The organism is Rhodoligotrophos appendicifer, from assembly GCF_007474605.1.
Taxonomy (GTDB): Bacteria; Pseudomonadota; Alphaproteobacteria; order Rhizobiales; family Im1; genus Rhodoligotrophos; species Rhodoligotrophos appendicifer.
This window is the reverse complement of the sequence record NZ_VHKL01000002.1, coordinates 515,331-572,695: the sequence shown is the minus strand read 5'-3', so window position 1 is coordinate 572,695 and position 57,365 is coordinate 515,331. Positions and strand designations below refer to the sequence as shown.

General features: G+C 55.1%; 57 protein-coding genes and 1 riboswitch (1 of these 58 only partly in view). Of the genes, 29 read left to right on the top strand and 28 right to left on the bottom strand.

Going from position 1 to position 57,365, the window contains the following annotated elements; translation table 11 throughout:
• Positions 1–217 precede the first annotated feature (217 nt).
• From FKM97_RS27160 to FKM97_RS06755, 5 genes are all read left to right on the top strand, one after another.
• Entirely contained in the window at positions 218–1,003 is a 786-nt protein-coding gene (locus tag FKM97_RS27160) for a uracil-DNA glycosylase (protein WP_428977896.1), read from the top strand.
• Positions 1,004–1,534 (top strand): molybdenum cofactor biosynthesis protein B, encoded by a 531-nt coding sequence (moaB, locus tag FKM97_RS06770; protein WP_144291606.1) that lies wholly within the window; start codon positions 1,004–1,006, stop codon positions 1,532–1,534.
• A gap of 95 nt (positions 1,535–1,629) precedes the next feature.
• Entirely contained in the window at positions 1,630–2,691 is a 1,062-nt protein-coding gene (locus FKM97_RS06765; RefSeq protein WP_246104963.1) for a PA0069 family radical SAM protein, read from the top strand.
• Between the two features lie 85 nt (positions 2,692–2,776).
• Positions 2,777–3,385, top strand: coding sequence for a ribonuclease HII (rnhB, locus tag FKM97_RS06760; RefSeq protein WP_144291604.1), 609 nt, complete (start codon positions 2,777–2,779; stop codon positions 3,383–3,385).
• A 133-nt stretch (positions 3,386–3,518) separates the two neighbouring features.
• Entirely contained in the window at positions 3,519–4,622 is a 1,104-nt protein-coding gene (locus FKM97_RS06755) for a site-specific DNA-methyltransferase (protein WP_144291603.1), read from the top strand.
• Between the two features lie 8 nt (positions 4,623–4,630).
• On the opposite strand, the gene mutY is transcribed toward FKM97_RS06755, so the two are convergent.
• A complete protein-coding gene (gene mutY / locus FKM97_RS06750) occupies positions 4,631–5,728 on the bottom strand; it encodes an A/G-specific adenine glycosylase (protein ID WP_246104962.1) in 1,098 nt (365 codons plus the stop codon).
• Between the two features lie 55 nt (positions 5,729–5,783).
• Here mutY and FKM97_RS06745 point away from each other — a divergent pair, with 55 nt between their 5' ends.
• The 8 genes from FKM97_RS06745 to FKM97_RS06710 all read left to right on the top strand — a co-directional run bounded on the left by FKM97_RS06745 (position 5,784) and on the right by FKM97_RS06710 (position 13,195).
• Positions 5,784–6,260: a DciA family protein gene (locus FKM97_RS06745; protein WP_144291602.1), complete on the top strand. Its 477-nt coding sequence runs from the start codon at positions 5,784–5,786 to the stop codon at positions 6,258–6,260.
• A gap of 85 nt (positions 6,261–6,345) precedes the next feature.
• Positions 6,346–6,990, top strand: a complete 645-nt coding sequence (locus tag FKM97_RS06740) for a DsbA family protein (protein ID WP_205014771.1) — start codon at positions 6,346–6,348, stop codon at positions 6,988–6,990.
• Between the two features lie 36 nt (positions 6,991–7,026).
• Positions 7,027–10,482: a chromosome segregation protein SMC gene (gene smc / locus FKM97_RS06735; protein WP_144291601.1), complete on the top strand. Its 3,456-nt coding sequence runs from the start codon at positions 7,027–7,029 to the stop codon at positions 10,480–10,482.
• Positions 10,483–10,711: 229 nt separating this feature from the next.
• Positions 10,712–11,059: an AtpZ/AtpI family protein gene (locus FKM97_RS06730; protein ID WP_144291600.1), complete on the top strand. Its 348-nt coding sequence runs from the start codon at positions 10,712–10,714 to the stop codon at positions 11,057–11,059.
• 123 nt (positions 11,060–11,182) lie between these two features.
• The gene (locus FKM97_RS06725) at positions 11,183–11,902 is read left to right on the top strand and encodes a F0F1 ATP synthase subunit A (protein WP_281290080.1); all 720 of its coding nucleotides are present in this window, start codon (positions 11,183–11,185) and stop codon (positions 11,900–11,902) included.
• Between the two features lie 24 nt (positions 11,903–11,926).
• A complete protein-coding gene (locus FKM97_RS06720; protein WP_144291599.1) occupies positions 11,927–12,154 on the top strand; it encodes a F0F1 ATP synthase subunit C in 228 nt (75 codons plus the stop codon).
• 67 nt (positions 12,155–12,221) lie between these two features.
• Positions 12,222–12,707, top strand: a complete 486-nt coding sequence (locus FKM97_RS06715; RefSeq protein WP_144291598.1) for a F0F1 ATP synthase subunit B family protein — start codon at positions 12,222–12,224, stop codon at positions 12,705–12,707.
• 2 nt (positions 12,708–12,709) lie between these two features.
• The gene (locus FKM97_RS06710; protein ID WP_144291597.1) at positions 12,710–13,195 is read left to right on the top strand and encodes a F0F1 ATP synthase subunit B family protein; all 486 of its coding nucleotides are present in this window, start codon (positions 12,710–12,712) and stop codon (positions 13,193–13,195) included.
• 77 nt (positions 13,196–13,272) lie between these two features.
• On the opposite strand, the gene gcvPB is transcribed toward FKM97_RS06710, so the two are convergent.
• Genes gcvPB through gcvT form a run of 4 tightly spaced genes read right to left on the bottom strand, consistent with a single transcriptional unit; the run spans position 13,273 to position 17,711 of the window.
• On the bottom strand, positions 13,273–14,841 hold the full coding sequence (gcvPB, locus tag FKM97_RS06705; RefSeq protein WP_144291596.1) for an aminomethyl-transferring glycine dehydrogenase subunit GcvPB: 1,569 nt from the start codon (positions 14,839–14,841) through the stop codon (positions 13,273–13,275).
• Positions 14,838–16,184 (bottom strand): aminomethyl-transferring glycine dehydrogenase subunit GcvPA, encoded by a 1,347-nt coding sequence (gene gcvPA, locus FKM97_RS06700; RefSeq protein ID WP_144291595.1) that lies wholly within the window; start codon positions 16,182–16,184, stop codon positions 14,838–14,840. The genes gcvPB and gcvPA overlap by 4 nt, the downstream gene beginning before the upstream one ends.
• Positions 16,184–16,561 (bottom strand): glycine cleavage system protein GcvH, encoded by a 378-nt coding sequence (gene gcvH, locus FKM97_RS06695; RefSeq protein ID WP_144291594.1) that lies wholly within the window; start codon positions 16,559–16,561, stop codon positions 16,184–16,186. The genes gcvPA and gcvH overlap by 1 nt, the downstream gene beginning before the upstream one ends.
• 22 nt (positions 16,562–16,583) lie before the next feature.
• A complete protein-coding gene (gene gcvT, locus FKM97_RS06690) occupies positions 16,584–17,711 on the bottom strand; it encodes a glycine cleavage system aminomethyltransferase GcvT (RefSeq protein ID WP_144291593.1) in 1,128 nt (375 codons plus the stop codon).
• Between the two features lie 165 nt (positions 17,712–17,876).
• Positions 17,877–17,962, bottom strand: a riboswitch (glycine riboswitch).
• Between the two features lie 219 nt (positions 17,963–18,181).
• On the opposite strand from gcvT, the gene ispH reads away from it, so the two are divergent.
• Positions 18,182–19,150 carry a 4-hydroxy-3-methylbut-2-enyl diphosphate reductase gene (ispH, locus tag FKM97_RS06685; protein WP_144291592.1) on the top strand — a complete coding sequence of 323 codons (969 nt, stop codon included), beginning with the start codon at positions 18,182–18,184 and terminating at the stop codon, positions 19,148–19,150.
• 15 nt (positions 19,151–19,165) lie between these two features.
• Positions 19,166–19,618, top strand: a complete 453-nt coding sequence (rnhA, locus tag FKM97_RS06680) for a ribonuclease HI (protein ID WP_144291591.1) — start codon at positions 19,166–19,168, stop codon at positions 19,616–19,618.
• 49 nt (positions 19,619–19,667) lie between these two features.
• Here the strand turns inward: rnhA and FKM97_RS06675 are convergent, their stop codons facing one another.
• A complete protein-coding gene (locus FKM97_RS06675) occupies positions 19,668–20,156 on the bottom strand; it encodes a peroxiredoxin (protein ID WP_144291590.1) in 489 nt (162 codons plus the stop codon).
• A 36-nt stretch (positions 20,157–20,192) separates the two neighbouring features.
• Positions 20,193–21,026 (bottom strand): protein-disulfide reductase DsbD domain-containing protein, encoded by an 834-nt coding sequence (locus tag FKM97_RS06670; RefSeq protein ID WP_144291589.1) that lies wholly within the window; start codon positions 21,024–21,026, stop codon positions 20,193–20,195.
• A gap of 160 nt (positions 21,027–21,186) precedes the next feature.
• Here FKM97_RS06670 and FKM97_RS06665 point away from each other — a divergent pair, with 160 nt between their 5' ends.
• Positions 21,187–21,774, top strand: a complete 588-nt coding sequence (locus tag FKM97_RS06665; RefSeq protein ID WP_144291588.1) for a YqgE/AlgH family protein — start codon at positions 21,187–21,189, stop codon at positions 21,772–21,774.
• A gap of 24 nt (positions 21,775–21,798) precedes the next feature.
• Here FKM97_RS06665 and FKM97_RS06660 read toward each other — a convergent pair whose 3' ends face one another.
• The 12 genes from FKM97_RS06660 to coxB form a co-directional block, all read right to left on the bottom strand.
• Complete coding sequence (locus FKM97_RS06660) at positions 21,799–26,043, bottom strand: putative bifunctional diguanylate cyclase/phosphodiesterase (protein WP_170240790.1); 4,245 nt, start codon at positions 26,041–26,043, stop codon at positions 21,799–21,801.
• 179 nt (positions 26,044–26,222) lie between these two features.
• On the bottom strand, positions 26,223–26,810 hold the full coding sequence (locus FKM97_RS06655) for a GNAT family N-acetyltransferase (protein WP_144291586.1): 588 nt from the start codon (positions 26,808–26,810) through the stop codon (positions 26,223–26,225).
• Positions 26,811–26,839: 29 nt separating this feature from the next.
• Positions 26,840–28,099 carry a M16 family metallopeptidase gene (locus FKM97_RS06650; protein ID WP_144291585.1) on the bottom strand — a complete coding sequence of 420 codons (1,260 nt, stop codon included), beginning with the start codon at positions 28,097–28,099 and terminating at the stop codon, positions 26,840–26,842.
• A complete protein-coding gene (gene thrC / locus FKM97_RS06645; RefSeq protein ID WP_144291584.1) occupies positions 28,099–29,505 on the bottom strand; it encodes a threonine synthase in 1,407 nt (468 codons plus the stop codon). The genes FKM97_RS06650 and thrC overlap by 1 nt, the downstream gene beginning before the upstream one ends.
• 38 nt (positions 29,506–29,543) lie before the next feature.
• Positions 29,544–30,284: an SURF1 family protein gene (locus FKM97_RS06640; protein WP_144291583.1), complete on the bottom strand. Its 741-nt coding sequence runs from the start codon at positions 30,282–30,284 to the stop codon at positions 29,544–29,546.
• Between the two features lie 3 nt (positions 30,285–30,287).
• A complete protein-coding gene (locus tag FKM97_RS06635; protein WP_246104960.1) occupies positions 30,288–30,716 on the bottom strand; it encodes a DUF983 domain-containing protein in 429 nt (142 codons plus the stop codon).
• Positions 30,703–31,542, bottom strand: coding sequence for a cytochrome c oxidase subunit 3 (locus FKM97_RS06630; protein WP_144291582.1), 840 nt, complete (start codon positions 31,540–31,542; stop codon positions 30,703–30,705). Before FKM97_RS06630 ends, FKM97_RS06635 begins: the two co-directional genes overlap by 14 nt.
• A complete protein-coding gene (locus tag FKM97_RS06625) occupies positions 31,535–32,182 on the bottom strand; it encodes a cytochrome c oxidase assembly protein (protein ID WP_144291669.1) in 648 nt (215 codons plus the stop codon). The genes FKM97_RS06630 and FKM97_RS06625 overlap by 8 nt, the downstream gene beginning before the upstream one ends.
• Before the next feature lie 10 nt (positions 32,183–32,192).
• On the bottom strand, positions 32,193–32,375 hold the full coding sequence (locus FKM97_RS06620) for a hypothetical protein (protein ID WP_144291581.1): 183 nt from the start codon (positions 32,373–32,375) through the stop codon (positions 32,193–32,195).
• Positions 32,366–33,307, bottom strand: coding sequence for a heme o synthase (locus FKM97_RS06615; protein ID WP_144291668.1), 942 nt, complete (start codon positions 33,305–33,307; stop codon positions 32,366–32,368). The genes FKM97_RS06620 and FKM97_RS06615 overlap by 10 nt, the downstream gene beginning before the upstream one ends.
• 102 nt (positions 33,308–33,409) lie before the next feature.
• Positions 33,410–35,059, bottom strand: coding sequence for a cytochrome c oxidase subunit I (gene ctaD / locus FKM97_RS06610; RefSeq protein ID WP_144291580.1), 1,650 nt, complete (start codon positions 35,057–35,059; stop codon positions 33,410–33,412).
• 85 nt (positions 35,060–35,144) lie between these two features.
• A complete protein-coding gene (gene coxB / locus FKM97_RS06605; protein ID WP_144291579.1) occupies positions 35,145–36,050 on the bottom strand; it encodes a cytochrome c oxidase subunit II in 906 nt (301 codons plus the stop codon).
• Between the two features lie 527 nt (positions 36,051–36,577).
• Here coxB and FKM97_RS06600 point away from each other — a divergent pair.
• Entirely contained in the window at positions 36,578–37,315 is a 738-nt protein-coding gene (locus FKM97_RS06600; RefSeq protein WP_144291578.1) for an invasion associated locus B family protein, read from the top strand.
• 25 nt (positions 37,316–37,340) lie between these two features.
• Complete coding sequence (gene tldD, locus FKM97_RS06595) at positions 37,341–38,765, top strand: metalloprotease TldD (RefSeq protein ID WP_144291667.1); 1,425 nt, start codon at positions 37,341–37,343, stop codon at positions 38,763–38,765.
• A gap of 19 nt (positions 38,766–38,784) precedes the next feature.
• Here tldD and FKM97_RS27155 read toward each other — a convergent pair whose 3' ends face one another.
• Entirely contained in the window at positions 38,785–39,039 is a 255-nt protein-coding gene (locus FKM97_RS27155) for a YjiS-like domain-containing protein (RefSeq protein WP_144291577.1), read from the bottom strand.
• Positions 39,040–39,189: 150 nt separating this feature from the next.
• Here FKM97_RS27155 and FKM97_RS06585 point away from each other — a divergent pair, with 150 nt between their 5' ends.
• From FKM97_RS06585 to FKM97_RS06550, 8 genes are all read left to right on the top strand, one after another.
• Complete coding sequence (locus tag FKM97_RS06585; protein WP_144291576.1) at positions 39,190–40,077, top strand: LysR substrate-binding domain-containing protein; 888 nt, start codon at positions 39,190–39,192, stop codon at positions 40,075–40,077.
• A gap of 232 nt (positions 40,078–40,309) precedes the next feature.
• Positions 40,310–41,047, top strand: a complete 738-nt coding sequence (locus tag FKM97_RS06580) for a 16S rRNA (uracil(1498)-N(3))-methyltransferase (protein WP_144291575.1) — start codon at positions 40,310–40,312, stop codon at positions 41,045–41,047.
• A 127-nt stretch (positions 41,048–41,174) separates the two neighbouring features.
• Positions 41,175–42,515 carry a glutamate--cysteine ligase gene (locus FKM97_RS06575; RefSeq protein WP_246104958.1) on the top strand — a complete coding sequence of 447 codons (1,341 nt, stop codon included), beginning with the start codon at positions 41,175–41,177 and terminating at the stop codon, positions 42,513–42,515.
• A gap of 27 nt (positions 42,516–42,542) precedes the next feature.
• Positions 42,543–42,962, top strand: a complete 420-nt coding sequence (locus FKM97_RS06570; RefSeq protein WP_144291574.1) for an MAPEG family protein — start codon at positions 42,543–42,545, stop codon at positions 42,960–42,962.
• Positions 42,963–42,998: 36 nt separating this feature from the next.
• Positions 42,999–43,955, top strand: a complete 957-nt coding sequence (ubiA, locus tag FKM97_RS06565; RefSeq protein ID WP_342783542.1) for a 4-hydroxybenzoate octaprenyltransferase — start codon at positions 42,999–43,001, stop codon at positions 43,953–43,955.
• Between the two features lie 45 nt (positions 43,956–44,000).
• Positions 44,001–45,347: a TldD/PmbA family protein gene (locus FKM97_RS06560; RefSeq protein ID WP_144291572.1), complete on the top strand. Its 1,347-nt coding sequence runs from the start codon at positions 44,001–44,003 to the stop codon at positions 45,345–45,347.
• Positions 45,325–46,119 (top strand): inositol monophosphatase family protein, encoded by a 795-nt coding sequence (locus FKM97_RS06555; protein WP_428977895.1) that lies wholly within the window; start codon positions 45,325–45,327, stop codon positions 46,117–46,119. Before FKM97_RS06560 ends, FKM97_RS06555 begins: the two co-directional genes overlap by 23 nt.
• A gap of 14 nt (positions 46,120–46,133) precedes the next feature.
• Positions 46,134–46,379 (top strand): DUF4170 domain-containing protein, encoded by a 246-nt coding sequence (locus tag FKM97_RS06550; protein ID WP_144291570.1) that lies wholly within the window; start codon positions 46,134–46,136, stop codon positions 46,377–46,379.
• Here FKM97_RS06550 and FKM97_RS06545 read toward each other — a convergent pair.
• The 4 genes from FKM97_RS06545 to aptA form a co-directional block, all read right to left on the bottom strand.
• Positions 46,376–47,368: a bifunctional riboflavin kinase/FAD synthetase gene (locus FKM97_RS06545; RefSeq protein WP_144291569.1), complete on the bottom strand. Its 993-nt coding sequence runs from the start codon at positions 47,366–47,368 to the stop codon at positions 46,376–46,378. The two genes, FKM97_RS06550 and FKM97_RS06545, sit on opposite strands and share 4 nt — an antisense overlap.
• Positions 47,365–47,793 carry a MaoC family dehydratase gene (locus tag FKM97_RS06540; protein ID WP_144291568.1) on the bottom strand — a complete coding sequence of 143 codons (429 nt, stop codon included), beginning with the start codon at positions 47,791–47,793 and terminating at the stop codon, positions 47,365–47,367. The genes FKM97_RS06545 and FKM97_RS06540 overlap by 4 nt, the downstream gene beginning before the upstream one ends.
• Before the next feature lie 66 nt (positions 47,794–47,859).
• Positions 47,860–48,732: a TIGR01459 family HAD-type hydrolase gene (locus FKM97_RS06535; protein WP_144291567.1), complete on the bottom strand. Its 873-nt coding sequence runs from the start codon at positions 48,730–48,732 to the stop codon at positions 47,860–47,862.
• Between the two features lie 193 nt (positions 48,733–48,925).
• Positions 48,926–50,275, bottom strand: a complete 1,350-nt coding sequence (gene aptA / locus FKM97_RS06530; RefSeq protein WP_144291566.1) for an omega-aminotransferase AptA — start codon at positions 50,273–50,275, stop codon at positions 48,926–48,928.
• A gap of 215 nt (positions 50,276–50,490) precedes the next feature.
• Here aptA and FKM97_RS06525 point away from each other — a divergent pair, with 215 nt between their 5' ends.
• From FKM97_RS06525 to groL, 3 genes are all read left to right on the top strand, one after another.
• Positions 50,491–51,297 (top strand): glycoside hydrolase family 19 protein, encoded by an 807-nt coding sequence (locus tag FKM97_RS06525; protein ID WP_170240787.1) that lies wholly within the window; start codon positions 50,491–50,493, stop codon positions 51,295–51,297.
• A gap of 372 nt (positions 51,298–51,669) precedes the next feature.
• The gene (locus FKM97_RS06520; RefSeq protein WP_144291564.1) at positions 51,670–51,960 is read left to right on the top strand and encodes a co-chaperone GroES; all 291 of its coding nucleotides are present in this window, start codon (positions 51,670–51,672) and stop codon (positions 51,958–51,960) included.
• 81 nt (positions 51,961–52,041) lie between these two features.
• Positions 52,042–53,691, top strand: coding sequence for a chaperonin GroEL (groL, locus tag FKM97_RS06515; protein WP_144291563.1), 1,650 nt, complete (start codon positions 52,042–52,044; stop codon positions 53,689–53,691).
• A 95-nt stretch (positions 53,692–53,786) separates the two neighbouring features.
• Here groL and FKM97_RS06510 read toward each other — a convergent pair whose 3' ends face one another.
• The 4 genes in view from FKM97_RS06510 to FKM97_RS06495 are tightly spaced (at most 28 nt apart) and all read right to left on the bottom strand, a layout consistent with a single transcriptional unit that may run on beyond the window.
• On the bottom strand, positions 53,787–54,638 hold the full coding sequence (locus FKM97_RS06510) for a fumarylacetoacetate hydrolase family protein (protein ID WP_144291562.1): 852 nt from the start codon (positions 54,636–54,638) through the stop codon (positions 53,787–53,789).
• 28 nt (positions 54,639–54,666) lie between these two features.
• Positions 54,667–55,356, bottom strand: a complete 690-nt coding sequence (locus FKM97_RS06505; protein WP_246104956.1) for a LutC/YkgG family protein — start codon at positions 55,354–55,356, stop codon at positions 54,667–54,669.
• On the bottom strand, positions 55,349–56,767 hold the full coding sequence (locus FKM97_RS06500; RefSeq protein ID WP_144291561.1) for a LutB/LldF family L-lactate oxidation iron-sulfur protein: 1,419 nt from the start codon (positions 56,765–56,767) through the stop codon (positions 55,349–55,351). The genes FKM97_RS06505 and FKM97_RS06500 overlap by 8 nt, the downstream gene beginning before the upstream one ends.
• A 6-nt stretch (positions 56,768–56,773) precedes the next feature.
• On the bottom strand, positions 56,774–57,365 hold the 3' portion of the coding sequence (locus FKM97_RS06495) for a (Fe-S)-binding protein (RefSeq protein WP_144291560.1). The gene runs 182 nt beyond the window's last position; the window shows 592 of its 774 coding nt (coding positions 183–774); its start codon lies beyond the right edge, outside the window; it ends in the stop codon at positions 56,774–56,776.

The following is a 57,365-nucleotide window of genomic DNA, read 5'->3' as shown; positions in this document are numbered from 1 at the left end:
CCATCAGGGTCTTATAGTAGTGTCCCGTCCCTTGGAAAGCACTGTTGCAGGCAAAAAGTTGAACAGCACGGATGAGGGCAAAACAGGGTTGAGGCTTCTGAAATGGTACTCAGACATAGGTGTCGATGAACTCATTGGAACCAGCCCCATCGACCGTCTGGAGCTCTTTTCTCCCTCAACGGAGGCTTCCTTCCCTGTCAAAGACTCGTCTCAACAAATGCTGAACGAGACGTCCGACGCTATCCGTGCACAGGCAACGGGCTCTTCGAAAACTCTGAACACGGAAGCATCATTTCGGGATCCGACTTTGAGCGTTGGCGAAAGGAAAAACGTTCGTCCAACAACAATACCCTTATTGGCGACGCCACCGCCTGAAGATGTGGTTCAAGACGCACATAAGATCGCGAGCAGCTGCAACTCGCTGGAGGATGTCAGGGATGCACTTAACGGCTTCCATGGATGTCCGCTAAGACGGACTGCCACAAATCTCGTCTTGTGTGACGGAGATCCTCGGGCAGACCTAATGATAATCGGTGAAGCCCCGGGCCGGGATGAAGACGTTCTGGGGAAGCCCTTTGTCGGGCGCTCAGGTCGCCTGCTTGATCATATGCTTTCGGCTATCGGCCTTTCTCGCGCATCGACCGACAGCAAGTATTCTGTGTTCATATCCAATTGCATTTTTTGGCGACCGCCCGGCAACCGAAAACCAACGGAAGCGGAAACCCTGATGTGCCTACCGTTTCTAGGGCGCATGATAGAAATCATAGATCCAAAATTTTTGCTTTTCGCTGGTTCCACGGCAACGGCTCGGCTTTTGAATACAACGCAGGGAATTATGCGACTCCACGGAAACTGGCAAATTTACACCAGCCCTTGCGGTAAATCATACAGGGCGTTGCCAACACTGCATCCCGCATATTTATTGAGGCAACCTGACCACAAAAGACTGGCGTGGCGTGATCTAATGCAACTTAAAAACACTATCTCCACAGAAAGGTTATAGATGTCCTTAGGTAGAGATTTTCATCCACTTAGGATAGCCGTTCTGACTGTATCCGACAGCCGTTCGATGTTGACGGATAAATCTGGTTCCCTTTTGGTGGAGCGTATCCAGTCTTCGGGCCACATCCTGGCCGATCGAGCATTAGTGCTTGATGAGGTCGAAGATATTCAAAAGCAGGTCAAGAACTGGATTTCAACGTCGGCCCTCGACGTCATCATTACGACTGGCGGGACCGGCTTAACAGGTCGCGATATAACACCAGACGCTTTGAAGCCAATATTCGAAAAAATAATAGAGGGGTTTTCGATAGTTTTTCATATGATTTCCTACAGGAACATTGGCACCTCAACAATACAGTCCCGAGCCATGGCGGGAACCGCAGGAGGTAAGTTAATTTTTTGTCTCCCCGGTTCTCCTGGTGCTTGCAAGGACGCATGGGATGAGATCCTTGCTGCCCAATTGGACTATCGCCATGCACCCTGCAATTTCGCAGAGATTTTGCCTCGCCTCAGCGAGCACAAACGGCAGTAGACATTTTCCACTCACTTTGTTCTTGTTACGTTCTGCTCAATGAGGTACCAAAGCCGTAAGACTGGCTAGGAGCGATCCAAAGGGCGGAGGCTTTTTTGAGGTCAAAATATCGCGGCCGCGGCGTGCACTCCAATACCTCTGGGAGGTTCGAACGCTTATGTACCGCTCCTCTTTCTGACCAACAGGACTTCTTAGAGAACGAGGGTCCACTTCGAACAAAAGTCGTCCTTGAAGCTGCGCGGACTATTATTACCAGAAATAAAAGTCCGGACCTTTCATTTGACAGATCTATAAATCCTTATCAGGGTTGTGAACATGGCTGCTCCTACTGCTACGCAAGGCCCACTCATGCCTATTGGGGACTGTCCCCGGGAGCCGATTTCGAATCCCAGATTTTCGCGAAGACAAATGCGGCTGAGCTGCTGCGGCTGGAGCTGTCGAAACCAAGTTATATTCCAAAGGCGATTGTCCTCGGCGCAAATACCGACCCCTATCAGCCCATAGAAAGGCAATACCGCATCACGCGAGAAATTCTCCGGGTTCTTCTAGAGTTTAATCATCCAATAGGACTCATTACCAAATCGGCCTCTATTTTGCGCGATCTCGACATTTTGAAAGATTTGGCCAGCAGACAACTGGTTAAGGTCGCAGTATCTGTGACCAGTTTGAATTCGGCACTAGCCAGGAGCATGGAACCTAGAGCCTCGACACCGAAGAAGAGGCTCGAGGCTCTCAAAACGTTGAGCAGCGAAGGCATTCCCACAACAGTGATGGTGGCTCCGATTATTCCAGCAATCAATGACAAAGAAATCGAGAACATTTTGGCTGCAGCATCCTTGGCTGGGGTGTCTCAAGCCGGCTACGTGTTGCTGCGGTTGCCAAGAGAGGTGCTCCAGGTTTTTCGAGAGTGGCTCGATCGAGAGATGCCTAATAAAGCACAACATGTCATGTCGCTGATTAGATCGACGAGAGATGGCAAAGATTATGAGGCTGCCTGGGGGAAGCGCATGAAGGGCTCTGGCCCCTACTCTCAGATGATTAAGCAGCTCTTTGAGGCATCCTGCCGCCGCCATGGCCTGAACCGCGGTTCCTTGGAGCTGGAGACCAAATTGTTCTCTCGGCAGGTGATGGAAGGCCAGCAGATGTCACTGATCTAAATCTCGTTTTTTATTTCCTTGTTGAAATCGTTGAAAAGAGCTGTTTAACGCTTCCCCCTACGCTCAACGCTTCAAGGTTAATGGGATGTTGGACTTCCGCTACGAGAGTGAGGCGCACAAAGATGGGGTCCGCCTTATAGCGGGGGTTGACGAAGCTGGTCGCGGTCCCTGGGCAGGTCCTGTGGTAGCCGCAGCTGTGATTCTGGATCAGAGCCGAATTCCAGCGGGGATCAACGATTCAAAAAAATTGAGCTCCGGACAGCGCGAGGCACTTTACGAGAAAATTGTTGCGACCTCGACTTGGTCAGTCGGTGTTGTGGATGTTCATGAGATCGAGCGGATAAACTTACATTTTGCGACACTGTTAGCCATGCAGCAGGCTTGTATGGCCCTGAATGTCCGCCCTGATCTGGTGCTAATAGACGGAAAATTCTGTCCTGATCTCCCCTGTAGAAGCACAGCAATCATCGGCGGTGACGCCATTTCTCCCTCCATTGCCGCAGCGTCCATTATAGCAAAGGTCACACGCGATCGCCTAATGGGGGAAATTGCCCTTGAGTACCCGGACTACGGATTTGAGAAGCATAAGGGGTATGGCACTCCTGATCATCAGAAGGCGTTGATCCGCTTCGGCATCACCCCCCATCATCGCCGGAATTTCGCGCCGGTCCAGCTCGTGCTGACAAAGTTCTAGCTCCACGAAATTTACCAACGATTAATGCTAAACTAACAAGAACAACGCTGTAAATTTCAGGATTAGTATATCTTAACTTTAATTTTACGAGAATAAACAAATCTGCCCTTTGAATGTTATGTGAGGGCAGAGAATGGGTGTCGATCATTTTTCGGGAGTCAAGGATAAATTAAACAATATTTTAATTGGAGATTGCCTTCAAGAATTGACGAAGATCCCGTCGAAGTCTGTCGACGCCGTTTTTGCCGATCCACCCTATAATCTTCAGCTCCGCGGAGAGCTTCTTCGCCCCAATAATTCTAGGGTAGACGGAGTTGAATCCGACTGGGACCACTTTGCCAGCTTTGCTCAGTATGATGACTTCTCCCGCAGATGGCTGCAAGAATGCCGCAGAATAATGCGGGACTCGGCTACTTTATGGGTCATTGGAAGCTACCATAATATCTTTCGCCTAGGCACTGCTCTCCAGGATATGGGTTTTTGGCTCCTGAATGATGTCGTCTGGAGAAAGACCAATCCGATGCCGAACTTTCGTGGAAAGCGTTTTACCAATGCACACGAAACCCTGATTTGGGCGGCTAAGAGTGCCGACCAGAAGCGCTACACATTCAACTATGAGGCTATGAAGGCCTTGAACGATGACATCCAGATGCGATCCGATTGGCTCCTCCCGATCTGTACCGGAGGGGAGCGCTTGAGGAACAAAGATGGGCACAAAGTGCACCCCACTCAAAAGCCCGAATCCTTGCTTCATCGGGTGATTTTGGCCTCGACCCATCCGGGCGACACGATTCTGGATCCATTTTTTGGCACTGGCACAACCGGCGTTGTCGCGAAGAGGCTCGGCAGGAACTTCATAGGCATCGAACGTGATCCTGCGTATGCTAAAGCGGCGTCAGACCGGATCTCGCTGACGACGCCCATGGAGGGTGATGCAATAAAGGTCACAACTGGAAAGCGAGCCGAACCCCGAATTCCCTTTGGTGCAGTTGTGGAGCGCGGCCTCATAGCTCCAGGAACAACGCTTTATGATCCCGCGCGTCGACACGCCGCCAAAGTTAGAGCAGACGGAACGTTGATCTCCAAGGATGCCACCGGATCTATCCACAAGATTGGTGCACATGTTCAGGGAATCGTAGCCTGCAACGGGTGGACTTTCTGGCATATGATCGCAGAGAAAAATCTGGTTCCCATAGACATTATGCGCCAAAAATTGCGGGCTGAATTGGCCGCGTAAGCCGTCCTCTAAGGCCACAATGCCTTGTCTAAGATTTTGCGCATCAAAGTTGGAAGGGCTTCTAGATGGATCTCCGATCGTGAAACCCATCTATAATCATCGCCCGAAATCGGCTCCGTTTCTATAATCGTCAACTGCCAGAGCTGAAGGCGCAAATGAAAGTGGGTAAAAGTATGCTCCACCGATGTGTTTCCAGAAACCCAGGAGCCGGTTAAAGGTGCAAACTTTTTCGGATTGTCCTGCCGAAGGGTTGACCATGGTGTTGAAGGGACCTCCATCATCCCTCCAAGCAAACCCTTCTCGGCTCTGCGCCGCAGTAAGACGTGGCTATCCTCTGTTACAACCAAGAAGGCAACGCCCTCCCTCACGGGCTTGGTCGATTTTGCTCTCTTCAGCGGTAGCGTTGCAGCAATGTTAAGTGCCCGCCCTTTACAGGCGTGTGCCAAAGGACAAATTAAGCAGGTTGGCCTCCGCGGGGAACAAATCGTAGAGCCGAGATCCATCAGCGCCTGAGCGAAATCCCCCGGGCGCTCGCTGGGGACGAGGCGTTCCGTTAACGCTTTCAAATATGACTTTGATTCGGGCAAAGGCACTTGGACGGCGAACAATCGCGAAACGACCCTTTCCACATTTCCATCGACTGCAGCCTCCGGTTGATTGAAGGCGATTGCCGCGATTGCACCGGCCGTGTATTCTCCTATCCCGGGCAAAGACTGAAGTTGCCCCTTTGTTTGTGGGAATACCGCACCAAAGCGGCTGACAACCTCTTGCGCACATTTGTGAAGATTTCTGGCTCGCGCGTAGTAACCAAGGCCCGCCCACTCCCGCAGAACCTCGTCCAACGGCGCAGAGGCGAGACTGGAGACCGTTGGCCAACGATCAATGAAGCGGGAGAAGAAGCCCTTTACAACCGTTACCGTTGTTTGCTGCAACATGACTTCGCTTAGCCACACCGCATAAGGATCGGGCACGCTTCCGGGAGAGTAGCGCCACGGCAAATCACGCTTGTGAAAATCGTACCAGCGCAACAAAACAGAGCTGAGCGGTCCATCGGTAGCCGGTATCGGCTTGTCCGTCTGGACTGCGAGAAGATTGTTTCTGGCCACTTCGCTCTCTGAAACCTATAATGAACGGTGAGTCTTTAGGCCTTGGGTTCACACAATGATTACCCCGCTTGAAAAACATGTGCATGCCCTGACCGAAAGGGTGTTTGGAAGACATCACAACATCTTGGGAACCCTACTGTCACGGTGGCCAGAGGTCGTTGGCGGGGAGTATTCTGCGATCACCCGGCCGTTCAAGATAAGCCTTCTTCACAACAAGGCCAACGGTGAAGAAAAATTAGCCAAGCTCGTTCTTATGGTTAAGCCCGCAAAAATGCTCTTTGTGCAACATGCCTCGTCCGAGATTGTTGAACGGATAAATGTTTTTCATGGCTATTCCATCATAAAAAGCCTCAGGCTCACACCCGACGCATCAAATGAGATTTTAAATGCCAAGAATAAGGCCCCTCTTCGTCCTACCCCAGAGGTAGAGAGATTGGCATTCGAAATCGTGAAGCCGGTTTCTAATCTCCCCCTTCAGGCCGCACTTTTGCGACTTGGAATGAATGTTATCGTGGCGCATCAAGCCAAATGACGACGGCCTTAAGCATGAGTCTCCATAGCTCAGGCTGTGATGGCTTTGTGAAGGAACCACTAATGGAACACAATATAGGTGATTCATGAATTTTACTCGTCGAGCCGCCATGAGAGCGCTGTCCGCTTTTTCTTTCTTCATGGCTTCGGAGTTATTCTTTCCGATTAATCCGTTGAGAGCTGATGTCGAGACCGAAGCTCTATTGGAGCCGGGCGCGCTAGGTGACATTATCATTGGCTCTGATGATGCACCGGTAACGATTGTAGAATATGCGTCGTTGACCTGCCCTCATTGCGCAGATTTTACTGCGACTACATTTCCAGAGCTTAAGACAAAATATATAGATACCGGAAAAGTTCGCTTTATATTTAGAGAGTTTCCCTTTGATGACCTTGCTCTGGCTGCTGCAATGATTTCTCGCTGTATGCCCAGGGATAAATTTTTTCCTATGATCGAGATCCTGTTTGATCAACAGAAAGTCTGGTCCCAGAACAACCCTCGGGAAGAACTCTTCAATATCGCTAAATTATCAGGAATGACGCAAGCCCAGTTTGATGAATGCCTAAAGCGAGAAGATATTGCCAAAGCAATCATTGCTTCTCGCTCCAAGGCAGCGGAACAGTTTGGCGTTGACTCAACTCCGACTTTTTTTATCAACGGCAAGGTTCTTAAGGGGAGCCAGCCTCTGTCTGAGTTTGACAAATTGATCGAAGCGGCCCAATCCGAGTGAGGGGCCGTTACTTTGATCCCGCCCGCAAACGCCGGAATGAAATTCACGCGACTGCGGCTGGCCGGCTTTAAATCCTTCGTAGAGCCTACTGAACTTATTATTGACACCGGCCTTACGGGGATAGTGGGGCCTAACGGCTGTGGAAAATCCAATCTTCTGGAAGCTCTTCGTTGGGTGATGGGAGAGAACTCGCATAAAACAATGCGAGCTTCGGCAATGGATGACGTCATCTTTTCCGGAACTGCTAACAGACCCTCCCGAAACATCGCTGATGTCGCCCTCCACGTCTCCATTCCTCATAACGGGCAGCATTCAGATTTCGCGAGCGACGAATCTATCGAGATCTCTCGCCGGCTTGAGCGCGATGTTGGATCGTTTTACCGAATCAACGGGCGCGACGTTAGAGCGCGCGATATCCATCTCCTCTTTGCGGATGCCTCAACAGGTGCGCGTTCGCCGGCGCTCGTCAGACAAGGACAGATCAGCGAGCTCATCGGAGCAAAACCCGCAGCGCGTCGTAGGATTCTGGAAGAGGCCGCAGGTGTCACGGGCCTGCATGCCCGGCGACATGAGGCGGAGCTTAAACTTGGAGGAGCGGAATCTAACCTGTCTCGCCTTGAAGACATCCTCGCTCAACAGCACACTCAGCTTGCAAGCTTAAAGAAACAAAGTCGTCAAGCACAGAGATACAAAGATCTTTCCGCAGAGATCAGGAAATTGGAAGCAGGACTGCTTTATCGCGCGTGGCTAGAGACCCAAGAATCGGTTCGTCGTGAGGAAACCATTCTTTGCAATATAATGGCCCAACTTTCTGACGCAACTCTGAACAAGTCAACCGCGGAGCTTGCATATGATGAGTCCACCGCGGCGCTTCAAATGTTACGGAGCGGGGTCGCGGCCAAAAAAACGGGTGCCATGCGATTACGGGTGCAGATAGCAGAACTTGCAGGAAAAGAACAGCAACTAAATAATCAAAATCAAGATCTAAATACTCAGATCAGACAGATTTTGCTTGATTTTGAGCGGGAACAACAAATTTTATCTGACGGTCATCAAATTTTAATTCGCCTTAATGGTGACGAGGAGAATTTATCCGATCTTTCCTCATCAGACGAGAAAATGATGGGAGCTGCTACCGCTGCCTTCACGGAAGCCAGCGAACTTCTATCCAAACTTCAGGATGACTCTGATCATTCATATGCAGTTTACACGCGGTGTATCTCCAACAGAAGTGCTGCCGAAAATTCTCTTTTGGAGCTTCAGTCTCGACTAAGCCTACTCGAAAGCGAATACAATGATGCACTGACGAAACTTCAACTTCTTTCTGGTCCGAGCGAGCAAGAGCAACAACTTCAATCTTTGATGAAATCTGCTTCACAGCTAGCAAAAGAAGCCGAATCTCATGAGCGCATTATCGCTGAGATCGAGGAGGAGAGCCTTCTCGCCAACCACGAAGAGGCGGTCGTACGTGACAAGCAGGAGCAGGCACGGCGCCGGGCTGATACGCTGTTGGCTGAGGCACGCACGTTAGGAAAGATTTTGGCGGTCCCGAACAGAGAGCTTTGGCCCCCGATCCTCGACAAACTTGATGTGGACCCCGGATATGAGAGAGCCCTTGCAGCAGCGTTGGGCGATTCACTTGATGCCACGAGTGACGAAGCGGCACCCGTTCATTGGGCCCGACTTCCCCCCTTGGGTGTTATGCCCCCCCTTCCGGCCAATGCGGTGCCAATGGCCGCCCATGTTAGAGCGACGGAGTCTTTGCAAAGAAGTCTGGGAGCCATAGGTATTGTGCAGCCCGGAGACGGACCTGTTTTACAAAGATCTCTTCGTCCTGGTCAGTGTCTGGTATCGCAGAATGGTGATCTTTGGCGCTGGGACGGCTTCACAGTGACGTCTGGAGCAAACTCGGCCGCTGCAATTCGTCTTGCTGAGCGAAATCGACTGAGCGAACTCAATCAGCAAGCCAAGGACGCTGAGCGGGCTGCGATAGAGATGCGTGCCGCGTTCGGAAGAGTGAGAGCTCATTTGGATGAATTGCGCGCTCATGAGCACAATCAACGAGATAAACTGCGTAGCGTCCACGAGAAGCGCGAGTCAATTTGGTCTCAAATCGTTGCACTTGAGCGGAGAGCTGTCGAACGCAGAACTAAGCAGGATGCCCTTGCACAGGCTGTCGCAAGGCTTGATGCTGAGCTATCACATGTGATCTCGTCGGTTAACACCACCTCTCTGCAACTTGAATCGATGGAGCCGCTTGACACTCTCAGGGACGAAGTCTCTCGAACGCGACTGGCACTAACACATCAGCGCGATGTTCATGCAAAGGCGCGCACCTATCTTGAAAGTCTTGAAAACGAAATCCGGTTTCGGCGAGATCGTCTGAATGCAGTTCGGCGCGATCAAATGGAGTGGCATGAGCGTACGCGCAGAGCTGTCAGCCAAATCGAAAACCTCCAAATGCGCTTGGCAAACGCTCGAACCAAGCTTGCCGACTTGGCCACACTGCCCTCCCTCATTGAGACTCAGCGAATCGGGGCAGAGAACGCCCTGATTGATGCTGATAATGAATGTCTGCGAACCGAAAACGAGCTTGCGGAAGTCGAAAGGAGTTTTACTGAAGCCGAACGACAACTCAGGCTTTTTACAGAGGCGTTATCCGGGATCCGCGAGCAACAGGCCCGTCAAACAGAACACTTGTCAGGACTTCACCTAAGGCTGGCGGAGTGCAGGGACCGGATCATGGCTTCTCTAGGGACCGATCCGGCTGGCGCGTTACGGGCAGCGAACATGCCGACTTTGCTTGAGCTCCCAATTCAAAAACTAGCGAAAGACATCGGCAAACTCAAAGATGCCCGGGATCAACTTGGCGCTGTCAACCTGAGGGCGGCTGAGGAGAGTGAACGTGTTGGAGCAGAAATTCAGAGCCTGACGGCAGAACGAGAAGATATTATTGCCGCAATACAGAAACTAAGACTGGCGATTAGCTCACTTAATGCTGAGGCGAGGCAACGCCTTCTGAATTCTTTCTCCGCCGTCAAAACTAATTTCAGCTACCTTTTCCAGCGCTTATTTGAGGGCGGCAATGCCGAGCTAAAGCTCACAGAATCTGAGGATCCGCTTGAAGCGGGGTTGGAAATTGTTGCCCATCCGCCCGGAAAACGACCTCAGCTGCTTTCGCTACTTTCAGGTGGTGAGCAGGCGCTGACTGCAATATCGTTAATCTTCGCGGTGTTCTTGACAAGCCCCACGCCAATTTGTGTTCTCGATGAGGTTGACGCATCCCTGGATGACGCGAACGTTGGCCGTTTTTGCACTTTGCTAGACGTGATGTTGAGCCGCGTAGATACCCGATTCCTGGTCGTCACTCACCACCCCGTCACCATGTCGCGCATGCATCGGCTGTATGGAGTGACCATGATCGAGCGTGGGGTTAGTCAACTTGTGTCGGTGAACCTTGAAACCTCTCCAGCGCTTCGCCAGGCGGGATAAGCTCATTGCGTATGGACCAATTCCACGCTCGAAGGATCCGATACGCGTCCACCACCGGCGGTCGAATGACGCATCTTCTGTCGATCACAGCGAAAATTGAGAACGCCCATAAGTTTCAATGAGTTGCCTTTCCTACCCGTGAGCTTGACAGCTTTTACCCTCATCTCTATCTTGCGCGCGACTTTACGGCGGCTCGGTGGTCGCCTCCATAGTCGCGAGGGCTATTAGTTTGAGCGACAACGGTGGGGCTCAACGATCTGAAAAGACCGACGATTTCAATAGGCGTCTGCTTCGCGCGAAGGCGTCGATTGAGCAAGTCGAACGCAAACGTCCTGCGAAGGGGGCCGCATATAGCTTCGGCATGCGTGTTGCTACCGAGTTGGGCGTTGCAATTTTGGTAGGTTTCGTATTTGGGTGGTTTCTTGACGCTTGGCTGGACACAAGGCCCTGGTTTCTGTTGCTATTTTTACCGTTAGGCGCAGCAGCGGGAATTATGAATGTGTTGCGTGCAGCTCGTGTAGAGGCAACGCGGCAGCAAGCCGATTTGCTTCGCGATAGCGTTGATCTAGAGAAGTAAGGCGACGGCCGGAATTCTTGGCCAGCAGCGAATATGGGGACTGAACCGGTGGCAGTAGAAGACAATGCAACGGCGGGATTGGAGCACGCCGTTACCGATCCGACAGCCTCAGCTGGCCTCCATATCGATCCTATGCACCAGTTCGAGGTTAAGTCGCTGATCGATATTACTATCGGCAGCTTCGACCTGCACTTTACCAATGCAAGTTTATGGATGGTAATTGCCATTGCTGCAGCGAGCCTACTTATGCTTGCACCAGCCGCGCGATTGATTCCAGGTCGTATGCAGTCGATTGCAGAAATTGCTTACGAATTTGTAGCGAATATGATGCGCGACACCATTGGTGAAGGTGGGCGACCATATTTTCCTTTTGTGTTCACTTTGTTTATTTTTATCTTGATCAGCAATATGTTGGGAATGATTCCTTATTCCTTTACAGTGACAAGCCATCTCATTGTAACTTTTGCTCTTGCCCTCATGGTTTTTGTGGCTGCAACTCTGGTTGGATTTGCCAAGCACGGAGTCGGCTATCTCAAAATCTTTGTTCCTTCCGGAGTTCCGACAGTTCTTCTTCCCCTGTTGGTTGTCATCGAGGTGATCTCTTACTTCACTAGACCCATCAGCCTTTCCGTTCGACTTTTTGCCAACATGCTTGCGGGCCACACGATGTTGAAAGTTTTTGGCGCTTTCGTGGTCGGCATGGGTGTATTGGCTGGTTGGGTTCCACTTGTCGTAATGGTAGGCATTACGGGGCTCGAAGTGTTGGTGGCCTTTCTTCAGGCTTACGTCTTCGCGGTTCTTACCTGTATCTACCTGAACGATGCCATAAACATGCATCACTGATTAATATCTTAGGAGTTCTTCGAAATGGACGCGGAAGCAGCAAAGTTTATCGGTGCGGGCCTAGCTTCAATAGCACTCGTAGGGGCTGGCCTTGGGATTGGAATGATCTTTGGAAGCTACTTGCAGGGAGCTCTTCGTAATCCAGCCGCAGCACCTGGTCAATTTGCCAACCTTCTTCTGGGCTTTGCGCTTGCCGAGGCGACAGGATTGTTTGGTCTAGTGGTTGCACTGATCATTTTGTTCGTATTCTGATCAACCGCCCTTGGATGAGGTGCGCCGCGACGAACAGATCCTAAGAGTAATGAGGTGAGGCAGGGCGATGCCGCAGTTTGATTTCAACACGTTTCCACCGCAAATCGCCTGGTTGGTGATCACATTCATAATTCTTTATCTGGTGATGTCGCGGTTTGCGCTTCCCAAGGTTGGAGGTGTCATCGAGCAAAGGACCAGTCGAATAGCCGGAGATCTCGACGAGGCGTCCCGCCTTCAGCAGGAGGCAACACGGTCTGCGGAATTATATGCAACTGCGTTGGCGGAAGCACGCGCTCGAGCCCACATCATTCACGTGGAAATGCGCAGCCAGATCTCGGCTGAGCTCGAAAAGGAGCGGCATGGAGTGGAGGTGGAGCTTGATACAAAACTGGCCTCTGCAGAAGCCAGAATCTCGGCCACGCGGCTGAGCGCATTGTCGGATATCACTGAGATCGCGGCCGACAGTGCACGCGAAATAATCCTCGCGTTAACAGGGGACCAAACCGACCCCCTGCTGCTCCGAGGAACGGTCGAGAATCTCAAGGGGGTATAGACATGTTAAGTACCCCGGAATTCTGGGTTTTAATCTCCTTCATCCTGTTTTTGGCCCTGTTGGGTTATATGGGCGTTCATAACAAGGCTATCGCTGCACTTGATTCCCGCTCCTCGCGGATAAGGCAGGACCTTGCGGAAGCCCAGCGCCTGCGCGAGGAAGCACAGCTTATGCTCGCAAGCGCTCAACAACGCCAGCGCGAAGCTGAGCAGGAGGCTACCGAGATTATAGCCCTTGCCAGAGAGGACGCTCGCGCCCTTGCTGGAGAGACAAGACGAAAGCTTGCTGAGCTCCTCGACAGGCGCAGAAAACTCGCTGATTTGAAGATCCAACAGGCAGAAGAGCAGGCAGTTAAGGATGTACGTGCGGTTGCTGCCGATTTAGCGATCTCCGCGGCGGCCAAAATCATGGCGGAAACCATGCGTGGCCCCAACGGCTCCAAATTGGTTGAAGACAGCATTGCAGCTCTAAACAACAGAATTCAGTAGGTTCTGGTAACCGCCTGAGCGGACAGTCTCCCTCATGAGCTTTCGTAACGCATGAGGGGACGATTACCCCTCATGCTTTACTCAGCAGCGTCAAGATGATCGGCATTGCCCGTCCAGCGCAAAATGGGTTGTCGAGCTGCTCTGGTTTCGTCTAGCCGACCGACTGGTGTAAAACGCGGTGCCCCGATGAATCGTTCGCGATCGCCGGATGTCGCTGCATTGACGAGCTTCCGCATCGTCGCAACGAATTGATCAAGGGCCTCTCGCGATTCTGACTCGGTCGGTTCGATTAACATGGCTCCATGGACCACAAGCGGAAAATAGACGGTCATAGGGTGGAAACCCTCGTCAATCATCGCCTTCGCAAAATCCAATGTGCTCACCCCGGTCCCCTTTAGGAAGGTGTCGTCAAAGAGCACCTCATGCATGGACCTCAATTGGCTAAACGGAAGGCTCATGACATCCTCTAGGCCAGCGCGAACATAATTGGCGTTCAACACTGCATCTCTGGATGCCTGTTGGATACCGTCTGCACCATGACTGAGCATATAGCTGAGAGCACGAACAAACATGCCCATTTGTCCGTGAAAGGCCGTCATTCGTCCGAATGGGCAGGCTTCGACACTTGCTTCGCCTTCATGTTCTACCAGCTGGTATTGGCCGTCGGCATACACAACGTAAGGCAGGGGCGCGAATGGAGTTAAAGCCTCCGACAACACCACCGGTCCTGCACCAGGTCCGCCTCCTCCATGCGGAGTGGAGAAGGTCTTGTGCAAGTTGATGTGCATAGCATCAATACCAAGATCGCCGGGACGGACCAAACCGGCAATTGCATTGAAATTGGCGCCGTCGCAGTAGAAGAACGCACCGGCGTTATGGACCGCGTCCGATATGCCGACGATGTCCCGTTCGAACAGCCCGCAAGTGTTTGGATTTGTCAGCATGATGGCTGCGACATCACTTGATAGTTGGCGTTCAACGTCATCCGGATCGACAGTACCGTCGCTGCGCACGGCTATAGTGCGCGTCGTATAGCCGAGGTAGGCCGCCGTAGCCGGATTGGTGCCGTGCGCAGATTCAGGCACCAAAACAATCTTTCGATCCTCCCCGCGTGCATCTAACGCAGCCCGTATGGCCATCATCCCACACATCTCGCCATGGGCTCCCGCTTTTGGGGACATTGCCACCGTTGGCATTCCGGTGAGCGTCCTGAGCCAATGCGCAAGCACATGAATGACCTCGAGTGCTCCCTGGACAGTACTCAAAGGTTGCAGCGGATGGACATCCCCAAAGCCTGAAAGCCGCGCCAGTTTTTCATTCAGCCTTGGGTTGTGCTTCATGGTGCATGAACCAAGCGGATAGAGGCCGAGATCGATGGCAAAATTCCGCCGCGAGAGCCTAACATAATGGCGCATCGCTTCTGGTTCGGATAACCCCGCAAGCCCCAACGGCCGAGTTCTTTTGAAGCCTCCCAACCGGTCTTCCAGACTCGCAGGAAAATCAATGTCTACCCCGGAAGTGTTCGTACGACCAACTTCAAAGAGTAAGGGTTCATTGATTTCCAGTCCCTCGTTACCAGTAAAACTTTTTGAAGGGTCTTTTTTTAACAATCCAAAAGGAGTTGTTGTGCGTCCGTTACGGTTCATGTCAGTATCTCACTCAGGCGGTCTCGGTAAGTCTCTCGATCGTCGTCACTGTTTACCTCGGTAGCAGCAACGATAATCAAGTTACTGAGGTCAGGATGGTCAGGGAGCAATCTTGATACCGGCACCCCGCCAAGAACACCTTTTGAGGCTAATTTTTCGATTACATCAACACTGGGCTGAGGCGTACGGATTGTGAATTCATTGAAGAAGCGTTCGTTGAGAACTTCAACCCCATCCACCTCGCTGAGAACATCCGCTAATGCACAGGCATTGTGATGGTTAATGGCAGCCAGAGAGGTAAGACCTCGTTCACCCAAGAGTGAAAGGTGAATAGTAAATGCCAAACAACACAGTCCCGAATTCGTGCAAATGTTGCTTGTCGCCTTCTCGCGACGGATATGTTGCTCCCTCGAAGACAGGGTCAACACAAAGCCCCGTCTCCCGTCTGCATCAGCCGTTTGACCACAAATTCGTCCCGGCATTTGCCGGAGGTACTTCTCACGGGTTGCGAAGAGGCCCAAATAGGGGCCACCGAAATTAAGGCCGACACCAAGAGACTGGCCCTCAGCGACGACTATGTCCGCCCCAGAATCGCCCGGCGATTTAATTGCTCCCAGTGAAATAATTTCTGTCACCACTGCGATGAGGAGAGCACCATTTCTGTGGGCAGCTTCAGCAATAGGTCCGAGATCGATAAGCTCACCGAAAACGTTGGGGTTCTGCACCACGATGCACGCTGTGGTCTCATCAATGCGCCCACTGCAAACATCTCCATCATTCGTGCTCGGGGACAAAGTCACACATTCCGAGCCTCCGAACTTGGCCAGATTTTGAACAACTTTACAATAATGGGGATGAAGCCCCCCCGATAATATCGATTTCTTGCGTTTAGTGATACGTTCCGCCATAAGAACGGCTTCGCCACATCCAGTCGACCCGTCATACATAGATGCATTCGCCACATCCATGCCTGTGATTAGCGATACCTGGGTCTGAAACTCGAAGAGATATTGTAACGTCCCCTGTGATATCTCCGGCTGATACGGGGTGTAAGAGGTCAAAAACTCCGAGCGCTGAATAAGATGGTCAACCGTGGCAGGCACGTGATGTTTGTATGCACCCGCTCCCACGAAAAACGGCACATCACTTGCCGGCACATTTTTGGCGGCCATCTTTGACAGAAGACGTTCTACCTCCTGCTCTGTCTTTCGCTTCGGGAGCTCAACTGTCCCAAGCAAACGTGCTTGGGGTGGAACATCGACAAACAGATCATCAATGGAGTTGACGCCGATAGCAGCCAGCATCGCCTTACGGTCTTCGTCAGTGTGAGGAAGATAACGCATCAGTGATCTTCCTTAGTAAATTCCTCATACTCCTGCCTCGTCAAAAGATCGGCGAGCTCTGCCAGGTTTGATACGCTCATTTTAAGAAACCATCCCTCTCCCTCGGGATCACTATTCACCAATGATGGCTCGCCCTCGAGCTTCGCGTTGACTTCAATGACTTCCCCGGACACCGGCGAAAAAATATCGCTGGCAGCCTTGACCGACTCAACAACCGCGACTTCTCCACCTCGTTGGAAGGTCTGTCCCAACGTCGGAAGTTCGACGAAGACCACATCGCCCAATTGTTCCTGAGCGAATTGCGTGATCCCCACAGTTGCCACTTGCCCCTCCAACCGGATCCATTCATGGTCCTTAGTGAATTTCAGTGCATCCATACAAAAAGCCTTCCTTGCATGATCAATCCTTCACATACCGATGACGTATGAACGGCAATTGAACTATCTCCGCCGGAAGGGATCTTTCTCTGACCATGAGATTCACAGTAGATCCCTTTGCCGTGAAGTTCGCATCCACATAACCCAGGGCGATTGGACAGTTGGCTGAGGGCCCGAAGCCTCCTGATGTAACCTTGCCTACGAAATTCCCATCGGCGCTGGTGATCAATTCGCCCCGTCGAGCAGGTGTTCGGCCCTCGAGGCGCAGTCCAACCAGCCGTCTTTTCGGCCCGACTCTTAGCTCTTCGGCAATCCGCCCATACCCAAGAAATCCCCCCTGCTCTCTGCGCCTTCTGCTCACTGACCAAGAAAGCCCAGCCTCTATAGGACTTGTTGTTTCGTCTAGGTCCTGTCCATAGAGGCAAAGTCCGGCCTCCATCCTGAGCGAATCGCGGGCTCCAAGGCCCGCTGGCTTTACAGCAGGGTCGGCGAGAAGAGCTTCAGCAAAAGAGGTGGCGAGGCACGAGGGCAATGAGATCTCAAAGCCGTCCTCACCGGTATACCCTGACCGGCTCACAAACACTTCTTTGTCGCCAAGAACTGCCGTGGCAGATGTCATAAACCGTAGCGTTTCAACGATGGGCAGAACCCTGCGAAGGACATGGAACGCCGCAGGGCCTTGCAGTGCCAGAAGAGCTCGATCGTCTAGTCTCTCGATGTGAGCACGCCCCGCCAACCTTTCTTGTATGTGGACAAGGTCATCCTGCTTCCGCGAGGCGTTCAAGACGAGAAACAACCGTTCTCCAGACTCGAAGGTCGGCATGAGAGTGACTAAAAGATCATCAATGATGCCGCCCTGCTCATTCGTTAACTGTGTGTAACGAATCTGGCCCGTCGAAAGCCCTTTGATGTCTCCGGGAACCAGAGTTTCAAGAGCCTCAGCCACTCTTGAAGGTGCCGTTAGCCAGATCTGGCCCATGTGCGACACATCAAAAAGACTTGCACTCTCTCGCGTCCATAGGTGCTCAGCGAGTATGCCAGCGGTGTATTGGACTGGGAGCATGTATCCAGCGAAGGAAACCATGCGGCCATTCAGGCGCTCATGAAGGTCAAATAGAGGAGTGCGTATCGCGGCTTGAGTGTCTGTCATATCTCTCACGAAACAATTGGCCCATCAGCTTCGGACACTGTCCGAACCGACCCCATCTGTCTCGATACCTGAGAGATTCGTTAGCTTAACATGCCTATTGGCACATAAAGCTCGACTTACCCCATCGGTGAGCGGCCCAAAAAGCCGCTGCTTTCCAGATTTGCATTAGCCTCAACGGTCCTGTTGCCTGAGAGTTTCCGGGGCGGTTTCTCCTTCGGCGCCGATCGAACGGTCTCTCCCGCTGAGGCAGGCATGTGACTTATGGTCGACATCGTTAGATGCCGCACCAACAGCTAAACTAGCTTTTGAAGCGGTCATGTCAAGCCGTTACGAGTCTGCCAGCCTGCGAGAAATGATCATTCCTTCGTCAAGATTACAGCGCAGATGACATACGTCGCCAGGAAACCTTGACATTCCCCCCCTCCCCTCTCCTATATCAGTTCAACGTTTTGGCCCGAAGCAGGTGCTTAATGCTCACCACTGAAAAACGACCATTGACCATTCTAATGGGCGCTCCGCGTGGATTTTGCGCTGGTGTGGTTCGGGCTATCGAAATTGTTGAGCTTGCGCTGGAGAGATATGGCGCGCCCGTGTATGTTCGCCACGAGATTGTCCATAATCGCTATGTGGTTGAGGATCTTGAACGGAAGGGCGCAATCTTCGTGGAAGAGCTAGATGAACTTCCTGAAGGAGACCGCCCCGTTATCTTCTCGGCGCATGGGGTACCTAAATCTGTACCCGAGGCGGCACAAGACCGAAATTTGTTTTTCCTGGATGCAACGTGCCCGCTGGTCTCAAAAGTCCATATGGAGGCCGAACGGCATTTCGAGCGTGGCCTGGAGATCCTTTTAATCGGCCACACCGGCCACCCTGAAGTAATTGGGACGATGGGCCAGTTACCCAAAGGCGCGATCACTTTGGTGGAAACTGTGGAGCAAGCGGAAATCTTTGAGCCTCAGAACCCGGAGAAGCTTGCTTATATCACGCAGACGACCCTCTCCGTAGATGATACCAAGGATGTCATCGCCGTCTTACGGCGTCGCTTTCCACAGATCGTCGGACCTCATAAGGCCGATATTTGTTACGCGACGACAAACCGACAGGAAGTGGTGAAGGAGATGGCGCCACGCTGTGACATGCTGCTTGTAGTGGGCGCACCCAACAGTTCGAACTCTCAACGACTCGTCGAAGTTGCTAAGAAATCTGGTTGTGAGCGCTCTATGCTTGTTCAGCGCGCAGCTGATATCTCGTGGAATATGGTTGAAGGTATTGAAACACTAGGAATTACCGCTGGCGCTTCAGCCCCCGAAATCCTTGTGCAGGAAGTCGTTTCCGCTTTCCGTCAACGTTTCGACGTTCAGGTCGAAGTGATCGAAACCCGGAAAGAATCCGTCTCGTTCAAATTACCGAGAGAATTACGACAAGCAGCAGCTCAATAATTCTCGTAATCCTCCATGCCTCGCCAAAATGTTGAGATCTTTACCGACGGCGCATGCTCGGGTAATCCAGGCCCAGGCGGTTGGGGAGCAATCCTCCGCTATGGGTCGGTGGACCGGGAGATTTCCGGCGGTGCCAGCGAGACGACCAATAACCGCATGGAACTAACCGCGGCTATTGAAGCGCTCGAGGCGTTGAAACGACCCTGCATAGTGGATCTTTATACAGACTCGGTATATGTCCGCGATGGTATCTCCAAATGGATCTTTCGTTGGAGAACCAATGGCTGGAAAACAGCGGCTAACAAGCCTGTGAAAAATATCGAGTTGTGGCAAAGGCTCGCAGCAGCATTAGAGACGCATCAGGTCACATGGCACTGGGTAAGAGGTCATGACGGCCACTTGGAAAACGAGCGAGCAGATTTTCTCGCTCGGCAAGGTCTCGCAAATAATAAATCGAGATCCGACTAACCGTCGATTCCGTGTTGTCTTTCCGGGATTGCGTAACCGGTTCGGCCAGTTATTTACTCAAGGCGGCCAGCACACTATCCGCCCCACTGACCTCTGCTTCGCTCGGTTTGCTCTCTAAAAAAAAGTTCTTAACCACACCGTTTTGCACAATCATGGCGTAACGCCGAGATCGTGTTCCCATACCGAAACCAGACCCATCAAGTTCAAGGCCCAACTTCCGGGTGAAATCTGCGTTTCCGTCCGCAAGGAACGTGACTCTATCTTGCGCACCCGTGGACTTCCCCCAAGCGTCCAAGACAAAAGCGTCATTTACGGAAATGCAAACAATGTCATCAACACCCATTTTCCGGATTTTATCCGCCTCGCGAATAAATCCCGGCAAATGTTTGAGATGACAAGTTGGGGTAAATGCTCCTGGGACCGCAAATAATACGACTTTCTTCCCAGAGAATATTTCCTCAGTGGAGTAATTCTTTACTCCCTCTTCCGTGACTTTGGTAAACTGAGAAACTGGAAGAGCCTCTCCAACTGCAATCATTTCATCCCTCGATAACGGATTTTCGTCGCCAGCAAATTACGGCAAATACACTTGGTTAGCGATGGCCTTATCGCCTTGCACCATGGTTATGGTCAACTCATTCTCCGTAGCTGCATGTCCCTTTTGACCATGGAGGGGCAACAAGAAGGTCGTGGTCCGACTGTCCACCTTACCTAGAACAGGAGCTCCAAAACTCTGCGCCCCTTCTCCCTCAACAAAAATGTCAACTGGCGTGGCCGGATCAGAAATGTTCGCTGACACTTCTAGAAAGTCCTTTTCGCCTTTGACAACGAAAGCCGTTGAATTGAGGGTGAGACCTTCTACTTTTTCTTTAGGCACCCGGTCCAGAAAGTGATCGAGGTCTTTCCGATGCTGCTTAGACACCGCACCAGGCTCCAAACTAGCCGAGGCCTCTATTTGAACGGGTACACACACATTGCGGCAAACTGCGTAGAAGAGTGACAAGGACAGGCTAATGGACTCTTTACTATCCCTGGGGCGAATTTTAATTGGGAATATGACTTCGTCTTCATACCCTATGATTGTTTCGCCATAGCTGACAAATCGCTTTGGTGCCGGCCACTGCACCTCTGCAGAAGCGAGGTTTTGTGATCCTGTCCAATCGAAACTGGGTGGGACGCCGGCATCCCCAGGAAACTTCCAATAAGTCTTCCATCCAGGGCCGAGCCTTATTCTAACACCAGCTAATATCTCACCTGCCTCCTGGCCCGCAATCATGAGTTCCACTTTGCTGTGCTCAGTGTCCGCAATCGACCTTGAAGTCTGTGCGCGAGCATCCCCGCAGAAAGCCAACAGGGCCAGCGCAAGGACCGCAGGAACGAATAAATTGTTTGGTGTCAGCAGTCGCAATTCTAAAATCTTTCAATTCCTAATCATAATCCCGCCAGTGGCGTAGACCAGCGAGATGCATGCAACATCAAGTCACGTTTGTGTCAGCCAGGGGGATATCAGCACCCTCTTGCCTGCGCTGTGAAACGCGGTATTTTGAAAGCAATTGAGAGGTGGCTTCATGCGATCGAGTCCATATCTCCATGGCAAGATCCTTATCGCAATGCCCAGTGTGATTGACGAGGATTTTAACCGCGCGGTGGTTTTTCTTTGCGCTCACTCGGCAGACGGGGCGATGGGCATCGTCCTGAATAAACCCGCCGAAAATATCTCCTTCCCCGACCTCCTTGGACGTCTCGGAATTCTTCCGGCGCCAGAGGGGATCTGCCTCGCCCCGGACACTCTTAAGAGGCTGGTTTATGTCGGCGGGCCGGTGGAAAGGAGCCGGGGATTTGTTATTCACACCTCAGATTACCATTCTGACGAGTCCACCCTTCCCATAGAGGAAGGAATTGGATTGACCGCAACCATCGATGTACTGAGAGCAATTGCGTTCGGTGAGGGTCCCCGCCATGCGCTGCTTGCTCTTGGTTATGCAGGATGGGGACCAGGACAACTCGAGCAAGAGTTCAGACAAAACGGCTGGTTGTTCTGCGACCCAGACGAAGATCTCCTTTTTCATGAGAGAACTTCGGAAAAATACGAGAAAGCATTGAGCAAAATTGGTGTAGACCTGCGGCTCCTCTCCACTGAAGCGGGTCACGCATAAATCAGGCCGTGATGCAATATGAGCCTATAGCCGGTTGACTGGACGTTGCCTCTTTAGGAGCCGACGTAACGGGGGTTGAGGCCGCTCGCCAATGTGCTCCCTGGCCGGATCTTGTGCAACAATGTCAGATTCTGCTGAAGATTGCATTGGAGAGCGAGGTAAATCACGAACCGCCACCTGAACCTCCACATTCTTGGCCGAGGAACTCTTGTCCGGCTCAGACTTGGGTTCATTATGGCCACTGCTCAGCATTCCCGGTGATTTCTCACGCTCTTCCGATTTATATCCTAAATCTTCGTTGTGAATTAATGGAGTTTCAGATTCTTTCTGCGGAGAAACTGGATGCGGGTTGTCGAGACTGACTCCGAGCACACTATCCTGGTCCTCACTATTTAACTTTTCAGAGCCACCGTTTTGAAGGATGTTCGATTCAGCGATCTCCGGGGAACTGCTGAGCTCTGATGCTTCACCCGCGTTACTTGCCCCCTTGTCCAGACCCTCTGACACTGACAATCTAGATTGCATCTCGGATGTGGACGTTGGGCCATACGCTTCTCCGTCGGCCCTTGAAGAGCTGTTGCGCGAAGACGGCCGCAGACCCGATCCGTCCTTGGTCTCTCCAGCATTTTCTTCTTGTGATCCGTGAGGACCACCAAATCCAATCGAGGGAACGATCAACAGTGAACGATCGCCTGCGGGATCCAGCCCCTGCTGATGCTTGTGCGGTTCTGATTCCTTTTCCAGCTCGCCTATCGCCAAATCTTTCTTGGGATCTTTAAACTCAGTGCCGGCAGTAGAGCCGACGGATACCACGGAAAGCTGTTCGATAGCCTCGTCCGCCTGGGGTTGCACTACCAAAGCAGTTCCCATGGATTTCTCGATCTTAGATGAAGTCCCTGGTTGAATGTTCCTCGCGGAGGCAATGTGAACGTTGAAGCCGCCACGCTTCACGTCTTTTGCTGTGTCATCAAGAGCTTGTGAGGCTGCACTACTCGGATCTTCTTTTGCTGCAGGCGCTTCGTTTCCAATACTCAGACCCGGAGCCCTCGGGCGCGGGTGGGGAGTCACATTCTGTATTGGCTCTGCAGCCAATCCTGCGGGCTGCCTCAAAACAGACCCTCTGCCGGAAGCAATCTCAAACGTGTCCTGCGCGTCTGCGCTTCCGGGCGCCTGTGCTTTCGACTGAGGGGGTACACTCGTTGCCTTCAATAAAGGTTTCTCATGGTCTTCTATTTGCATCGAAGGGGCTACCGCCTTCGATGACCGAGCATCATCACGGCTCCCAATTGCCACGTCTGCCCGTCCCTTTAAGTCCTCGCCACGTTTGATAATTCTCTGCCAGAACGACGCTGATGCGATTCCATCCTTCCCAAGACGACCGCCGATTGATTGGCTTCCACCAAAGCTCTCCATAACCTGGCGCGCACTCATCGGCTCGCCGAAGTGAAAACCCTGACCGAAGTCACATCCTAGGTCACGCAAACGGTCCGCTTGGTCCGCGCTTTCAATGCCTTCAATGACTGTATCCATGCCGAGATCATGGGCCAGCAAGACAATAGCTTCGAGGATAATTTGTGCGGCATCATCGTCTGGATCGCCGTCCAAGAAGCACCGATCAATTTTAATGGTATCGAAGGGGAGCCGCCTCAAATGCGCCATAGCAGAATAGCCAGTTCCGAAATCGTCACAAGCGATCCCCACCCCGGCCTGCTGAAGGCGCTCAAGAACCATTATCGACAGCTCTGGATTCTCCATCAAGATTGTCTCGGTAAGTTCAAGCTTTAACGTTCCAGGAACAAGATCTTCTCGGGATAGGACCGTCTTTACTTCATCGATCAAGTTTCGATTGATGAGTTCTCGCGATGAAACGTTCACTGTCATGAACAGTGCTTCATCCGAGCGATATGCTCTCTGCCAAATTCCCAGCTGACGAGCCGCTTGATTCAGGACAAAACGGCCAAGCTCGTTCAGGAGGCCAGTTTCTTCGGCGAGCTGAATGAAGGCACTGGGCTCAAGCGTACCGTGAACTTCGTGCCGCCATCTCACCAGCGCCTCGAAGCCTGCCAATTTGCGGTCATGCAAACGCATGACCGGTTGATAGGCGACCTCAATCTGATTCCGATCAAGGGCGTAGCGAAGATCTTCTTCAAGATTCAACAAGCGAGGTTGCGTATCGCGCATGCTGGCAGCGAATGTAATAGCCGAATCTTTACCCTGCCGCTTTGCCTCATAGAGGGCAATTTCGGCATCCTTGAGCAAATCCTCTGCTCTGCTTTTATTTGCCTCATAGCGTACGATACCGATGCTCGCCGTTAAAAAGACCTCTTGAGGTTTAAGGGGTATCGGCTTGGCAATAATGCTCCGTAAATGATCAATATAGCTGTCGATCTGTCGACCGCCTCTTCGGGTGTCCACAATGATCCCAAAACGATCTCCGGTAAGCCTTCCAAGCGTATCGTCCGTGGCGCAAAGCGTAGCCAGTCTCCGTGCTACCGTCAGCAGTAGACTGTCGCCTACGGCGAAACCAAGGCTATCGTTGACGTGCTTGAATCGGTCCAAATCGACGACCAACAGATAGAGCGCATCGCTTGCGGTCGCATCGGCGCGTCTCATGGCTCGATCGAGCCGATCGATGAATAGGGCACGATTAGGCAAGTTGGTAACGCGGTCTCGTACTGCGTCAAAGAGGAGATGTTCCTCGGATCTCTTTCTGGCAGTAACGTCGCTCAGCGTTCCGATACATCGCGCAGCGCGCCCATGCTCGCCAGGGAGCGATCTCGCCCGAAGTTGATACCACCGATAAGTGCCGTCGCCGCGCCTTAGGCGGAAATCCTGCGAGAAGGTTCCACGGCCCCGCTGTACCGCGTTCTCGATCACACCCACATAAGCGTTTCGATCGCCGGGATGAACGAGCTCAAGCCAGCCCTTCAACCCTCCCCGGCTGATGCGTCCTTGGGCATGTCCTAAGACCCGTTCTAACTCCGGGCCGACAAACAAAGCCCCCTGCTCTTCGTTCCAATCCCAGACAATCTGCTCAGCGCCGGCCAGAGCTAATCCGCGACGTCCGCTATCCTCAAAGAACCTGCTGTTGATGACACCCTGATTAAAAGCAAATTGTGTAAGAGTGAAAGCCATTGTCAAAAGAACGAGCACCAGCCCCCAAGCCAGTACTGGCCCCACCAGATCGAGCCCGATCCACCCAAGGGCAGCTGCAAACGACCACAGTGTCCATAAAAGCAGGAACGACCAGGTGACCAATGAAGCCTGGGCTCGCACCATTCCTCGCCGCCAGAAGAGTAGGATAATGACAAAGCCAGCCACTGCAGTCGTCAGCAACAGCAGTCTGGCCAACCCCATGGAAACTGCAGGAAAGAACCACGCGGAAAAGGTGAGTACAACGCTTGCGCCAAGCACGCCGAGAAGAGGATATCCGACCGACGGCGCTCGCCTCCGCAGATCGAGAAATGTCAATAGACAGGCAATAGCACCTGTCGCCATCAGGCATTCGATGAGAGACCGGACCCGCGGTTCCACGCCCGCCATCTCGGGAAGGATGGATGCCGCCAGCGGAAGATATCCAAATTCGCTCGCGATGAAAGCCACAGAGGCGAATGCAAATACCGCAGCTGCGGGAAACGCTGGCTGGAGCCTAATGATGAAAAGGCAGAGCATGAAAACGGCAGTGAGCGTGGCAATGCCAAGAACCACACCCCGAAAAAAAGAGAGTTGCTGCTGTTGATTGTCAAAGGCGGACCTCTGCCAAAGCGACAAATTATCGACACTTGCCCCTGTAAGCTCGGCTGCGTATGTCACCGTCTCCCCCGCATTGAGACGAAGAGAGAAGGCATCCTCCTGTGGCGTAGAGAGCCGCTGAGGTTGCAGTCCCGGCGATGCCTGGATGGAAAGGATCTGAGCCGCGCCGTAGTCAGGCCAGAAGAGACCCGACCCAACGTACCCAGGCCATCTGGACACAAGAACGAAATCACGCAGCAGCGGTTGTTCATTATGGAGAGTGAAGATGACAAACTGGTGCCCTGGACCGGTCCCTTTTGCCGTTACGGTCATCGCATTGTCGCGGCCCCCCTCACCACCCGGCACCGACACCACAACCTCTTTGTCGACGCTCTCAACGCGTTCCAAGACACCCGTAAGATCAACGCTGGGCGCATCGAAATTGGTGGCGACGATGTCGCGTGCATATGCAGGAGCGGAGCTTACGATGAGAAGCAAGCTCAGCAGAAAGAAAATCAATGAATGTTGCAGCCGCATAAAGCCGCTTTCTCTCCTACCCCGTGCGTGCATGATTCAGCACGTGCATAAGTCTGACTTGCCTCATTAAACTTTTGATCTTGGACCTATCTTTCTTGGTAACCTTGCGTGCAGCTGAACACCATAAAAATGCAACCTCAGTCGCCGCAAAGCTCAATCTTGCCACATCCCGGGTGAGGTCATCGTCTGGAATCATCGCTAAGTATGGCAAATGAGAGGTGGTCCTGCCAGACGCCATTAATCCGAAGGAATCCCCTTGCGTATCCTTCCTCCGTGAACCCGCAGCCTTTCAGAAGATTTATTGACGCGTCATTACTTGGAAGGCAGGCCGCCTCCAGCCTGTGCAATCTAAGGTTGTCAAAAACAAAAGGGATGATCGAGCGAACTGCTGCGGACATATAGCCTCTGCGAGCATATCGCTCTCCAATCCAGTACCCTAAGGAACAGGTTTGCGAGACACCTCGGCGGATATTGCTCAAGGTTAATCCACCCAAAAGCGTTTCGTCATCCAGTCTGTATACGAAGAACGGATAAGCCTGATCTTCGCGGACGTCGCGCCAGTATCTTCGCAATCGCCGGCGAAAAGCGCTTCGTGTCAGGTCGTCAGACGGCCATGTGGGTTCCCAGGGCACCAGAAAGGACCGACTTTGATCCCGTAGAGAACACCAATCTTCATAGTCCGCCATCTGAGGCACATGCAAAATCACACCGTCACCATATATGACAGGCCCAAGGTCGCTAGGCGAGACGCTCCGGAGGAAGGCCATAGTCGATCAGGTGGACTCAGATCTCGATGTTAAGCGAATCTCTCTGCGATATTGTCGTAAGTAGCCAGATTTTCCAAGGCACCTACGGCGCCCACCGCGGGTGCAGTTCCATGAAAGAGCCGCTTAGCCAATCTCGCAACTGCATCCATATCAACAGCCTCAACTCTAGACACGAGTTCATCCATCTCGGGAATGCGACCGAAGACCAACTGTTGTCGTGCGATTTGATCGGCCCGCGCCGATGAACTTTCGAGCGCGGACACCAACGATGCCTTGAGTTGCGCCCGCGACCTCGCGATCTCTTGTTCTGTAACCTGTTCAGATATGTTGGTCAGGGTATCGGCGGTAACATTGAGCAATTCATCCACACGCCTCGGACTAGTCGCCGCATATACACCAAAAATTCCTGTATCATCAAACGCTGAAGCGAACGAAAAAATTGAATAACAAAGACCTCTTGCCTCTCTCACATCCTGAAATAACCTTGATGACATACCGCCACCGAGGAGCCCGGAAAGGATCTGCAGAGTATAAATATTTTCGTCGCGATATCCCATTGCAGGAAATGACAGAACAACATGGACTTGACCCAAGGGTTTAGTTGCAGTTCTTATTCCACCGACGAAACTCGCCTTTGTCCATTCAGCCGTCGGCACTGCGCGCAGTCCGCCTAAAAATACCTCGGCCTGTGTCACCAAAGCATCGTGATTTACCGCGCCAGCCGCAGCAACGACGATCCGATTCCCGGAATAATGGGCATCTCTAAATTTGATGATGTCAGAGGCGGAAAAGTTCATAACCCGATCTGAGGTTCCCAGGATCGGCCTTCCTAAAGGCTGATCTGGATAGGCAGCCTCGTGCAAAAGATCAAACACCAGATCATCGGGTGTGTCCTCGGCCGCCGAGATTTCTTCGAGAATAACCTCCCGCTCTCGTTCCAATTCCGGAGCCTGAAAGACCGGATGAATGAGGATGTCAGACAGCACGTCCATGGCCAATGCAAGGTCCTCCTTCAGAACTCTTGCGTAGTAGGCTGTGCTCTCCATCCCCGTTGCAGCATTCATTTCACCCCCAGCGGACTCGATTTCCTCAGCGATCTGTCGCGCTGAACGGCGCTCCGTTCCCTTGAATGCCATGTGCTCCAGAAGATGTGCAATGCCATTCTCGGACTCCCTTTCACTACGAGCACCCGCCTTCACGTAAATTCCTAAGGATACGGTCTTCAAATGTGGCATGTCGTGGCTGACAACTGTAACGCCGTTAGCGAGAGCGCTGGTCCTGAGGCCCATTATAGACTCACTTTGATACGAGAGTTTTGTGCGATATACTTTTGAATATCAGACAGATTTCTTGAGAATGTCACAACGCGCTCCGGACGCCCAAGCAGATCGGCCAGCCGTTCTGGCAGACTAGGTCTGGCTCCAGTCGCATCTTCTACAGCATCTGGAAACTTTGCGGGATGCGCGGTGGCCAGGGTGATGATTGGGGTAGCATCGTCAGACGGTAAAGTAGCGGCAGCAGCAAGACCCACGGCGGTGTGGGGATCAATGAGGAGACCAGTCTTTTCAAGCATCAGTTGGATTACCGCACGAGTTTCGGCTTCCGTTGCGGCGTGAGAAGCGAACTCCTTTCTGATCGAACACAGTACCTCATGATCTATGGAAAAACTTCCATGATCACGTAAGCCACCCATGCAGCTCAATATTTTTTCAGGATCTCTTCCGTAATATTCAAATAATAATCTTTCAAAATTGCTCGATATTTCGATATCCATACTCGGGCTTATTGTATGATGCACGCCTCGAATCTTATATTCACCGCTTTGCAAAGCACGATCGAGGATGTTGTTTGAGTTCGTCGCAACTAACAGATCTCTTATCGGTAACCCCATACATTTGGCCACATAACCTGCAAAAATATTTCCGAAATTTCCCGTCGGAACACAATAACTTACAGCACGAGTAGGGGCCCCGAGGGCTAAGGCAGAGGTAAAATAATACACGCTTTGAGCGATGATACGCGCCCAGTTGATCGAGTTAACTCCAGCGAGGTTCAGTGTCTCGTTAAAGTGACAATCTGCAAACATCGCCTTCACAAGGGCCTGACAATCGTCAAAAGTTCCCTCGACAGCCAGGGTGTACACATTGGAGTCGGCCACCGATGTCATCTGGCGGCGCTGAATCTCACTGATCCTTCCATGCGGATACAGAATAAAGATGTCGACGGTGGCCGAGCCTCGAAATGCGTCAATGGCAGCACTGCCCGTGTCTCCAGAAGTTGCCCCGATTATGGTTACACGCCGCGCTGTTCGCTTGTTGATGGTGTCCATGAGCTGTGACAGCAGTCGCATGGCAACATCTTTGAAAGCGAGTGTTGGTCCATGAAACAATTCAAGGAGCCAAGCTCTTGATCCTATCTGCACAAGAGGCGCCACAGCTTCATGGCCGAAATTTGCGTAGGCTCTTTCTATGCAGCCCTTAAGTTCACCACTGCTCAGATCATCCCCAATAAAGGGCTGCAGGACTGAGAACGCGATGTCCTGATACGATTTTCCAGAAAGCTGGCTCAGCTGTGGCTCGGAAAACCGGGGCCAATCTTTTGGAACATAGAGTCCCATATCTGGAGCAAGGCCCGTTGTAACGACTTCAGCGAAGCCAATTTCCGGCGCCTTACCTCTGGTGGATATATAACGCACGGCTTCCTTCCTTCTGCTTTCTAGACGGCATAGCTGCGTCAAGAGGCCGGGGTCGAGGCAACGGCTCGAAGCCGGCTCCGCAGATAAGCGGCATAAACGGCACAAAGGCAGGCAGCAAGGCCGAACCAGGTGATCGCATAGCCGAGATGTCGGTTTTGAACCTCCGGCCGCGTTGCCGTCACGATTGGCCCCTCCCCAAGGCCCACCGGCTCGGTCAACTGGACGACAACAGGCTCAACTGTTAGCCCAGCTTGCGATGCAAAGGACTTGCCTAACCCAGACTTGTCCCACCAATACCAGGAATCCACATCAGGGCGGTTCTCGGGGGTGAACAACCCCTGCCCCTCGTCATGCGAGCGAATGACCCCCTGAATGATGACTTCCCCGGATGGCAAGTCGCGCTTGGTATTTTTTGCCGCCTCCGGCACGAAGCCTCTGTCTACCATTAGCGCTGTGCTTCCCGCCAGAAGCAACGGAGACACGACACGCCACCCCGGCTGACCTTCGTGAAGGCTATAGATATGTCGCTCCTCCGCAACAAACTTTCCACGACCAGTCACAGGAAAAAAATCGGCCAGATCTTGAAGTTGAGGACTTGGCATAGTGGTCAGATCAGTCGGTGTCATGCTCAGCTGCAACTCAATGTGCTCCAGCAGCTGCTGCTTCCACTCCATCCTTCGGATCTGCCAGAAACCAAGGCTTATCAGAACTCCCAACACAAGGAGGCTAGCCAATGTGACAGGCAGCAGCGATCGCGCTTTTGCAAGTCTGAGCCCCATCCCTCAGCTGTCGTGGCCAAACAAGCGGCCTTGTTCGGCATCAGAGTGATATTGCTGATTAATGAGCACGCCCTTCATGGGCCGTAGCAGTCCGAGCGTCAGTATCAAAACGAGGGGCAACCAAAGAACTGCATGCACCCAATACGGCGGCTGATAGGCGACTTCTGTGAACAGAGCGGCCGCGACAACGGCAAACCCAGCAATAAGAATAATGAAAACGGCTGGACCATCCCCTGCATCCGCAAAGGAAAAGTCCAGACCGCAGGAAGCACATCTCGATGCGGGCTTGAGATAGCCATCAAACAGCTTCCCCTGGCCACATCGTGGACAGCGTGCCCTCATCCCAGTTGTTATGGGCGAGAGCCGAGCAAAATGCATATCACGACGGTGTGGCTCCAGACGGACTTGAGGCCCATCTTCAGTAGGCGCCATGGGATCCCCAAACATAGATGCACGCAAACAGAAACAGCCAGACCACATCGACGAAATGCCAGTACCAAGCAGCAGCCTCAAACCCGAAGTGCTCCTTCGGAGTAAAGTCGCCCTTGAGCGCACGAAACAAGATCACAATTAAAAAGATAGTACCTATGATGACGTGAAAGCCGTGGAAACCCGTCGCCATGTAGAACGTCGATCCATAGATGTCGCCATCATTGAACCGACTAAACGCAAACTTGGCATGGGCATACTCGAAGGCTTGAACCGCGCTAAAAAGTACCCCGAGCACGACAGTGCAAACCAAGCCCCACTTTAAACCGCGACGATCGCCGTGAAGGAGTGAATGGTGAGCCCACGTGACCGTCGTCCCGGAGGTGAGCAAGATTAGAGTATTGATGAGTGGCAGATGCCAGGGATCAAAGACTTCCACGCCTGATGGGGGCCAAATACCTCCGGTCGCTTCCACCCGAGCGGCCTGAATTGCCTCGTTCGTGAAAAGGCTGGCGTCGAAGAATGCCCAGAACCATGCCACGAAGAACATGACTTCTGAAGCAATGAACAACAGCATTCCATATCGCAGGTGTAACTGAACAACCGGCGTGTGGTCGCCTTCGTAACCCTCGCGAATGACATCACGCCACCACATCCCCATCGTATAAAGAATGCTGACGAGGCCGATTACCATGATCCAGCTTGTGGATCCGTGGAACCACATTACGGCACCAACTGCAGCTATGAACGCCGCAACCGCGCCGAGTGCAGGCCAGGGACTGGGGTTGACCAGGTGGTAGGGGTGATTCTTGGCGTGGCTGTCAGCCATGTCCCTCAGCTCCAGTTTTGTCGGAAGCACCTAAAGAGGGCCTCCTGCTCGATTGGTCTTTGTCTTGCGGTGGAACCAGCTTATCTCCGTCCTTGTTATAGAAGGTATAGGACAGAGTGACTGTTCGAATTCCTGCGGTATCTTCATCCTTCGCGATCTCTTCATCCACGAAGAATAGCACTGGCATGTCGACACTTTCCCCGGGCTTTAATGTTTGCTCGGTAAAGCAGAAGCAGTCAATCTTGTTAAAGTAGAAGCCGGCTCTTTCAGGAGTAACATTGAAGGTGGCCATCCCGGTGACAGGCTTGTCGGAATTGTTAACCGCGCGATAATAGATTAGCTTCTGCTCTCCTAGAGCAGCATCAACTTCGCGTTGTTCGGGACTGAATTTCCAGTTCAATCCCGGACTGACATTTGAATCGAAGCGAATTTTTATTCGCGAATCTTCTATGATGCTTCCAGGCCCAGCCTCTGCGCGCTGCGGCGTACCGCCATAACCTGTCACTTGGCAAAACAACCGATATAATGGTACGGATGCATAAGACAGACCGACCATCAACAATACAGTAGCCGCGCAAACGCCGACCACAAGTCGGTTTCGCTTTGTTTGAGTTGCCCGATCTTCAGCTGAAGAAACCATCATCAACCTGTTAGAAACTGCGGCCAGCGACATTGCCGCCAAGACGAACGACGGTGGTGACAAAGAATAAAACAGCTAGGAAGAAGAGAAACCAGCCCAGCGCAATGGACCGACGGCGTCTCCTGCGGACTTCCTCGGCCGTTAATCTACGCCCGACATCATCATCCTTCACATCGAACTCCGTCACAGCCATGGAAGGGATAACCTCTGGACACCAGATACACCCTCTACGAGGAGCATCGCAAAGATCAAAAACAAGTAAACAATAGAATAGGCGAAAAGGTTCTTTGCGGAGCGATAATCTCCGATCTTGGCCCGGTCTCTGTATATTTGCGTGGCGAATGCAATGAAGAGAACTCCGAGCACCGCGGAGACGATCAAGTACGGCATGCCCGCCAATCCAACGGCACATGGCAAAAGCGTCGTGGGAACAAGCAGAAGCGAATAGATGACGATTTGCTTCCGCGTTTCCACCTGTCCGTAAACGACAGGCATCATCGGAACGCCTGCCCTGGCATAGTCGTCTGACCGGTACAGAGCGAGCGCCCAAAAATGGGGCGGGGTCCACATAAAGATGATGAGAAAAAGAACTATGCTTTCGATACCGACAGAGCCTGTAACGGCAGCCCATCCAATCATCGGAGGAAAGGCACCCGCAGCACCTCCGATGACAATATTCTGCGGTGACCGGCGTTTCAGCCAAATCGTATAAACAAAAACATAGAAGGCGATCGTCACAGCAAGCAGGATCGATGCGACCCAATTGACGAGCACGCCCATCATGAGCACAGAACCGCATGCCAAGGCGATTCCAAATCCCAGGACATCTCCAGCCGGGATTGACCCGCGGGGGATCGGGCGCGTTGCAGTTCGGGTCATCAGGGCGTCAATGTCGGCGTCGAACCACATGTTGAGCGCTCCGGCTGCACCAGCGCCCATTGCGATGCACACTAAAGCGACTAATCCTATCCAAGGATGAATGTGCCCTGGAGCAACAAAAAGGCCCACCAGGCTGGTAAACAGCACCAGCGACATGACTCGCGGCTTGAGCAGAGCCAAAAAATCTCGGACATCAGCTATAACAGAGACGTTCTCAAGCGAGTGGCGGACGCTAGAAACAGCCATTGGTACCCTACCGATACTCACATCTCTCATTTCTGTTTCACCTTGAGAATGCAGAGCGGAATGCACATTCCGCTCCTGAACCCCTTTGTGTCCCACCCTCGCCTACTTGATCCTCGGGAGGGTGTTGAACTGATGGAAGGGGGGAGGCGATGATAGCGTCCACTCAAGCGTTGTGGCTCCGGCGCCCCAAGGATTGTCTGCCGCCTGCCTCTTGCGGGCGAATGCCTCGACGATGCCGACGAAGAAAACCACCAGTCCCAGCAGAGAAATATAGGAGCCAATGGAAGAGACGTAGTTCCACCCTGAAAAGGCATCGGGATAATCAATATAGCGACGCGGCATGCCCGCCAAACCCAGAAAATGCTGCGGGAAGAAGATCAAGTTCACACCCACAAAGGTTATCCAGAAATGCATCTTTCCAATTGTTTCATTGTACATATATCCAAACATCTTAGGGAACCAATAGTACCATCCAGCGAAAATCGCGAATACTGCTCCAAGGGACAGGACGTAATGGAAATGGGCAACAACGTAATAGGTGTCGTGCAGGGAATGGTCCACGCCTGAGTTTGCCAGCACGACGCCCGTGACGCCGCCGACCGTGAACAGGAAGATGAAGCCAATGGCCCAAACCATAGGAGTTCGGAACTCTATTGAGCCCCCCCACATGGTAGCGATCCACGAGAATATCTTAACACCGGTCGGGACGGCGATAATCATTGTGGCTGCGACGAAGTAGGCCTGCGTATCAACGTCCAGGCCGACTGTGTACATATGATGAGCCCAAACAATGAACCCAATGAGCCCAATTGCCACCATGGCGTAGGCCATGCCCAGATAGCCGAAGACTGGCTTTTTGGAGAACGTCGAAATGATGTGGCTGATCATGCCGAAGCCCGGCAGGATCAGAATGTAAACTTCCGGATGGCCGAAAAACCAGAAGAGGTGTTGAAAAAGAACAGGATCACCGCCGGCCGATGCCTCGAAGAAAGAGGTTCCAAAATTTCGATCAGTCAGCAGCATCGTGATCGCGCCGGCAAGGACCGGAAGCGACAGCAAAAGCAGGAAGGCGGTAACCAAAACGGACCACACGAACAGTGGCATCTTATGCAAGGTCATGCCCGGTGCGCGCATGTTGAAAATTGTGGTGATGAAATTGATCGCCCCCAGTATCGAGGAGGCACCGGCGATGTGGAGGCTCAAAATAGCAAAGTCCATCGCGGGACCGGGCTGACCGGTCGTCGAGAACGGTGGATAGATTGTCCACCCACCTCCTACGCCGTACATGCCGGGGGGACCTTCGACGAACATTGAGATGAGCAACAGCGTAAAGGCTGGGGGCAACAACCAGAATGACACATTGTTCATCCGTGGAAATGCCATGTCTGGAGCGCCGATCATCAACGGCACGAACCAGTTAGCGAAGCCGCCAATCATCGCTGGCATGACCATGAAAAAGATCATGATCAGTCCATGAGCCGTGACAAAGGCATTGTAGACTTGCTTGCCCATATCGGTGGCGATGGCAGGATCGGCTCCGTAGACCATTTGTGCCAGACCATGGAAGATCTGGATTCCAGGCTCCTGTAGTTCCATCCGCATGAGCACAGACAGCAGACCGCCAATAGTCCCCGCTATGATTGCGAAGATCAGGTACATTGTCCCGATGTCTTTGTGGTTCGTTGAATAGACATATCTGCGCCATCCCGTAGGATGGTCGACATGTTCCTCATGGGCTTCTACGTGAGCCATAAAAACGACCTCTGTTCTGGTTTCATCGGTGCAGGTCTGACTGCAACAATGTTAGTAAATTACTGACTCAACTCAGTGACGTTGCTTACTGAGCTGAAGTGGCCGATTGGGCCACGCGGCGAGACTTGGCTGCAGCAAGCGAGGCCAGCAATGTCGAGTTTGCCTGGGTGACATCCCCTGCGACCGACTGTCGAACCCACGCGTCATACTGCTCCTGGGAAACCACCCGCACCTCGATAGGCATGTACGCATGACCCTGGCCACAAAGCTCGGAGCACTGACCGTAATAAGTCCCCTCCTTCTCCGCCTTGAACCAGGCTTCATTCAGTCGACCCGGTATCGCATCTATCTTCGTACCGAAGGAAGGAATGGCCCAACTATGGATCACATCACTGCCGGTTACGATCAGTCGAACTGTCGCGTTAAGCGGAACTACGATCGGGTTGTCAACAGCAAGCAACCGAGGAGTATCTGGCTCTGTCTCCTGCCTCTGCTTGAGCGCATCGCCATCCAGAAGGAGAGAGTCGAAGCTCAAGCCCTCTTGATCCGGATATTCATAGGACCAGTACCACTGGTTTCCCGTCGCTTTCACTGTCATGTCCGCGTCGGGGATCGTGCGCTCGAAGTACAGGAGGCGAAACGATGGAATCGCTATGATGACCAGAATCAAGACCGGCACCACTGTCCAGACAACTTCGATAAGGGAGTTATGGGTGGTCTTGGATGGAGTGGGGTTCGCCTTTGCGTTGAACCGGACGATCACGATGACCAGCAAAGCCAATACGAAAAGTACGATGGCTGTGATCAAAGGCATCATGATTCGATCATGAAACACGCGGACGTTATCCATAACGGGAGTGCCTGACAGCTGAAATCCCAGCTGCCACTCCTCGGGTCGTCCCAACTCGGCTGCGGCAACAGGATCGAGGCCGATCCACAAAATCCCGATAGTCGCGCCTAGAAGGAGTGCACTTGCCGTCCTTGATTGCATCGCCCGCTAACTCCTTAATCCAGTACGGGTAGAGAGACCCGGGTCCCTCAGTCGCCATTTCGCAGGGCCAGTTACTTCACCTTATCACCGGCTTGGTATAACTGGTTTCCGATTGAGATAGCAAAGAGGATGCAGATCATCGTCTAGAATGGTTCTGAACCACAATCCGAGACCCGCCGCAACGGTCGCTTGCGCGTCAAATTTTCGCGCGAGTGAAATCGTCATCCTTCGTGTCCATTCGCGACCCTTGGCGAGAACGTCCATCGTCATCGTCTGATTTTTGCCTCAATTTTCCCAGATCAACGCCTTGCGTCCACAATTGCGCTGGGACTGGCTCTTGCCCGAGGCACCTTCACCAGTGCGACTATTTGACGTCCGACGTCGGTGTTTTTGCCAGCGCCCCCGCTTTCTGGGTGGCTCACATGTCGGGTCGCCTCGTGTGGCTCTATACAGTCTGCCGGTGAAACGGGTATGAGCGTAGAGATGCGAAAGGCTTCTGACCTGCAATTCTTTCTGGGGAGTTCGACTTGAATTTTTCAACACTTCTCCGCTTCGCGCGCAGGACAAGTTTTACGGGCCTGCTAGCGCTGATGGTGTCGGGTGGTGGCATCCACGCCGCAAATGCTCAGCAGGCACAGCCCGGGCAATTTGGACCTCGTTCGCAATCGGCGCAGGCCGGCGCGCCAACGGGGCAGCCTGGGGCACCGGCTGCCCCAAAAGCTGACATAGTTGCCACGCATGGCGACTGGCAGATCCAATGCGGTGAGTTCGCCAATCCTGGTTCCGGCCCGACAGCGTCTCAAGAGGGGGCTCCGCCTCAAGGCTCCAGCGGAGGGAAGAGCGATGCAGCGAATAGCGGCGCGACAGATGCGACGAAGGTCATCCGCCAGTGCGGAATGATTCAAAGTGTACGCAATCAGGAGCGACCGAACGTTGGATTGACGCTCGTTTTGGTCAGACAGCTCCAAGGCGACAAAATGATTACGATGATGCGGGTGCTCGTCCCGATAGGGGTCTTCTTGCCAACTGGAGTGGCGCTAGAGATCGACGGGGCAGCAGTCGGTCGGGTACCATTCACGCGGTGCATGCCGCAAATCTGCATGGCGTTTGCTGAAGCGACGGGTGATACGCTTGCGAAATTGAAGAAGGGGACCAAGGCGAATTTCATCATCTACGAGGCGCCTGGTGCCGGCATAGGAATGGAAATTTCCCTGAAAGGCTTCTCTGCTGCACTCACGGATCTGGAGAAACAGTCCTCTTCCTGAGGAATTCAGCTTGGCTGAGAAACAAATGACTTCACCGGATCAGAATTTTTTCTTCGCCCAGACTGATTTGGTGAGGTCGACGGCAGAACGAATCGTCGCAGAAGCGCTGTCCGGTGCGGACGATGGAGAGCTATTCCTTGAATACCGGCAGTCGGAAAGCTTCGTTTTCGACGATGGTGTTCTCCGCGGGGCGAATTTTGATACTACGCATGGGTTCGGTCTTCGTGCGATCTGCGGTGAGGCAGCTGCATTAGCTCATTCATCGGAGATTTCCGAACCCGCTCTGCGCAGAGCTAGCGAGGCGTTGCGCACTTTGAAAAAGGGTTCAGGCGCCATCTTAACCTCGCCTCCGCCTAAGACAAACCTCATCCTATACAGTGATGAGAACCCGCTTGAGGGCGTCTCTTTTCCAGACAAGGTAAAGCTACTGGAAGCAATTGATGCTTACGCGCGGAGCCTGGACACCAAAGTGGTTCAGGTATCTGCGTCGCTGGTTGCGGAGTGGCAGGTCGTTGAGATTATCCGCGGTGACGGTTCGTCCACTCGTGACATCCGGCCTTTAGTGCGCCTGAACGTCTCCGTGGTTTCTCGCGACGGCTCGCGTCAGGAGACAGGATCATATGGAATTGGGGGGCGTGCCGGCTATACGGAATTTATTTCGGAAGCTCGGTGGAAGAGCGTTGTTGACGAGGCCCTACGCCAGAGCTTGGTAAATCTCGACTCGAGATCAGCACCCGCGGGAGAGATGGATGTCGTCCTCGCCCCCGGCTGGCCCGGAATTTTGCTTCATGAGGCAGTTGGCCACGGCCTTGAAGGCGATTTCAATCGTAAGCGAACAAGTGCTTTTGCTGACCTCGTGGGCCATCGGGTCGCGGCCAAAGGAGTAACAGTAATCGACGATGGAACGCTCGGCGGCCGCCGAGGGTCTCTTACTGTTGATGACGAGGGAACTCCCTCAAGAATGAATGTCCTGATTGAAGACGGCATTCTGAAGGGTTTCATGCAGGATCGTTTGAATGCGCGGCTTATGGGGGTCATGCCGACGGGGAATGGACGAAGACAATCCCACGCTCATCTGCCTATGCCTCGGATGACCAACACATACATGATCTCAGGCAAGCATGAGCCTGAAGAAATTATCTCATCCGTGAAGTCAGGGCTCTATGCGGCCTCATTCGGTGGCGGCCAGGTCGATATAACGAGCGGCAAATTTGTTTTCTCCTGCACTGAAGCTTACCAGATCGAAAACGGCAAGCTTGGAGCGCCAGTCAAGGGTGCGACGATTATTGGGAATGGTCCAGATGCCCTGACCCGCATTTCCATGATCGGAAATGATATGAAACTTGATCCCGGGATCGGAACTTGTGGAAAGCGCGGTCAAGGTGTGCCGGTAGGGGTGGGTCAGCCGACCATACGCCTCAATGCCATCACGGTAGGGGGTACCGGCTGACCATATGCGTCCGAAATCGTCACCGCCTCCGTTGAGGCTTGGAGATCTTGTTGAGTTCCGCCGAGGCGTTGAGATGGAGCGGAAGGCTCATCGCCCATATGACGTCTCCGCGTGTAATTCCTATGTCCTTTAGGGTGCTCTCTTCAAGTTCGGTCAACGTTCTTAGCTGCCGTCGAGTTCTCCAGTTTTGGATGACTGCGTTTAGAGGCAGCCAAAAGCTCCGGAAGAGCAGTCGATTTTTACCAACTGCAGGTTCTGCATCAGTGCGTGACATGACTACTACCTTGGTTTACGCCGCAATTTGGCGCCGATCGCCACGAGAAGGCGGCTGCTAAGTTCTAAGATAAAATGATGTATTTGACCTATCTCATCAAACGAATTAAACTCACAAAATTCATCATCTATTTTGATGTGAGAGGCCGGTGTGACCGCAGCATTGGATATCGATCTCCTAAAGACGTTTTTGGCAATTGCTGAAACTGGCTCCTTTGCTGGCGCGGCAGACGACGTAGGTCGGACGCAGTCGGCGGTGAGCATGCAAATGAAACGTCTTGAGGAGGTGATCGGAAAGCCGGTTTTTATGCGCCAAGGCCGAAAAAGTTGTCTTACCCGAGACGGGGAGCAGCTTCTTGACTATGCCAGACGCATTGTTCGCTTGAACCAAGAGGCGATGGCGGTAATGGCACAACCGGAGCTCCAGGGTATCGTTCGGCTGGGAACGCCCGACGACTATGCGGATTGCTTGTTGCCGGAAATTCTCGCTCGATTTTCTCGTACGCATCCAATGGTACAGGTTGAGGTCGATTGTCAGAGCAGCGACTTGCTTCTGCAAAATACGAAGAATGGAAGGCTGGATATGTCCATCGTGACATCACAGCCAGGAAAAGTGACCGGCGACGTCGTCCGCAGCGAACCCTTGGTATGGGCGACATCAACTCGGCACAATGTCCACCAACAAGCCGTTTTACCTTTAGCAGTGTCGAGCCCCGCATGTGCTTGGCGGGAAATGGCGACAAATGCTTTGTCCAGCTCGAACTTGCCCTACAGGATCGCGTATTCCAGCGCCAATAGCGTAGCGATTAGTGCTGCGGTGGTCTCTGGACTGGCCGTCGCGGCTATCCCAGAATTCATCGTACGACCCGGTATGCGGATCCTGGGCGAGGCAGACGGATTTCCCAGATTGGGGGAGTTTCAGATCGCAATTGTTTACGCTCCCGGAGATCTGAAAGGACCACGCAAAGTACTGGCTCAACATGTGACGGACAGCTTGGCGCGAATGCGACAGCCTTCGTCGCTTATGGCAGCTGAGTAGACAGGGTGGACGTCAACCACAGGAGTGTCCAAGGGAAGACGGGAGGCAGACGTTGCGCTGCTGATCCTAGGTCCCCGCATTATAAAGATCCGGGATACAGGGGCGGAGAGGGTTCATCGCTTGTTCCAATAGCGACCAAAACCCCACTCCTTCGCCATTCGCAAAGTGCCATTCTGATGAGACGCGTGGTCTCGTCTCAGCCGGAGGGGGCCAAACGCCCTGTGTCGCTTTAATGGCCGCACCTCACCGCTCGCCCCGTCTCTTTCTGGGGGCTCCGCTTGGCATGGATGTAGAGGTGGAGATAGATGGAGATCAGGCCCATTACCTGATTACGGTCATGAGAGTTCCGCTGCGCGGCCATGTGCGTCTTTTCAATGGCCGTGATGGTGAGTGGTTGGCTGAGATTGTCGAAATCCCTCGGAGGCGTGTGATCCTAAGGGCAGTGGAGTTGCTGAGGCGCCAGACAAGCCAATCGGACATCCATTATCTCTTTGCACCGCTGAAACATGCGCGCGTTGACTACTTGGCACAGAAGGCCACCGAGCTCGGTGCAGTTCGGCTAAGGCCGATTTTGACTGAACGTACTGTAGCGCGCCGCGTTAACGTTGAGCGGTTAAGAGCCAACGCCATCGAGGCAGCCGAGCAGTGCAATTTGTTGGCGATCCCAAGTGTTGATGAACCGATTGAGCTGAAAGCGCTGTTGGACTGTTGGCCACCAGATCGAACAATTATTTTTTGTGATGATGCCGGCGTCGCCGCGGGAAGCCTGATGAACTCTCTTTCATCATTGCGTAGCGGGCCGCTCGCTGTACTTGTGGGGCCTGAGGGTGGTTTTTCTCCAGCCGAGCGGGAACAGCTGTGCACATCCAAAGCCGTGCTTCCCGTCTCATTGGGGCCAAGAATTATGCGCGCCGACACAGCAGCGATTGCTGCACTGACACTGGTTCAGGCAACTCTCGAAAAATGGTGACGATCGGCACCTCGCTTGCTGCACGGCCTGCAGACGTTTAGATCATCTCAGCAAAATTATTTCTTCGGCGGAGCCAGCAATAGCCGTGAGTTCACAAATCTCAGACAGCCCCGAATCTAGGATTACGGTGGAAAACAAGGATCAGCTGATCGCTTGGTTCGAAGGCGGGAGCAAACCTCGGGAGGCCTGGCGCATCGGCACCGAGCACGAGAAATTTGGTTTCCTGATCAACGGCACAAGACCGGTGCCCTATGAGGGTCCGCAGGGAATCAAAGCCTTGTTGCTTGGGCTTCAGGAGCGATTTCGCTGGGAGCCGGTGATGGAGCAAGATTTCATCATCGGTCTCAAAGAGCCGGTGTCCGGCGCCACCATCTCCCTAGAGCCTGGCGGTCAGTTTGAATTGTCGGGGGCCGCTGTATCGCAGCTTCATCAGACCTGCCAGGAAGTGAACTCCCATCTGGCTCAGGTTCGAGAAATCGGTGATGAACTGGGTATCAGCTTTCTTGGCCTGGGTTTTTCGCCGAAGTGGACACTTGCTGAGACTCCGATCATGCCGAAGGGCCGATACGGAATCATGCGCTCCTATATGCCAAAAGTCGGCGGTCATGGTCTGGACATGATGTTTCGGTCCTGCACCGTGCAGGTGAACCTGGATTTTTCGAGCGAAGCTGACATGCGTCTGAAGCTTCGATCCAGTTTGGCTTTGCAGCCAATTGCCACTGCGATTTTTGCCAACTCGCCGTTCACGGAAGGGAAGCCTAATGGCTATCTGAGTTACAGGTCTCAAATATGGCTCGACACGGACGCTGACCGCACCGGCATGTTGCCCTTTGCCTTCGAAGAAGGCTTCGATTTCGAGCGTTATGTCGATTACGCCCTCGGCGTGCCAATGTATTTCGCTTATCGCAATGGTCAATATGTTGATCTTTCTGGGCAGTCCTTTCGCAGCTTTATGGCAGGAGGGCTTCCCCAATTGCCTGGGGAAAGGGCCACAATGCAGGACTGGTCAGACCACGTGACCACAATTTTCCCGGAAGTCCGATTGAAGCGGTACCTGGAAATGCGGGGCGCGGACAGCGGCCCATGGTCTCGGCTATGCGCCCTCCCCGCATTGTGGGTTGGTTTGCTATATGACCAGACCTCGCTTGAAGCGGCTTGGGATGTCGTCAAGAGCTGGACGGAGGAGGAGCGGCATGAGTTGCGCTCTGCGGTCCCGAAGACAGCTTTGCAAACGCCGTTCCGTCGGTACAAGATTCATGACATCGCCCGCGAGGTGATGGCTATTGCCCGAGCAGGTCTTAAATCGCGCAACCGCCAGGATGGGTTGGGTCATGACGAGACGATTTACCTGGATGCTATTGAGGATGTGGTCGCGAACGGCCGGACGGCTGCGGAGGATCTGCTCACTCAGTATTTTGGCGGGTGGAATGAAAGCGTCGATCCTGTATTTAAAACAAATGCTTATTGAAGTTGACGAACAATCAAGGAGTGGATCATGCGCTCGCTGATGCTGACGGCCTCTCCGCTCTATGCGGGTGTGCTGACACTCCTCTTCCTGATCCTATCCGCCCGCGTCATGCAGATGCGCGGAAGAGCGAAGGTCATGTTCGGGTCAGCGGGGGATCCGGACTTTGAAAGGGTGATCCGAGCCCATGGTAACTTTGTGGAATATGCGCCTCTCGGAATTCTGCTTCTTTTGATCCTGGAGGTGATCGGGGCGCCCAACATTTTGGTGAACGTCTTTGGTGTTTTGCTACTGATCGGTCGATTTGCCCACGCTGCGGGCCTAGCCGGATCCCGTCACATTATTGCACTTCGGGGTGCTGGAATGCTGTTCACCTTGCTCGCTTTGCTGGGACTTGCAGTTTCTGTCCTGTTCTACTGGTATCGCCTCATCTCGATCTCAGCCGTATGATTGTAAGGCCTGATTTTCTTCCCCACCGTCGCCGCGATGGTTCAGCAACAAATGACAATAAACCAAAGACCAAGTGGGTCAGTTGCGGACGCGTCGCAAGGGAATTGGGTTGATCGTTTTGCCCCGTCTTGGGCTGGCCCATATTGCCGGCTGGCGAGATTTGACCGACCCATAGGGACATGGCTTTTACTGCTGCCCTGTTGGTGGTCCATAGCCTTGGCGCAAAGTGCCAAGGGCGGCGGATTGCCCGACATGGGCCTGATCACCTTGTTCGCCCTCGGTGCGCTGGTCATGAGAGGGGCGGGATGCACCTACAACGATATTGTCGACCGCGACATCGATGAAAAGGTCGCAAGGACGAGATCACGTCCCATACCCAGCGGCCAGGTGAGCACTCGGCAGGCTGCAGCCTTTATGGTGATTCTCTCCCTCGTCGGGTGCTGCGTTCTCCTCCAATTCAATAGCTTTGCGATCGCGTTAGGCGTGACCTCGCTCGGCATAGTGGCGACATATCCTTTTATGAAGCGCGTCACATATTGGCCGCAGCTGGTACTGGGTTTAGCATTCAATTGGGGTGCGCTTCTGGGTTGGGCAGCAGCCTTTGGATCCTTGGCTTGGCCTCCCGTTTTGCTCTATTTCGCAGGCATCGCCTGGACCCTTGGCTACGATACAATTTACGCCCATCAAGATAAGGATGACGATGCGCTGATCGGCGTTAAGTCGACGGCGTTGAAATTCGGCACGGCCACTCGATCCTGGCTGATGGCCTTTTATGCTCTTTTCCTTCTATGCCTGGGAGTGGCTGCATGGTGGGCCGATGGGGGTTTGATATTTGTCGTAAGCTGGATTGCGGCGGCGCTTCATATCGCCTGGCAGATCCTCACCCTGGACATTGACGACGGGGCGCGTTGCCTGAGACTTTTCCGATCAAACCGCGACCTAGGGCTGATCATTTTCGCGGGCTTAGTTGCGGATAGTCTTTTTCGGGCTTGAGAAGTCGCATTGCCGCAGCGCGTGCTTCACCCTAGATGAGGGACCATGGAAGACACTCAAGACCATCTCATAGGGATCGCAGAGCAGGCAATCGCCCACGCCAAGCGTTTTGGAGCCGATGCGGCCGACGCCGTTGTCGTAGAAGCTTTGTCGGTTTCAACCGCCATACGCCTAGGCCAGCTCGAAGATGTCGAGCGTGCCGAAGGACAGGACATTGGCTTGCGGGTCTTCATCGGAGATTCGCAGGCTATTGTTTCGACCAACGATTTTTCCGAAGCGAATCTTTTGGCTTTTGCAGAACGCGCGGTTGCCATGGCGCGTGTGACGCCTCCGGATCCATTTAGCGCGCTTGTCATGCGCGAGTTATATGATCACAAGCCCGTGGATCTGGACTTGTTTGATTCTACCACTCTTGATCCGGATCACCTGGAAAGGCTCGCACGCGAAACCGAAGAGGCTGCACTGGCTGTACCAGGGATCACAAACTCCGAAGGTGCAGGCGCCGGGTATTCGGTTGCGGCAATTGCGCTTGTCACCTCCAATGGTTTTGCAGGCAGTTATCGTCGGTCAGGTTTTAGCGTGTCATGTACGGCTGTTGCCGGCAGTGGGACCGGCATGGAGCGCGACTACGACAGCTCAAGTGCGGTCTATTTCGCTGATCTTAGATCTCCGCAGGAAATTGGCGCGCTCGCCGCAGATCGCGCTATTCGGCGCCTGAACCCGCGCAAGGTGGACTCTTGCCGGGGGACAATCGTCTTTGAACCCAGAATGAGCCGCGGTTTTATAAGCCATTTCTTGGGCGCCGTGAATGGCGCCTCGGTCGCTCGGGGTACCAGCTTTTTGAAAGAGTCTCTTGGTGCCCAAATCTTTCCAGAGGAAGTCAGCATCACAGATAACCCTTTGAAGTGTAGAGGCGCCCGATCCCGCCCCTTTGACGGCGAGGGAATGGCAAGCCGTCCTTTGACCTTGGTCGGGAACGGCAGTCTCAACAGCTGGGTTCTTGACACGCGGTCGGCACGGAAATTGGGTCTTGCATCAACGGGTCACGCGACACGGGGCATAAGCTCGCCGCCTTCGCCTTCCGTGACCAATGTAACGCTGGAGCCCGGGAAGAGATCACGTGAGCAGCTGATCGGCGAAGTTGAGCGAGGGCTTCTTGTAACGGACATGCTTGGCCATGGTGTCAATGGCGTCACTGGAGACTACAGCCGTGGCGCCGCGGGCTTCTGGATTGAGAACGGCGAAATAACTTATCCCGTAGCCGAGATAACGGTGGCTGGAAATCTGAAGGATCTCTTCCGCACCATGAAGGTTGCGGACGACATGGAGGATCGCGGTGGAATTAATGCCCCCTCCATCAGTGTGGAAGGTGCAACGATTGCCGGCCGCTGATCTCGTCCTCCTCGCCGAGGCCGTAAGAGAGGCCGGCGCTCTGGCGCTTGCTCTGCGGAACAAGGGCGTTGAAAACTGGAACAAGGGCGATGGTACGCCCGTGACAGAAGCTGATCTCGCGGTCGATACATTGATCAAGAATCGGCTGACAGGAGCTCGTCCGCAATATGGCTGGCTGTCGGAGGAGACTGCCGACGACAAGACGCGCCTGGATCGTGACTTGGTGTGGATCGTCGATCCCATTGATGGGACACGGTCTTTTATGGCCGGCGAGCATGAGTGGTGCGTCTCAGCTGCCTTGGTGGAGCGCGGCATTCCGCTCGCGGCAGCGATTTACAGTCCGCCGACGGATGATTTGTTTTGTGCAGCACGGGGCGAGGGTGCAACGCTGAACGGCAAGCCTGTGCAGGTCAGCAATTGTGATCGCTTCGAAGAGGCGCGGCTGCTTGCTCGCGACACTGCTTTCCGGGCAAACCGCTGGGCTGGACGCGTCTGGCCGGCCATGAATTTGGACATGCGAAAGTCAATCGCCCTGCGGCTTTGCCTCGTCGCCACGGGAGAATTCGACGCGAGTTTTGCCTTGGGAAACACCAGCGACTGGGATATCGCCGGGGCTCATTTGGTGGTGACGGAAGCCGGAGGCGTGGTGACCACTCTGGCGGGAGATATTCCCCTCTATAACCAACCCAGTACGAAGCATCCCGGGGTGTTGGCGTCGGGCCCTGCTTTACACCGTCAATTCATGGAACATCTGCCGCATTTTTCAGGCTGAAGAGGAGGTCTCTGATGAGCGAACCGGCGTCGCTGCCCCCACGTCAATTGCTTCATCTGGTCTTTGGCGGAGAGCTGAGCAGCCTCGATGAGATCAACTTCAAGAACTTAAAAGATCTCGACATTGTAGGGATTTACCCGAATTTTTCCGAGGCAAAGAAGGCCTGGGCGGCCAAGGCGCAGGCCACTGTCGACAATGCGCAGACGCGCTACTTCATCGTCCATCTGCACCGCCTGCTGGACCCCGACGCAACGACCTAAAGGCGACCTTCGCCCTGGAGCTTGCCCAAGGGAAATCGGGCGATGGGATCGTTGGCCTCGACGGTCGTGAGGACGGCATCGATGGCCTGCACGTCCTTCTGCATCTGCGCGGTCAGCGCTTCCGCATCGCTAAAGGCTTGATCCGGACGGATAAATTCGACGAACTCAACTGCGAGCTCGGTTCCATAGAGATCCCCGGAGAAGCCCAGCAGATAGACTTCCAGCACCACGTCCGTCTTCCCGAAGGTCGGCCGTTTACCGATGTAACCTGCGCCCCGCCAAGCCTTTTCACCATTCCGAACACGGACAGCATAGATCCCCTCACCGGGATCGCAACCGTTCTCAAGGGCGATATTGACGGTAGGAAAGCCCATGGTGCGCCCCCGCTGATCCCCCGGAACGACCCTGGAAAGGACCGTCCACCGATAGCCAAGCTGTTGATTTGCCGATGAAACTTCCCCCTGACGAAGTTCCCGGCGAATGCTGCTGGAAGAGAAGGGAGCAACCCCGTCATCGTCGGTGACCTGCTCCACCACCGTGACCCCGAAGCCGAGCTCCTTGCCGAGTGTCCGCATCATCTCGGGCGAGCCCTTGCGACCCTTTCCAAAATGAAAGTCGTACCCTGTTACCACATGGCAAACCCCGAGCCTGTCTACCAATTCTTCCCTGACGAAGCTTTCGGCCTCCTTGCTGGCGAGGTCCCGATCGAAGGTCAGGATCTGCATGAAGTCGGCACCGCAGCCCCCGAGAAGCTTGGCTTTCATCGCTGGCGGCGTAATCCGGAACACGGGCTCATTCGGGCGGAACAACGTTCTCGGATGCGGTTCAAAAGTGACAACGCCAAATGGTGCGTGCAGAGCCCGCGCCTCCCGAAAAGCGAGGCTGAGCAACATCTGGTGGCCCCGATGGACACCGTCGTAATTGCCAATTGCAACAACTGCGTTTCGGCATGTTTCAGGAGCGATTTGATCGTTCTCAATGATGATCATGAGCGTTCCGGCACGAGCACCTTTGCCTCGCCATCCAGCACGACCGTCTCCCCCACGCTTGCCGTGCAGGCGAGAGTGACGCGCCTTCGGCGTGCATCGATCTCCACGATCTCGACGCGAGCAACGACGGTGTCCCCACAACGTACAGGTGCACGAAAGCTCAAGCTCTGCGACAGATAGATTGTCCCCTGCCCCGGCAACTGCATACCGATCACCGTCGAGATCAGACTCGCCGACAACATGCCATGCGCGATCCGCGTCTTGAACATTGTCGTCGCGGCAAATGCCTCATCCAGGTGAACCGGGTTATGGTCGCCCGACAGATCGGCGAACTGCTCGATCGAAGTCTCGTTGAGCTGCTTGCTGACGCTGGCCGACATGCCGATCGACAGATCTTCGAAATTATGGGCGCGGGGTTCCATCATCACATGCCCCTCCTCGGGCGCGGCGGACTTTAATCGCGCGGCGGGCCTGCTGCAACGCGAAAGGACTTACCAGCGCAGGACCGGCATGATCCCCTGAAGCCGCAGTCCGGGAGCTGTCTCGTCGAGCCGGGCAAGAAGGGGATCGAGGGCGGCGGGATCGCCATTATGCAAATCTTCAAGCTCATGGGCGTGAATGCCGCCGGCCACGAACAGCGCATCGATGCCATTGAGCGCAGCGCCGCGCATATCCGTCTCCATGCCATCCCCGATGGCCAGCACATCGTCGCGTCCGAGGTCCATATCCGCGAGATCGGAAGCAATGGCGAGGGCATCGCCATAGATCAGCGCGTCAGGCTTGCCCGTAAAGATGACCTTGCCGCCGAGCGCCTCGTAGCGGTCCGCCAGGGCACCGGCACAATAGAGGAGGCGGTCGCCCTTCTGCACCACCTTGTCGGGATTGGCGCAGTAGAAGATCTGACCCTTGGCGGCCATGGTTTCGAGCAGGGGATCGTAATCCTCCGGGGTCTCGGTCAGATCATCAACCAGGCCGGTGCACAAGACGATCTCGGCGTCCTCGATGGGAACCTCCGCGATGTCCAGGCCCTCGATCAGGCCCCGATCCCGATTGGGGCCGAGGAAATGGACGGCGGGATGGCCATGTTCGATCACCATCCGCCGCATGACGTCGCCCGACGCGAGCACTCGGTCATAGGCCTGCGCGGAAACGCCGAGCCGGTTGAGTTGGTCGATGACGGGATGATAGGGCCGCGGCGCATTGGTGATGAAGACGACGATGCCGCCTTGCTGCCGATAGGCGATGAGGGCCTCCACCGCCTCCGGGTAAGGCGTGACGCCATTATGGACCACGCCCCAGACGTCGCAAAGCCAAGCCTTGTAGCGGCCGGCGAGCGAGGCCGCACTTTCAATGATGTCGGTCATGAATCTATTGCCGTCTCATAGCTCTCCCCTGCGGAAGAGGGAGCAGTTGGATCGGGGTTGTCCCGGCCGGAGCGGAGCGCCGGGATCTCGTGGCAAAAGCCGATCGGGATCCCGGTTTTTTGCAGCAACACTCTCGGTGTTTCAACCCGCCCCGGATAACCGCGGAAGGAGCGGACGAGGCGAAGCCCCGCTCTCAATCCAGCGCGTTGAGCACCTTGCGGAGCTTGTCGAAGGCTTCTCCGACTTGTGATTCGCTGATGATGAGCGGGGGCGACAGGGCGATGGTATCGGCGGTCACCCGGATCATGATGTCATGATCGTGGAAGGCCTTGGTCATCGCCTGGTAGCCGCGCTTGCCGACCCCGTCCTTGTGCGGATGCAAATCGATGCCGGCGACGATGCCGATGGTGCGGATATCGGCGACGTTCGGAGCGTCCTTGAGGGCATGTGCGGCATCCGCCCACATCGTCTCCATGGATTGGGCCCGCTCGAACAGGCCCTCGTCGCGATAGACGTCGAGGGTGGCGATGGCGGCTGCCGCCGCGATGGGATGACCTGTATAGGTATAACCGTGGAACAGCTCGATTGCATTCTCCGGGCCTTTCATGAAGGCCTCGTAGACATGATCGCGCACAATGGCCCCACCCAGCGGAATCGCACCCGAGGTGACGCCCTTGGCGAAGGTGATGATGTCGGGAATGACGCCGTATCGTTCCGCCGCGAAGGCAAATCCGAGACGCCCGAAGCCGGTGATGACCTCATCGAAGATCAGCAGGATGCCGTGCTTGTCGCAGATCTCGCGCAGACGCTGCAGATAGCCCTTCGGCGGCGGCAGCACGCCCGTCGACCCGGCCATGGGCTCGACGATGACGGCAGCCACGGTGGAAGCATCATGCAGCGTGACGATGCGTTCAAGATCATCCGCCAGATGCGCGCCCCATTCCGGCTCGCCGCGCGAAAACGCCTGGTGCTCGCGATTATAGGTATGCGGGAGATGATCGACGCCGGTGAGCAGGCCGCCGAAGAATTTACGATTATTGACGATGCCGCCGACGCTGATGCCGCCGAAGCCCACACCGTGATAGCCGCGCTCGCGACCGATCAGCCGGGTCCGCTGTCCCTGCCCCTTCACATTGTGATAGGCGAGCGCGATCTTCAGGGCCGAGTCGGCGGCCTCTGATCCGGAATTACAGAAGAAGACATAGTTGAGGTCGGCGGGCGCGAGCATCGCGACCCGCGAGGCGGCCTCGAACGCCTTGGGATGGCCGAACTGGAAGCTCGGCGCGTAATCGAGTTCCGCGGCCTGCTTCTGAATGGCCTCCACGATGGGTCCGCGGCAATGGCCGGCATTGGAGCACCAGAGGCCGGCAGTGCCGTCCATCACGGCACGACCGTCGGTGGAGTAATAATGCATGTCCTTGGCACGTGCGATCAGCCGGGGCTGCTGCTTGAAGGCACGATTCGCCGTGAACGGCATCCAATAGGATTCGAGATTATTCGGCGAGGGCTCCCAAGCCGCTCCAGCCGCATAGGCTTCGGACATGATGGTCTCCAGACGAGAAGAGGCTCAAGCGGAGCCTGAAACGCGTGCGCACCCTATCAGAGGCATGGGGGCTTGGGCAAATCGCCATCCTGCGACGGAATGGAGCACAGATCGGCCCGTGGCCGCCGTCATGCCGGATCTTCGCCCCCCGCAGCAGCTCCGGCAGGGCTGCTACCGGTCGTCCAATCATGATAGGATGCGGCGAGGAGACGGGGATGATCTATCCGACTTTTGAGCAGCTGAAATGCATCGCACCGCAAGGCGACGAGGCGATCCTCCAGGCCGTCGCATCGAAGCTGCCCGAGCTTGGCCCGCGTTACGGCCTGGATACGATGCGGCAGGTGATCCACTTCATCGCCCAGGCGGCTCACGAGACGGACGGATTTCGAGTGACCCGGGAATATGCCTCGGGCGAGGCTTATGAGCGACGAGGGGACCTCGGCAATACCGAGTCGGGGGACGGCGTGCGGTTCAAGGGGCGCGGCATCTTCATGCTGACCGGCCGCGACAATTACGGCAAGATGGGCGAGATGATCGGTCGTGATCTTGTCTCTGATCCCGACCAGGCGGCGGATCCGGCGATCTCCGTCGAGATCGCTCTCTGCTATTGGCGCTCCCGCAGCCTCAACCTTCTGGCGGAGGCGAATGATTTCATCGGCGTCACCCGGCGGATCAATGGCGGCGTGAATGGCTTTGCCGACCGCAAGCTCTATTTCGGGCGGGCCTGCGAAGCTTTGGGAGAGACCGATTCGCTCATGCCCCAGATTGCAGGCCTGTTGGGTCCGGGAGATCGCGGCCAGGCGGTTATGGAGCTGCAACACCTGCTGAACGAGAAGCGCGGGGCGGGCCTCGATGCGGATGGTCGTTATGGCCCCGCGACCGTCGCGGCCGTGAAGGCCCTCGAAAAGGAGCTCGGCCTCACCATCGATGGCATCGGCCATCCCGCCGTGTGCGAGGCCCTGGCGGGATTGCCTGAGCCCGCGGGGCCGGCAGATCCCGCGGAAGCGTATTTCTTGGTCTGAGAGACGCTGCCCGCGTCGGACACGCATGAGGCTGCGATCCTTGCAGGCCTCCGATCCTTCTTAAGGATGTCATCGAAATAATCCGCCTTCGCAGGCGCTATCCAGCTAAAAGCCGAGTGTCGGGCTGCGCTGGAGCGCCGGGTGGGCGATGATTATTCGAGGCCTCCATTGCGCTTCGGATTGGACCGCCTATCTCTCCCCTTGACTTCCCCTCCCCAGATCGCCTATCTAGCGCACCGTTAGCACTCACCCATGCTGAGTGCTAACAACTGGTCGCCTCCGGGCGTTGTGCCCGCGTCGCGCCATTTCCCAGGTCCAGGAATTCCGCGACCCCAATGTCTGGGGACGCATTGCTCTTAGGGAGTAGAACTTATGTCATTCCGCCCATTGCACGACCGCGTTGTCGTGAAGCGTATCGAGGAGACCGCCAAGACCCCCGGCGGCATCATCATTCCGGACACAGCCCAGGAGAAGCCGCAGCAGGGCGAGATCATCGCCACCGGCCCCGGTGCACGCGGTGATGACGGCAAGGTCGTCGCGCTCGACGTCAAGAAGGGCGACAAGATCCTGTTCGGCAAGTGGTCCGGCACGGAAGTGAAGATCAACGGCGAAGAGCTGCTGATCATGAAGGAAAGCGACATCATGGGCGTGCTCGAGGCCTGAGCCTCACCGTCTTCCCGATGATCGAATGAGGGGCGACAGGCGCCGAGCCCGCCCCGCCACACCAACCGAAAGAGACAGAACATGGCAGCGAAAGACGTACGTTTTTCCACTGATGCCCGCGCCAAGATGCTGCGCGGCGTCGACATCCTCGCCGATGCGGTGAAGGTAACCTTGGGCCCCAAGGGCCGGAACGTCGTGATCGACAAGTCCTTTGGCGCCCCGCGCATCACCAAGGACGGCGTGACGGTCGCTAAGGAGATCGAGCTGGAGGACAAGTTCGAGAACATGGGCGCCCAGATGGTGCGCGAAGTGGCCTCGAAGACCAATGACCTCGCCGGCGACGGCACCACGACCGCCACGGTCCTGGCCCAGGCCATCGTCCGTGAGGGCGCAAAGTCGGTGACCGCCGGCATGAACCCGATGGACCTGAAGCGCGGCGTCGATCTCGCCGTGATCAAGGCCGTCGAGGAGCTCAAGAGCCAGTCCCGCAAGGTGTCCTCTTCCAATGAAATCGGCCAGGTCGGCACGATTTCCGCCAATGGCGACAAGGCCATCGGCCAGATGATCGCCTCCGCCATGGAGAAGGTCGGCAACAACGGCGTCATCACCGTCGAAGAAGCCAAGACCGCCGAGACCGAGCTCGACGTCGTCGAAGGCATGCAGTTCGACCGTGGCTACCTCTCGCCCTATTTCGTCACCAACGCCGAGAAGATGGTGGCCGAGCTCGAGGAACCCTACATCCTCCTGCACGAGAAGAAGCTCTCCAACCTTCAGGCCATGCTCCCGGTCCTCGAGGCCGTCGTCCAGACCGGCAAGCCGCTCCTCATCATCTCCGAGGACGTCGAAGGCGAGGCCCTGGCGACCCTGGTCGTGAACAAGCTGCGCGGCGGCCTGAAGGTCGCAGCCGTGAAGGCTCCGGGCTTCGGCGATCGTCGCAAGGCGATGCTGGAAGACATGGCCGTCCTGACGAAGGGCCAGGTCATCTCCGAAGATCTGGGCATAAAGCTCGAGAACGTGACCCTCGACATGCTGGGCCGCGCCAAGCGCGTCCGCATCGGCAAGGACGAGACCACGATCGTCGACGGTGCCGGCAGCCAGGATGAGATCGAAGGCCGCTGCAACCAGATCCGTCAGCAGATCGAGGAGACCACCTCCGACTACGATCGCGAGAAGCTCCAGGAGCGTCTGGCGAAGCTGTCGGGCGGCGTCGCCGTGATCCGCGTCGGCGGTGCGACGGAAGTCGAAGTGAAAGAGAAGAAGGACCGCGTCGACGACGCTCTCAACGCGACCCGTGCGGCCGTCGAAGAAGGCATCGTCCCCGGTGGCGGCGTGGCTCTGCTGCGCGCCAAGAAGGCGGTCTCCGCTCTCCACAGCGACAATCCCGACATCCAGGCGGGCATCAATATCGTCGCGAAAGCCCTTGAAGCCCCGATCCGCCAGATCGCCGACAATGCCGGCGCCGAAGGCTCGATCGTGGTCGGCAAGGTGCTGGAGAACACCGGCGCCTATGGCTTTGACGCCCAGAACGACGAATATGTCGACATGGTCGCCAAGGGCATCATCGATCCGACCAAGGTTGTCCGCGTGGCTCTGCAGGATGCAGCCTCCATCGCCGGCCTCCTGATCACCACCGAAGCCATGGTCGCCGAGCGTCCGAAGGATGCCGGTCACAGCCACGGCGGCGGCATGCCCGGCGGCGGCATGGGCGGCATGGGCGGCATGGACTTCTAAGCCAGCCCCGGCACATCGAGACACAAAGAGGCCGCCCGGAGCAATCCGGGCGGCCTTTCTCTTAGGCGCGCGCTCTACGCAGGAAGGGGCGAAGCCTAGGCTTCCGGGTCCGCGACGACCTTCTGCCGCTGATCGCCGAGCCCTTTGACGCCGAGCGTCATCACGTCGCCCGCCTTCAGGAAGATTTGCGGCTTCTTGCCGAGGCCGACGCCGGCCGGCGTGCCGGTGCAGATCAGATCGCCCGGCATCAGCGTCATGAACTTCGACACATAGGCGACGATCTCCTCGACCCCGAAGATCATGTCCTTAGTCGAGCCGTCCTGCATGCTCTTGCCGTTGAGATCGAGCCATAGCCGCAGATTCTGTGGATCCTTCACCTCGTCCTTGGTCACCAGCCAGGGGCCGATCGGGCCGAACGTGTCGCAGGACTTGCCCTTCGTCCACTGTCCTTGGCGCTCGATCTGATACTCGCGCTCAGAGATGTCGTTGACGGTGCAATAGCCGGCCACATAGTCCAGCGCCTGGCCTTCCTTGATGTATTTGGCCTGCTTGCCGATCACGACCCCGAGCTCGACCTCCCAGTCGCTCTTGACCGAGCCCCGCGGCAGCAGCACGTCGTCATTGGGTCCCACCACGCAGTTCAGCTGCTTGGAGAACACGATCGGCTCCGAAGGCGCCTTGGCGCCAGTTTCCTCGGCATGGTCGGTATAGTTCAGGCCGATGGCCAGGAACTTCTGAAAATGGGTGATGCAGGCGCCGATCCGCTGCTCGGTCATGACGATCGGCAGTTTCTCGGGATCGGCGGCGAGGATCTGATCGAGATTCTTCGGATGCAATGCCTCGGGCGTGATGTCGTCGACGATGTCCACGAGTTGCCGGATCCGGCCCTGTTTGTCGATCAGGCCCGCCTTTTCCGAGCCCACGTCTCCATAGCGTACAAGCTTCATCTTCCGTTCTCTCCCTGTGATTTGAAACTCACCGCCCACCGACGATGATGATGTGCAGACGACGGGGGCCATGGGCACCGAGCTGGATCTGCTGCTCGATGTCGGCGGTGCGCGATGGCCCGGTGATCATGTTGACGGTCCGCGGCATCACGGCCTCCCCGTTGAGGAAGCGCAGCCGCTGCCAGATCTCCTCATAGGAGCCGACGATACGATCGGCCTCGACGACCACCATGTGGTTGTCGGGCAGGAAATTCAGCGTGACGGGATTGCCGGGGCCGGAGGTCAGGACCAAAGTTCCGGTCTCGGCGACCGCACCGAAGGCACGCGACAGGGAGGCCTCGTCCGTCACCACGGCCGGCCCCTCCAGCCGCTCCAGCGAGGGCATCCGATACCAGGGCAGGCCGCGCAGATAGCCGTCGCGGCCCATGCGGAAGCGCGGCGGCAGGTTGCAGGAACGCAGGAAGGCGGCGACGGCATCGGGCACCTCCTCGAGCCGCGCCACGTCGACGACCGAGGCATTCACCGCCAGCGCCATCTCCTTGAACAGCTGGATGCGCTTGGCCTCGGGCAGAGTGCCCCGCTGCGGGACGAGATTGCGGGGATGCAAGGCCAGACGGCTATCCACGGCGGCCTTGCGCTGCGGATCGCCGGCCGGTGCCGCCAGGGCCCGACGCACGGCCCCCAGCACGGCGGAACGGTTATGGATGGCATCAGCCACGCTGCCGCTCCTTCCACTGCTCCCGGAAGGTGCGCCCCTCGGGCGCCGGGAAGTCACGATACTGGGTCCAGCCGGAAGCCAGCGGCAGGCGTCGCAAGCGCCCTCCCCGCCCCCCCAGCAGCCGCAGCGCCCGCGCCGCCAGCCCGGTGACCATTCCATAGAGCTTGGGCCGGGACGCGAGCCATGCCCAGGCCTTGATCCCGGCGCGCGTCGTCGCCGGCGACAAATGCCGCTCAAACTCGCGCTCCCGCCAGCTTCGCATCATGCGCGGCAGAGGAATGCGCATCGGGCAGACCTCCTCGCAGCGGCCGCAGAAGGTCGAGGCATTCGGCAATTGCCCCGCCTTGTCCACTCCCACCAGCGACGGCGTCAGGACGGCGCCCATGGGCCCCGAATAGACCCATCCATAGGCGTGTCCTCCCACGGCCTGGTAGACCGGGCAGTGATTGAGACAAGCGCCACAGCGGATGCAGCGCAGCATGTCCTGGAACTCGGTGCCCAGGATTCCGGAACGGCCATTGTCCAAAATGACCACGTGATACTCTTCCGGACCATCGGGGTCGCCTTCCCGCCGCGGCCCGGTGGAGAAGGTGGTGTAGGAGGAAAACTCCTGCCCCGTGGCCGAGCGTGCCAGGACCCGCAGAATGGTAGAGACGTCTTCCAGCGTCGGCACCATCTTCTCGATCGAGGCGATGACGATATGCACCTTCGGCAGCGATTGGGTCAGGTCGCCATTGCCTTCATTCGTGACGGTGATGGACGTGCCCGTCTCCGCGATGAGGAAATTCGCCCCCGTGATCCCGATATCCGCCTCGACATAGCGCTGGCGGAGCACAGCGCGCGCCTCGGCTACGAGCTCGGGCGCATCCGTGATGATGCGATCAGCGGGAAGATCCGTATGCACGCGCCGAAAGTCGGCTTCGATCTGGTCTTTGGTGAGATGGATGGCCGGCGCGATGATGTGGCTCGGCGTCTCGCCGCGCAGCTGGATGATGTATTCTCCGAGATCGGTTTCGATGGGCGTGACCCCGGTCGCTTCGAGGGCCGCGTTGAGGCCGATCTCCTCGCTCACCATGGACTTGCCTTTGGTGACGAGCTTCGCGCCGCGCTCCGTGCACAGCTCCACAATAATGCGTCGAGCATCTTCGGCCGTCGGTGCCCAATGCACATGGCCGCCGCTCTCATGCACCTTGCGCTCATAGGCCTCGAGATAGAGGTCGAGATGCGCCAGAGTGTGATTCTTGATCGCCGCCCCTTCGTCACGCAGCAGATCGAACTCGGGCAGTCGGTCGCGCGCCTTGGCGCGTTTGTCGACGAAGCCGGTGGGCACGTTGGTGAGGGCCCGCTGGAGCTTCTCGTCGTGAAGCGCCCTGGAGGCGTTGCGCTTGAAGGTATGGGACGTGATCTGCATGGATGCCTACCGCTTCGACGCCGGGGCGCCGATGCCCGGGTTGGACACTTCTTCGGCGAGGACTTCCGCCACGTGCCGAACCTCGACCGTGGATCCGCGCCGCTGCAGCTTGCCGGCCATGTTCATGAGGCAGCCCAGGTCGCCGGCGAGCAGGACCTCGGCTCCGGAGGATTCGATGTTGATGGCCTTCTTGTCCACCATGTCGTTGGAGATGTCCGGATATTTGACGCAGAAGGTGCCACCGAAACCGCAGCAGATCTCCGCATCCTTCATCTCCACGAGGGTGAGCCCGCGCACGCTGGCGAGCAATTGCCGCGGCTGCGCCTTGATCCCGAGTTCGCGCAGCCCCGAGCACGAATCGTGAAAGGTGACACTGCGGCGGAATTCGGCGGGAACCGCCTCGACGCCCAGGACCTGCGTCAAAAAGGAAATCAGCTCCCAGGCCTTGTCGGCCAGGGCCGCGGCGGCCGCGTGGTCGGCTGTACCCGCCTCGAACAGAGCGGGATAATGCTTGTGCAGCATTCCTGCACAGGATCCAGAGGGCGCGACCACATAGTCATAGGGCGCGAAGGCTTCGATCACCTGTCGAGCGATGGTC

Excerpts from the sequence above, each read along its gene's own strand:
- FKM97_RS27160 (WP_428977896.1), top strand. The coding sequence starts at position 218 with ATGCTGAACGAGACGTCCGACGCTATCCGTGCACAGGCAACGGGCTCT.
- moaB (WP_144291606.1), top strand. The coding sequence starts at position 1,004 with ATGTCCTTAGGTAGAGATTTTCATCCACTTAGGATAGCCGTTCTGACT.
- rnhB (WP_144291604.1), top strand. The coding sequence starts at position 2,777 with ATGTTGGACTTCCGCTACGAGAGTGAGGCGCACAAAGATGGGGTCCGC.
- FKM97_RS06755 (WP_144291603.1), top strand. The coding sequence starts at position 3,519 with ATGGGTGTCGATCATTTTTCGGGAGTCAAGGATAAATTAAACAATATT.
- FKM97_RS06745 (WP_144291602.1), top strand. The coding sequence starts at position 5,784 with ATGATTACCCCGCTTGAAAAACATGTGCATGCCCTGACCGAAAGGGTG.
- FKM97_RS06740 (WP_205014771.1), top strand. The coding sequence starts at position 6,346 with ATGAATTTTACTCGTCGAGCCGCCATGAGAGCGCTGTCCGCTTTTTCT.
- smc (WP_144291601.1), top strand. The coding sequence starts at position 7,027 with ATGAAATTCACGCGACTGCGGCTGGCCGGCTTTAAATCCTTCGTAGAG.
- FKM97_RS06720 (WP_144291599.1), top strand. The coding sequence starts at position 11,927 with ATGGACGCGGAAGCAGCAAAGTTTATCGGTGCGGGCCTAGCTTCAATA.
- FKM97_RS06715 (WP_144291598.1), top strand. The coding sequence starts at position 12,222 with ATGCCGCAGTTTGATTTCAACACGTTTCCACCGCAAATCGCCTGGTTG.
- FKM97_RS06710 (WP_144291597.1), top strand. The coding sequence starts at position 12,710 with ATGTTAAGTACCCCGGAATTCTGGGTTTTAATCTCCTTCATCCTGTTT.
- gcvPB (WP_144291596.1), bottom strand. The coding sequence starts at position 14,841 with ATGAACCGTAACGGACGCACAACAACTCCTTTTGGATTGTTAAAAAAA.
- gcvPA (WP_144291595.1), bottom strand. The coding sequence starts at position 16,184 with ATGCGTTATCTTCCTCACACTGACGAAGACCGTAAGGCGATGCTGGCT.
- gcvH (WP_144291594.1), bottom strand. The coding sequence starts at position 16,561 with ATGGATGCACTGAAATTCACTAAGGACCATGAATGGATCCGGTTGGAG.
- gcvT (WP_144291593.1), bottom strand. The coding sequence starts at position 17,711 with ATGACAGACACTCAAGCCGCGATACGCACTCCTCTATTTGACCTTCAT.
- ispH (WP_144291592.1), top strand. The coding sequence starts at position 18,182 with ATGCTCACCACTGAAAAACGACCATTGACCATTCTAATGGGCGCTCCG.
- rnhA (WP_144291591.1), top strand. The coding sequence starts at position 19,166 with ATGCCTCGCCAAAATGTTGAGATCTTTACCGACGGCGCATGCTCGGGT.
- FKM97_RS06675 (WP_144291590.1), bottom strand. The coding sequence starts at position 20,156 with ATGATTGCAGTTGGAGAGGCTCTTCCAGTTTCTCAGTTTACCAAAGTC.
- FKM97_RS06665 (WP_144291588.1), top strand. The coding sequence starts at position 21,187 with ATGCGATCGAGTCCATATCTCCATGGCAAGATCCTTATCGCAATGCCC.
- FKM97_RS06660 (WP_170240790.1), bottom strand. The coding sequence starts at position 26,043 with ATGCGGCTGCAACATTCATTGATTTTCTTTCTGCTGAGCTTGCTTCTC.
- FKM97_RS06655 (WP_144291586.1), bottom strand. The coding sequence starts at position 26,810 with ATGGCCTTCCTCCGGAGCGTCTCGCCTAGCGACCTTGGGCCTGTCATA.
- FKM97_RS06650 (WP_144291585.1), bottom strand. The coding sequence starts at position 28,099 with ATGGGCCTCAGGACCAGCGCTCTCGCTAACGGCGTTACAGTTGTCAGC.
- FKM97_RS06640 (WP_144291583.1), bottom strand. The coding sequence starts at position 30,284 with ATGGGGCTCAGACTTGCAAAAGCGCGATCGCTGCTGCCTGTCACATTG.
- FKM97_RS06635 (WP_246104960.1), bottom strand. The coding sequence starts at position 30,716 with ATGGCGCCTACTGAAGATGGGCCTCAAGTCCGTCTGGAGCCACACCGT.
- FKM97_RS06630 (WP_144291582.1), bottom strand. The coding sequence starts at position 31,542 with ATGGCTGACAGCCACGCCAAGAATCACCCCTACCACCTGGTCAACCCC.
- FKM97_RS06625 (WP_144291669.1), bottom strand. The coding sequence starts at position 32,182 with ATGGTTTCTTCAGCTGAAGATCGGGCAACTCAAACAAAGCGAAACCGA.
- FKM97_RS06620 (WP_144291581.1), bottom strand. The coding sequence starts at position 32,375 with ATGGCTGTGACGGAGTTCGATGTGAAGGATGATGATGTCGGGCGTAGA.
- FKM97_RS06615 (WP_144291668.1), bottom strand. The coding sequence starts at position 33,307 with ATGGCTGTTTCTAGCGTCCGCCACTCGCTTGAGAACGTCTCTGTTATA.
- ctaD (WP_144291580.1), bottom strand. The coding sequence starts at position 35,059 with ATGGCTCACGTAGAAGCCCATGAGGAACATGTCGACCATCCTACGGGA.
- coxB (WP_144291579.1), bottom strand. The coding sequence starts at position 36,050 with ATGCAATCAAGGACGGCAAGTGCACTCCTTCTAGGCGCGACTATCGGG.
- tldD (WP_144291667.1), top strand. The coding sequence starts at position 37,341 with ATGACTTCACCGGATCAGAATTTTTTCTTCGCCCAGACTGATTTGGTG.
- FKM97_RS27155 (WP_144291577.1), bottom strand. The coding sequence starts at position 39,039 with ATGTCACGCACTGATGCAGAACCTGCAGTTGGTAAAAATCGACTGCTC.
- FKM97_RS06580 (WP_144291575.1), top strand. The coding sequence starts at position 40,310 with ATGGCCGCACCTCACCGCTCGCCCCGTCTCTTTCTGGGGGCTCCGCTT.
- FKM97_RS06570 (WP_144291574.1), top strand. The coding sequence starts at position 42,543 with ATGCGCTCGCTGATGCTGACGGCCTCTCCGCTCTATGCGGGTGTGCTG.
- ubiA (WP_342783542.1), top strand. The coding sequence starts at position 42,999 with ATGGTTCAGCAACAAATGACAATAAACCAAAGACCAAGTGGGTCAGTT.
- FKM97_RS06560 (WP_144291572.1), top strand. The coding sequence starts at position 44,001 with ATGGAAGACACTCAAGACCATCTCATAGGGATCGCAGAGCAGGCAATC.
- FKM97_RS06550 (WP_144291570.1), top strand. The coding sequence starts at position 46,134 with ATGAGCGAACCGGCGTCGCTGCCCCCACGTCAATTGCTTCATCTGGTC.
- FKM97_RS06545 (WP_144291569.1), bottom strand. The coding sequence starts at position 47,368 with ATGATCATCATTGAGAACGATCAAATCGCTCCTGAAACATGCCGAAAC.
- FKM97_RS06540 (WP_144291568.1), bottom strand. The coding sequence starts at position 47,793 with ATGATGGAACCCCGCGCCCATAATTTCGAAGATCTGTCGATCGGCATG.
- FKM97_RS06535 (WP_144291567.1), bottom strand. The coding sequence starts at position 48,732 with ATGACCGACATCATTGAAAGTGCGGCCTCGCTCGCCGGCCGCTACAAG.
- aptA (WP_144291566.1), bottom strand. The coding sequence starts at position 50,275 with ATGTCCGAAGCCTATGCGGCTGGAGCGGCTTGGGAGCCCTCGCCGAAT.
- FKM97_RS06525 (WP_170240787.1), top strand. The coding sequence starts at position 50,491 with ATGATCTATCCGACTTTTGAGCAGCTGAAATGCATCGCACCGCAAGGC.
- FKM97_RS06520 (WP_144291564.1), top strand. The coding sequence starts at position 51,670 with ATGTCATTCCGCCCATTGCACGACCGCGTTGTCGTGAAGCGTATCGAG.
- groL (WP_144291563.1), top strand. The coding sequence starts at position 52,042 with ATGGCAGCGAAAGACGTACGTTTTTCCACTGATGCCCGCGCCAAGATG.
- FKM97_RS06510 (WP_144291562.1), bottom strand. The coding sequence starts at position 54,638 with ATGAAGCTTGTACGCTATGGAGACGTGGGCTCGGAAAAGGCGGGCCTG.
- FKM97_RS06500 (WP_144291561.1), bottom strand. The coding sequence starts at position 56,767 with ATGCAGATCACGTCCCATACCTTCAAGCGCAACGCCTCCAGGGCGCTT.